At 66.9% G+C, this 55,196-nt stretch carries 53 protein-coding genes, 1 other RNA gene and 1 riboswitch (1 of these 55 running past the window's edge); of the genes, 29 read left to right on the top strand and 25 right to left on the bottom strand.

The annotated features are described in order from the left end of the window. Nucleotides 1-207: 207 nt before the first annotated feature. Nucleotides 208-1,785, bottom strand: coding sequence for a BCCT family transporter (locus N5D45_RS16590; RefSeq protein ID WP_021203612.1), 1,578 nt, complete (start codon nucleotides 1,783-1,785; stop codon nucleotides 208-210). 245 nt (nucleotides 1,786-2,030) lie between these two features. After that, nucleotides 2,031-2,132: riboswitch (TPP riboswitch) on the top strand. An 82-nt stretch (nucleotides 2,133-2,214) separates the two neighbouring features. On the opposite strand from N5D45_RS16590, the gene thiC reads away from it, so the two are divergent. The 6 genes from thiC (at nucleotide 2,215) to N5D45_RS16620 (ending at nucleotide 11,712) form a co-directional block, all read left to right on the top strand. Continuing rightward, nucleotides 2,215-4,059: a phosphomethylpyrimidine synthase ThiC gene (gene thiC / locus N5D45_RS16595; RefSeq protein WP_010483982.1), complete on the top strand. Its 1,845-nt coding sequence runs from the start codon at nucleotides 2,215-2,217 to the stop codon at nucleotides 4,057-4,059. Nucleotides 4,060-4,152: 93 nt separating this feature from the next. After that, a complete protein-coding gene (locus N5D45_RS16600; RefSeq protein ID WP_010483983.1) occupies nucleotides 4,153-4,824 on the top strand; it encodes an ion channel in 672 nt (223 codons plus the stop codon). Between the two features lie 260 nt (nucleotides 4,825-5,084). Continuing rightward, nucleotides 5,085-7,409: a winged helix-turn-helix domain-containing protein gene (locus N5D45_RS16605; protein ID WP_279939306.1), complete on the top strand. Its 2,325-nt coding sequence runs from the start codon at nucleotides 5,085-5,087 to the stop codon at nucleotides 7,407-7,409. Nucleotides 7,410-7,524: 115 nt separating this feature from the next. Beyond that, nucleotides 7,525-8,424 (top strand): helix-turn-helix transcriptional regulator, encoded by a 900-nt coding sequence (locus tag N5D45_RS16610; protein ID WP_010483985.1) that lies wholly within the window; start codon nucleotides 7,525-7,527, stop codon nucleotides 8,422-8,424. A 49-nt stretch (nucleotides 8,425-8,473) separates the two neighbouring features. Next, entirely contained in the window at nucleotides 8,474-11,332 is a 2,859-nt protein-coding gene (locus N5D45_RS16615; RefSeq protein ID WP_010483986.1) for a TonB-dependent receptor, read from the top strand. Nucleotides 11,333-11,502: 170 nt separating this feature from the next. After that, nucleotides 11,503-11,712, top strand: a complete 210-nt coding sequence (locus N5D45_RS16620; RefSeq protein ID WP_010483987.1) for a hypothetical protein — start codon at nucleotides 11,503-11,505, stop codon at nucleotides 11,710-11,712. Between the two features lie 55 nt (nucleotides 11,713-11,767). Here N5D45_RS16620 and N5D45_RS16625 read toward each other — a convergent pair whose 3' ends face one another. Beyond that, complete coding sequence (locus N5D45_RS16625; protein ID WP_049437215.1) at nucleotides 11,768-12,889, bottom strand: HDOD domain-containing protein; 1,122 nt, start codon at nucleotides 12,887-12,889, stop codon at nucleotides 11,768-11,770. 152 nt (nucleotides 12,890-13,041) lie between these two features. Then, nucleotides 13,042-13,578, bottom strand: a complete 537-nt coding sequence (gene ppa, locus N5D45_RS16630) for an inorganic diphosphatase (protein WP_005410935.1) — start codon at nucleotides 13,576-13,578, stop codon at nucleotides 13,042-13,044. A gap of 183 nt (nucleotides 13,579-13,761) precedes the next feature. Here ppa and N5D45_RS16635 point away from each other — a divergent pair, with 183 nt between their 5' ends. From N5D45_RS16635 to N5D45_RS16650, 4 genes are all read left to right on the top strand, one after another. After that, nucleotides 13,762-14,235: a hypothetical protein gene (locus N5D45_RS16635; RefSeq protein ID WP_279939307.1), complete on the top strand. Its 474-nt coding sequence runs from the start codon at nucleotides 13,762-13,764 to the stop codon at nucleotides 14,233-14,235. Between the two features lie 72 nt (nucleotides 14,236-14,307). Further along, complete coding sequence (locus N5D45_RS16640; protein WP_014038389.1) at nucleotides 14,308-14,808, top strand: RNA polymerase sigma factor; 501 nt, start codon at nucleotides 14,308-14,310, stop codon at nucleotides 14,806-14,808. A 104-nt stretch (nucleotides 14,809-14,912) separates the two neighbouring features. After that, a complete protein-coding gene (locus tag N5D45_RS16645; protein WP_010483991.1) occupies nucleotides 14,913-15,848 on the top strand; it encodes a FecR domain-containing protein in 936 nt (311 codons plus the stop codon). Between the two features lie 228 nt (nucleotides 15,849-16,076). After that, the gene (locus tag N5D45_RS16650; RefSeq protein ID WP_279939308.1) at nucleotides 16,077-18,995 is read left to right on the top strand and encodes a TonB-dependent receptor; all 2,919 of its coding nucleotides are present in this window, start codon (nucleotides 16,077-16,079) and stop codon (nucleotides 18,993-18,995) included. Nucleotides 18,996-19,145: 150 nt separating this feature from the next. On the opposite strand, the gene N5D45_RS16655 is transcribed toward N5D45_RS16650, so the two are convergent. Next, nucleotides 19,146-19,403 carry a DUF2789 domain-containing protein gene (locus N5D45_RS16655; protein WP_057502949.1) on the bottom strand — a complete coding sequence of 86 codons (258 nt, stop codon included), beginning with the start codon at nucleotides 19,401-19,403 and terminating at the stop codon, nucleotides 19,146-19,148. Between the two features lie 106 nt (nucleotides 19,404-19,509). On the opposite strand from N5D45_RS16655, the gene N5D45_RS16660 reads away from it, so the two are divergent. Genes N5D45_RS16660 through N5D45_RS16680 form a run of 5 tightly spaced genes read left to right on the top strand, consistent with a single transcriptional unit; the run spans nucleotide 19,510 to nucleotide 22,462 of the window. After that, nucleotides 19,510-20,097 (top strand): biliverdin-producing heme oxygenase, encoded by a 588-nt coding sequence (locus N5D45_RS16660; protein ID WP_019338795.1) that lies wholly within the window; start codon nucleotides 19,510-19,512, stop codon nucleotides 20,095-20,097. Between the two features lie 31 nt (nucleotides 20,098-20,128). Continuing rightward, the gene (locus N5D45_RS16665; RefSeq protein ID WP_260363584.1) at nucleotides 20,129-20,596 is read left to right on the top strand and encodes a YbaN family protein; all 468 of its coding nucleotides are present in this window, start codon (nucleotides 20,129-20,131) and stop codon (nucleotides 20,594-20,596) included. After that, nucleotides 20,583-21,311: a tonB-system energizer ExbB gene (exbB, locus tag N5D45_RS16670; RefSeq protein WP_260363583.1), complete on the top strand. Its 729-nt coding sequence runs from the start codon at nucleotides 20,583-20,585 to the stop codon at nucleotides 21,309-21,311. The genes N5D45_RS16665 and exbB overlap by 14 nt, the downstream gene beginning before the upstream one ends. Before the next feature lie 9 nt (nucleotides 21,312-21,320). Next, complete coding sequence (gene exbD / locus N5D45_RS16675) at nucleotides 21,321-21,746, top strand: TonB system transport protein ExbD (protein WP_010483997.1); 426 nt, start codon at nucleotides 21,321-21,323, stop codon at nucleotides 21,744-21,746. Then, nucleotides 21,743-22,462: an energy transducer TonB gene (locus tag N5D45_RS16680; RefSeq protein WP_260363582.1), complete on the top strand. Its 720-nt coding sequence runs from the start codon at nucleotides 21,743-21,745 to the stop codon at nucleotides 22,460-22,462. The genes exbD and N5D45_RS16680 overlap by 4 nt, the downstream gene beginning before the upstream one ends. A gap of 79 nt (nucleotides 22,463-22,541) precedes the next feature. Here the strand turns inward: N5D45_RS16680 and N5D45_RS16685 are convergent, their stop codons facing one another. Continuing rightward, entirely contained in the window at nucleotides 22,542-24,569 is a 2,028-nt protein-coding gene (locus N5D45_RS16685; RefSeq protein WP_109814439.1) for a sodium-translocating pyrophosphatase, read from the bottom strand. A 332-nt stretch (nucleotides 24,570-24,901) separates the two neighbouring features. Between N5D45_RS16685 and N5D45_RS16690 the strand changes: the two genes are divergently transcribed. Continuing rightward, entirely contained in the window at nucleotides 24,902-25,405 is a 504-nt protein-coding gene (locus tag N5D45_RS16690; protein WP_057502937.1) for a hypothetical protein, read from the top strand. A gap of 74 nt (nucleotides 25,406-25,479) precedes the next feature. Here the strand turns inward: N5D45_RS16690 and N5D45_RS16695 are convergent, their stop codons facing one another. Continuing rightward, nucleotides 25,480-25,872, bottom strand: a complete 393-nt coding sequence (locus N5D45_RS16695) for a DUF488 family protein (protein ID WP_057502936.1) — start codon at nucleotides 25,870-25,872, stop codon at nucleotides 25,480-25,482. A gap of 26 nt (nucleotides 25,873-25,898) precedes the next feature. After that, the gene (locus tag N5D45_RS16700; protein ID WP_279939310.1) at nucleotides 25,899-27,155 is read right to left on the bottom strand and encodes a 6-phosphofructokinase; all 1,257 of its coding nucleotides are present in this window, start codon (nucleotides 27,153-27,155) and stop codon (nucleotides 25,899-25,901) included. Between the two features lie 136 nt (nucleotides 27,156-27,291). Here N5D45_RS16700 and N5D45_RS16705 point away from each other — a divergent pair, with 136 nt between their 5' ends. The 3 genes from N5D45_RS16705 to N5D45_RS16715 all read left to right on the top strand — a co-directional run bounded on the left by N5D45_RS16705 (nucleotide 27,292) and on the right by N5D45_RS16715 (nucleotide 30,123). Further along, nucleotides 27,292-27,855, top strand: coding sequence for an adenylate kinase (locus N5D45_RS16705; RefSeq protein ID WP_010484004.1), 564 nt, complete (start codon nucleotides 27,292-27,294; stop codon nucleotides 27,853-27,855). Nucleotides 27,856-28,183: 328 nt separating this feature from the next. Continuing rightward, nucleotides 28,184-29,548 carry a UDP-N-acetylmuramate:L-alanyl-gamma-D-glutamyl-meso-diaminopimelate ligase gene (mpl, locus tag N5D45_RS16710; protein WP_057502934.1) on the top strand — a complete coding sequence of 455 codons (1,365 nt, stop codon included), beginning with the start codon at nucleotides 28,184-28,186 and terminating at the stop codon, nucleotides 29,546-29,548. Next, on the top strand, nucleotides 29,545-30,123 hold the full coding sequence (locus tag N5D45_RS16715; protein ID WP_019338782.1) for an LON peptidase substrate-binding domain-containing protein: 579 nt from the start codon (nucleotides 29,545-29,547) through the stop codon (nucleotides 30,121-30,123). Before mpl ends, N5D45_RS16715 begins: the two co-directional genes overlap by 4 nt. A gap of 97 nt (nucleotides 30,124-30,220) precedes the next feature. On the opposite strand, the gene N5D45_RS16720 is transcribed toward N5D45_RS16715, so the two are convergent. After that, entirely contained in the window at nucleotides 30,221-32,215 is a 1,995-nt protein-coding gene (locus N5D45_RS16720) for a bifunctional DedA family/phosphatase PAP2 family protein (RefSeq protein WP_197657294.1), read from the bottom strand. A gap of 85 nt (nucleotides 32,216-32,300) precedes the next feature. On the opposite strand from N5D45_RS16720, the gene N5D45_RS16725 reads away from it, so the two are divergent. Together N5D45_RS16725 and N5D45_RS16730 are read left to right on the top strand one after the other, a co-directional pair. Further along, nucleotides 32,301-32,963, top strand: a complete 663-nt coding sequence (locus N5D45_RS16725; protein ID WP_279939312.1) for a serine/threonine-protein kinase — start codon at nucleotides 32,301-32,303, stop codon at nucleotides 32,961-32,963. Then, nucleotides 32,960-33,466 (top strand): DUF2867 domain-containing protein, encoded by a 507-nt coding sequence (locus tag N5D45_RS16730; protein WP_197654570.1) that lies wholly within the window; start codon nucleotides 32,960-32,962, stop codon nucleotides 33,464-33,466. Before N5D45_RS16725 ends, N5D45_RS16730 begins: the two co-directional genes overlap by 4 nt. Nucleotides 33,467-33,566: 100 nt before the next feature. On the opposite strand, the gene N5D45_RS16735 is transcribed toward N5D45_RS16730, so the two are convergent. Further along, nucleotides 33,567-34,250: a hypothetical protein gene (locus tag N5D45_RS16735; RefSeq protein WP_049412063.1), complete on the bottom strand. Its 684-nt coding sequence runs from the start codon at nucleotides 34,248-34,250 to the stop codon at nucleotides 33,567-33,569. A 108-nt stretch (nucleotides 34,251-34,358) separates the two neighbouring features. Between N5D45_RS16735 and N5D45_RS16740 the strand changes: the two genes are divergently transcribed. The 3 genes from N5D45_RS16740 (at nucleotide 34,359) to N5D45_RS16750 (ending at nucleotide 37,246) form a co-directional block, all read left to right on the top strand. Beyond that, nucleotides 34,359-35,177 carry an NAD(P)-dependent oxidoreductase gene (locus N5D45_RS16740; RefSeq protein WP_049412060.1) on the top strand — a complete coding sequence of 273 codons (819 nt, stop codon included), beginning with the start codon at nucleotides 34,359-34,361 and terminating at the stop codon, nucleotides 35,175-35,177. Nucleotides 35,178-35,270: 93 nt separating this feature from the next. Next, nucleotides 35,271-36,263, top strand: coding sequence for a YiiG family protein (locus N5D45_RS16745; RefSeq protein ID WP_010484013.1), 993 nt, complete (start codon nucleotides 35,271-35,273; stop codon nucleotides 36,261-36,263). A gap of 17 nt (nucleotides 36,264-36,280) precedes the next feature. After that, nucleotides 36,281-37,246 (top strand): YiiG family protein, encoded by a 966-nt coding sequence (locus N5D45_RS16750; RefSeq protein ID WP_228354755.1) that lies wholly within the window; start codon nucleotides 36,281-36,283, stop codon nucleotides 37,244-37,246. A gap of 64 nt (nucleotides 37,247-37,310) precedes the next feature. On the opposite strand, the gene N5D45_RS16755 is transcribed toward N5D45_RS16750, so the two are convergent. Next, nucleotides 37,311-38,183 carry an ion transporter gene (locus N5D45_RS16755; protein WP_054172451.1) on the bottom strand — a complete coding sequence of 291 codons (873 nt, stop codon included), beginning with the start codon at nucleotides 38,181-38,183 and terminating at the stop codon, nucleotides 37,311-37,313. Nucleotides 38,184-38,246: 63 nt separating this feature from the next. Here N5D45_RS16755 and N5D45_RS16760 point away from each other — a divergent pair, with 63 nt between their 5' ends. Continuing rightward, nucleotides 38,247-39,473: an acetylornithine transaminase gene (locus N5D45_RS16760; RefSeq protein ID WP_010484016.1), complete on the top strand. Its 1,227-nt coding sequence runs from the start codon at nucleotides 38,247-38,249 to the stop codon at nucleotides 39,471-39,473. A gap of 93 nt (nucleotides 39,474-39,566) precedes the next feature. Here the strand turns inward: N5D45_RS16760 and N5D45_RS16765 are convergent, their stop codons facing one another. After that, entirely contained in the window at nucleotides 39,567-40,169 is a 603-nt protein-coding gene (locus tag N5D45_RS16765) for an HAD-IA family hydrolase (protein WP_228354754.1), read from the bottom strand. Between the two features lie 123 nt (nucleotides 40,170-40,292). Here N5D45_RS16765 and azu point away from each other — a divergent pair, with 123 nt between their 5' ends. Further along, nucleotides 40,293-40,742: an azurin gene (gene azu, locus N5D45_RS16770; RefSeq protein WP_019338772.1), complete on the top strand. Its 450-nt coding sequence runs from the start codon at nucleotides 40,293-40,295 to the stop codon at nucleotides 40,740-40,742. A 106-nt stretch (nucleotides 40,743-40,848) separates the two neighbouring features. Here the strand turns inward: azu and hemL are convergent, their stop codons facing one another. Together hemL and thiE are read right to left on the bottom strand one after the other, a co-directional pair. Beyond that, the gene (gene hemL / locus N5D45_RS16775) at nucleotides 40,849-42,138 is read right to left on the bottom strand and encodes a glutamate-1-semialdehyde 2,1-aminomutase (RefSeq protein ID WP_191849955.1); all 1,290 of its coding nucleotides are present in this window, start codon (nucleotides 42,136-42,138) and stop codon (nucleotides 40,849-40,851) included. Between the two features lie 16 nt (nucleotides 42,139-42,154). Beyond that, the gene (thiE, locus tag N5D45_RS16780) at nucleotides 42,155-42,781 is read right to left on the bottom strand and encodes a thiamine phosphate synthase (protein ID WP_228354753.1); all 627 of its coding nucleotides are present in this window, start codon (nucleotides 42,779-42,781) and stop codon (nucleotides 42,155-42,157) included. A gap of 34 nt (nucleotides 42,782-42,815) precedes the next feature. Here thiE and N5D45_RS16785 point away from each other — a divergent pair, with 34 nt between their 5' ends. Next, entirely contained in the window at nucleotides 42,816-43,040 is a 225-nt protein-coding gene (locus tag N5D45_RS16785; protein WP_014038358.1) for a rubredoxin, read from the top strand. Nucleotides 43,041-43,118: 78 nt separating this feature from the next. On the opposite strand, the gene N5D45_RS16790 is transcribed toward N5D45_RS16785, so the two are convergent. The 8 genes from N5D45_RS16790 to N5D45_RS16825 all read right to left on the bottom strand — a co-directional run bounded on the left by N5D45_RS16790 (nucleotide 43,119) and on the right by N5D45_RS16825 (nucleotide 47,232). Then, complete coding sequence (locus N5D45_RS16790) at nucleotides 43,119-43,964, bottom strand: SirB1 family protein (protein WP_010484022.1); 846 nt, start codon at nucleotides 43,962-43,964, stop codon at nucleotides 43,119-43,121. Between the two features lie 182 nt (nucleotides 43,965-44,146). After that, complete coding sequence (locus N5D45_RS16795; protein ID WP_010484023.1) at nucleotides 44,147-44,590, bottom strand: DUF192 domain-containing protein; 444 nt, start codon at nucleotides 44,588-44,590, stop codon at nucleotides 44,147-44,149. A gap of 21 nt (nucleotides 44,591-44,611) precedes the next feature. Continuing rightward, on the bottom strand, nucleotides 44,612-45,259 hold the full coding sequence (gene rpiA, locus N5D45_RS16800; protein ID WP_279939317.1) for a ribose-5-phosphate isomerase RpiA: 648 nt from the start codon (nucleotides 45,257-45,259) through the stop codon (nucleotides 44,612-44,614). Nucleotides 45,260-45,281: 22 nt separating this feature from the next. Then, entirely contained in the window at nucleotides 45,282-45,761 is a 480-nt protein-coding gene (locus tag N5D45_RS16805; RefSeq protein ID WP_019338636.1) for an EVE domain-containing protein, read from the bottom strand. Further along, complete coding sequence (locus tag N5D45_RS16810; protein WP_019338637.1) at nucleotides 45,758-46,351, bottom strand: 5-formyltetrahydrofolate cyclo-ligase; 594 nt, start codon at nucleotides 46,349-46,351, stop codon at nucleotides 45,758-45,760. The genes N5D45_RS16805 and N5D45_RS16810 overlap by 4 nt, the downstream gene beginning before the upstream one ends. A gap of 83 nt (nucleotides 46,352-46,434) precedes the next feature. Beyond that, nucleotides 46,435-46,620, bottom strand: a non-coding RNA gene (ssrS, locus tag N5D45_RS16815) — 6S RNA. A gap of 97 nt (nucleotides 46,621-46,717) precedes the next feature. Then, a complete protein-coding gene (locus tag N5D45_RS16820) occupies nucleotides 46,718-47,014 on the bottom strand; it encodes a cell division protein ZapA (RefSeq protein ID WP_010484026.1) in 297 nt (98 codons plus the stop codon). Continuing rightward, nucleotides 47,011-47,232 carry a TIGR02449 family protein gene (locus tag N5D45_RS16825; protein ID WP_005410898.1) on the bottom strand — a complete coding sequence of 74 codons (222 nt, stop codon included), beginning with the start codon at nucleotides 47,230-47,232 and terminating at the stop codon, nucleotides 47,011-47,013. Before N5D45_RS16825 ends, N5D45_RS16820 begins: the two co-directional genes overlap by 4 nt. Before the next feature lie 153 nt (nucleotides 47,233-47,385). On the opposite strand from N5D45_RS16825, the gene N5D45_RS16830 reads away from it, so the two are divergent. Beyond that, on the top strand, nucleotides 47,386-47,934 hold the full coding sequence (locus N5D45_RS16830) for a YecA family protein (RefSeq protein ID WP_171955057.1): 549 nt from the start codon (nucleotides 47,386-47,388) through the stop codon (nucleotides 47,932-47,934). Between the two features lie 5 nt (nucleotides 47,935-47,939). Then, a complete protein-coding gene (locus N5D45_RS16835) occupies nucleotides 47,940-49,262 on the top strand; it encodes an aminopeptidase P N-terminal domain-containing protein (RefSeq protein WP_029379908.1) in 1,323 nt (440 codons plus the stop codon). A 557-nt stretch (nucleotides 49,263-49,819) separates the two neighbouring features. Here N5D45_RS16835 and pepQ read toward each other — a convergent pair. The 4 genes from pepQ to hemW all read right to left on the bottom strand — a co-directional run. Beyond that, nucleotides 49,820-51,151: a Xaa-Pro dipeptidase gene (pepQ, locus tag N5D45_RS16840; RefSeq protein WP_227200308.1), complete on the bottom strand. Its 1,332-nt coding sequence runs from the start codon at nucleotides 51,149-51,151 to the stop codon at nucleotides 49,820-49,822. Nucleotides 51,152-51,226: 75 nt separating this feature from the next. Continuing rightward, a complete protein-coding gene (locus N5D45_RS16845; protein WP_010484030.1) occupies nucleotides 51,227-51,601 on the bottom strand; it encodes a PilZ domain-containing protein in 375 nt (124 codons plus the stop codon). Further along, nucleotides 51,598-53,877, bottom strand: a complete 2,280-nt coding sequence (locus N5D45_RS16850) for a DUF1631 family protein (RefSeq protein ID WP_279939318.1) — start codon at nucleotides 53,875-53,877, stop codon at nucleotides 51,598-51,600. The genes N5D45_RS16845 and N5D45_RS16850 overlap by 4 nt, the downstream gene beginning before the upstream one ends. A gap of 123 nt (nucleotides 53,878-54,000) precedes the next feature. Continuing rightward, nucleotides 54,001-55,196, bottom strand: partial view of a radical SAM family heme chaperone HemW gene (gene hemW / locus N5D45_RS16855; RefSeq protein ID WP_043400308.1) — the 3' portion only. 31 nt of this gene lie beyond the right edge of the window; only the last 1,196 of its 1,227 coding nucleotides appear in the window; the start codon falls outside the window, past its right edge — the gene reads right to left on this strand; it ends in the stop codon at nucleotides 54,001-54,003.

Consider the following 55,196-nt stretch of genomic DNA (forward strand, 5'->3'; position numbering starts at 1 on the left):
ACCGGGAAATTGTCGGAGGCGGGGAGGGGGCCGATGGCGGGACCGTCCACGGCATGGATGCCGTGGCCGAGCCTACAGGGACGTACTTGCGGCGTGTCCCGCCATCGGCCCCCTCCCCGCCAAACCAGCAGAAATCCAGAGCCGCTTTTGAAGTTGTTGTTGCCGTTGCTTGAAAAAAGCGGTGCAGCCGCAGGCTGCAAAACCCCCTCAATCCTGATCGTGCGCGCGCGCTGCCTCCGCCTGGGTTTCCTCCTGCGCCGCCATCTCGCGTGCGATCCACGCATCGATCATGTGCCGCTGGCGCTGCGCCTGCCGCCGCTCACGCGTGTACTCCTGGTCGAGCACGCGGTACAGCGACACCATCACCAGCACCATCAGCAGCGCGAATGGCAACGCCGCAATCGTGATCATGCCCTGCAGTGCATCCAGGCCACCGGCCAGCAGCAACGCCGCTGCGATCAACGCCACGGCGATGCCCCAGGCCAGCTTGCGCTTCAACGGAGGATCGCCTGCTTCGTCAGTGGACATGCTGGCCAGAACCAGTACCGCCGAGTCGGCCGAGGTTACGAAGAAGATCATCAGCAGTACCAGTGCGATGCACGACAGCAGCAGCGGCAGCGGCATGCTGTCGAACAGCGTGAACAGCACCGTCTCGTAGCCATTGCCCAGCGCCTGCACCAGGTCGGCATGGCCGAAGATCTGCGCCCACAGCGCGGTGCCGCCGAACACCGCGAACCAGAAGAAGCCCAGCAGCGTCGGCGCGAGCACTACACCGATCACGAACTCGCGCACGCTGCGGCCGCGCGAGATGCGTGCGATGAACGAGCCCACGAACGGTGCCCACGAGATCCACCAGGCCCAGTAGAAGATTGTCCAGTCCGCCACCCAGGTGCTGCCGGAGAACGGTGACATGCGCAGGCTCATCGTCACCAGCTGGTTGAGGTAGGAGCCAAGCGTGGTGGTGAACGTATCGAAGATGAAGCCGGTCGGCCCCAGCACCAGCAGGATGGCTGCCAGCAGGGCAGCCAACGCCAGGTTGAAATTGGACAGCCACTTCACACCCCGCTCCACGCCACTGGCGGTGGACGCCATATACAGCACGAAGGCGACGGCAATGATGGTCATCTGCACTGGGACGGTAGCCTGCACGCCGAACACGCGCTCGATGCCGGCGGCGATCTGGATGGTGCCGAAGCCCAGCGTCGTCGCGACACCGATCGCGGTGGCGACCACTGCAGCGATGTTGACCACCCGACCGATCCAGCCGCGATGGTGGCGGCCGATGATCGGCTGCAGCATGTCGCTGACCAGGCCACGGCCGTTGCGGTTGAACTGGAACCAGGCCATTGCCAGCCCGATCAGCGCGTAGATGGCCCACGGGTGCAGGCCCCAGTGGAAGAATGCATAGCGCATCGAGGCGCGTGCCGCATCCAGGCTCTGCGGAGCAAGCCCTTCCGGTGGCTTGCTGAAGTGCGAAATGGGCTCGGCGGCACCCCAGAACACCAGGCCGATGCCCATGCCGGCGGCGAACAGCATCGACATCCAGCTGGCCCGCGAAAATTCCGGTTCGGCGTCTTCGCCACCGATGCGCAGGTTGCCGAAGCGGCCGAAGGCCAGGTACATCAGGAATACCAGGGCCAGGAACACGACCAGCAGGTAGAGCCAGCCGATGCCGCGGATGAGTTCGCCGAGGATGCTCTGCACCACGGTATTGAAGGGACCGGGTGCAACACCGGCGAGCAGCACCAGCAGCAGAACCAATGCAATGGAAACGCGAAACACCATGAAGGGGCTTCTCCGATCAAGGGATTGAGGGGAGCGAGCAGAGCTTGCTGCGAGGGGCCGGCGACATGCAGCACAGACCGGGCAGGGGCCGCGAAGGCGACGAGGAAACACCGGCCGCAGCGGCACGATGCGCGTGCACGTTACTGAATGCGATGTCACGGTTCTGTTAATACAGAAACAGCGGATCCACGCCGTGCGTGGATGGAACAGCCAGGAGCTGCGGTGCGTTCTATGGTCTAATGCGCACCAAGAAGCGGGGGTACCGCGGCCATGTGGCCACGGTTGAGACAGTCCCTTGGAACCTGATCCGGCTCATACCGGCGTAGGGAAGCTTTGCAGTGCAGCCATGCCCGGACTCCGCCCAAGGACCGTCCGGGAGCGGCAGCAGTGCGCCGCCGCTTCGTCCCTGACCTTCCTGGACGATGCCCGATGAACGCACAGCTCTCCGCCCTGCAGCAACAGGCCCAGCAACTCTCCGAATCCGTGACCCGGCCCATTCCCGGCTCGCGCAAGATCCACGTGCCCGGCTCACGTCCGGATCTGCAGGTACCGATGCGGGAGATCGCGTTGACCCGCACGCCGACGTTGTTCGGCGGCGAAGAGAACGCACCGGTCACGGTCTACGACACGTCCGGTCCGTACACCGATCCGGAGGTGCGCATCGATCTGTCGGCCGGTTTGCCGGAACTGCGCCGCGGCTGGGTGGAAGAGCGCGGTGATACCGAGCAGCTCGAAGGACTGAGTTCTTCGTTCGGCCGCGATCGCGAGCAGGACCCGAAGCTCGATGCGGTGCGATTTCCCGCGCGCAGCCTGCCACGCCGTGCGCGTGCAGGTGCCAACGTCACCCAGATGCACTACGCGCGCCGTGGCATCATCACGCCGGAGATGGAGTTCGTCGCCATCCGCGAGAACCAGCGCCTGGACGCGATCCGCGATGCCGGCCTGCTGCAGCAGCACCCGGGCGAGGCATTTGGTGCCTCGATCCAGAAGATCATCACACCGGAGTTCGTGCGCGATGAGATCGCACGCGGCCGCGCGGTGCTGCCCAACAACATCAACCACCCGGAAAGCGAGCCGATGATCATCGGCCGCAACTTCCTGACCAAGATCAACGCCAACATCGGCAACAGCGCTGTGTCCTCGGGCATTGCCGAGGAAGTGGAGAAACTGGTGTGGGCGATCCGCTGGGGCGGTGACACGGTGATGGACCTGTCCACCGGCAAGCACATCCATGAGACCCGCGAGTGGATCATCCGCAACTCGCCGGTGGCGATCGGTACCGTGCCGATCTACCAGGCGCTGGAGAAGGTCGACGGCCGTGCCGAAGCACTTACCTGGGAGATCTTCCGTGACACGCTGATCGAGCAGGCCGAGCAGGGCGTGGACTACTTCACCATCCACGCTGGCGTGCTGCTGCGCTACGTGCCACTCACCGCCAAGCGCGTGACCGGCATTGTCAGCCGTGGTGGCTCGATCATGGCCAAGTGGTGCCTGGCGCACCACAAGGAGAATTTCCTCTACACGCATTTCGAAGACATCTGCGAGATCATGAAGGCCTATGACGTGACCTTCTCGCTGGGTGACGGCCTGCGCCCGGGCTGCATCGCCGATGCCAACGACGCCGCGCAGTTCGGTGAGCTGGAAACGCTGGGTGAGCTGACGAAGATCGCCTGGAAGCATGATGTGCAGACCATGATCGAAGGCCCCGGCCATGTGCCGATGCAGCTGATCAAGGAGAACATGGACAAGCAGCTGCGCGAGTGCGGCGAGGCGCCGTTCTATACGCTGGGCCCGCTGACCACCGACATCGCGCCGGGCTACGACCACATCACCAGCGCGATCGGTGCGGCGATGATCGGCTGGTTTGGTACCGCCATGCTCTGCTACGTGACGCCGAAGGAACACCTCGGCCTGCCCAATCGCCAGGACGTGCGTGACGGCATCATGGCCTATCGCATCGCCGCGCATGCGGCCGACCTGGCCAAGGGCCATCCGGGCGCGCAGGTGCGCGACAACGCGCTGAGCAAGGCGCGCTTCGAGTTCCGCTGGGAAGACCAGTTCCATCTTGGCCTGGATCCGGAGAAGGCCAAGGAATTCCATGACGAGACGCTGCCGAAGGATGCGCACAAGCTGGCGCACTTCTGCTCGATGTGCGGTCCGCACTTCTGTTCGATGAAGATCACCCAGGACGTGCGCGACTACGCCGAGGCCGGCATGAAGGAGAAGTCGGCGGAGTTCCGCGCGGCCGGTGCCGAGGTCTACCGCCAGGGGTGATGCGGAAGCGGGGGTGCCGGCCAGCGGCCGGCACTACCGCTCATCACACCGCTCCCGGCTATCCTCGGCCCACCACCCCGGGGAAAGGACGCCATGCCCGTTGCCATCACCACCCGCTGGCTGGCCATTGCCCGCCGTCATCCTTCGGCCTGGCTGCTGGGGGCCCAGTTGATCGCCGTGCTGCTATACCCCGCGCTGGATGACACCGCTGCGGGCCGCGCGGCGCTGGGCATGTTCGGCATGGCGGTACTGGGCCTGGCGCTGTGGGTGGTCCAGCGCAGCCCGCTGGGCACCTGGCTGGCGCTGCTGCTGGCCATTCCTTCGGTGGTGTTCTCGCTGGCCGGTGCATTGCTGGATCGCAGTGCGCTGCTGACCACCGCGCAGCTGCTGGAAAGCCTGCTGTACTTCTATACGGCCGGTGCACTCATCGCCTACATGCTCCAGGACCATAAAGTCACCCGCGATGAACTGTTCGCGGCAGGTGCGACATTCACGTTGCTGGCCTGGGCCTTCGCGTTTGCTTTCGCCGTGTGCCAGCAGTGGTATCCGGGCAGTTTCCAGGGCACCGGTGGTGGTGCACAGCGCACCTGGATGGAACTGCTTTATCTGAGCTTCAGTTTGCTCTCGGGTGTCGGTCTGAGCGACGTCGTGCCACTGCATCCGCAGGCGCGTGCATTGGTCATGCTGGAGCAGTTTTCAGGCGTGATGTACGTGGCTTTGGTGGTTTCGCGACTGGTCGGATTGACCATGCTGCGGCGCATGTGAAAATGAACGCCAGATAAAAATTCCGCGCCCCGCAGGGCGCGAATGGTGCAGCAAATTATGTGAATGCGTCGGCGAGAGAGAGCCTGGATGTCGACCACGCGATAGGCGAGGTAACCCGCATAGGCTAGTATTCGCCCGCTTCATTGTTTTTGCGGTATGCGCCGATGCTTTGTGCGGAGTCTGGCTTTTTGCTGTTCCCAGGACGGGAGGGTATCGAAGGCAAACGCTGCCCCGGACCTGTCTCTACTGTGTAGCGGAAAATGAACAGCAGTGAAAACCAGCCCCCCGGATTCGATCGGATCCGGATCGGAGAGTGCACTGTCACTCTGTCCTCGCGAGAAGTCGAGGTCGTCGGTGCGCGTCGCCCGCGTCGGCTGACGCCGAAGGCGCTGGGCGTGCTGCGTGTACTGCTGCGCCAGCCAGGGCGTGTTGTCACCCGCGATGAACTGTTCGCGGAAGTCTGGCCGGACACGCTGCCGACCAATGATGTGCTTACCCAGGCCGTCACCCAGCTGCGCAAGGCGTTCAGCAACGACGACGACAACGGCCAGGCCTATATCGAGACCATCGCCAAGACCGGCTATCGCCTGCTGGTGCCGGTGCAGGTACTGGACGATGTCGAGCCGGCGCCGTCCGCAGGAGCCGATGACGGAATCGCGGACCTGCAACCGGTGATGGTCATCGCCGAGGAGAGGCCGGCACACGTGCAGGCATCGCGCCGCCGCTGGCGCCATGTCCGCCGGCGCGTGCTGCTGGTGCTGGGCGTGCTGATGCTGGCCACGGTGGTGGTGCTGGCCGCGCTGCTGCTGCGGCGGGCACCGGCCAGCAGTTCAGCGGTGGATGCGGCCGTGGAGAACGGCACGCGCGTGATCGGCAGCCCGCAGCGTCCCTATCGGTTGATCACCGCAACCAGCGGTTTTGAAACCTATCCCACGCTTTCACCCGATGGCTCGTTGGTGGCCTATGAAGGCGCCAACGAAGACGGGCAAGGGGGTGGGGCGATCAAGGTACAGACCTCCGGCAACGCGCCAGCGCGGCAGCTGCTGGCTCCGCCGGCCGGCTCGGTCGACCGCTTCCCGAGCTGGTCGCCGGATGGACGCGAGATCGCCTTCGCGCGGTTCAGCAACAACGGCGGCTGCCAGGTGCTGATCGCCAGCGCGACCGGTGGTGCCCTGCGCCAGGCCACGCGGTGCGATGGCACCGAGCTGCTCAGTTTCGACTGGACGCCGGACGGCCGTGGCCTGGTGTTCGGCAGCATGGTGGGGCGCTATGCCCATCGGGGCATCCGCAAGCTCGATCTGGCCAGTGGCCAATGGGAGGCGCTGGACTACGGTGTTGCCGAGGATGACTTCGACTATGCGCCGCGCTACTCGCCTGATGGCAAGTGGCTGGTGTTCGTGCGCAATCCGCAGCTGGGCGACCTGTGGCGCATGCCGGCAGCGGGTGGCACGCCCGAGCAGCTGACCAGCGAGGCCGCTGAACTGCGTGGCTGGGCCTGGTTGCGTGATGGCCGGACGATCGTGTTTGGACGCCGTGTCGACAGTGAAGTGCGCCTGTACTACCTGGACGTCGAGAGCCGCACGCTGCGCGATGCCGGGCTCGACGACGCACAGTGGCCGGCCACTGCACGCCGCGCGGGCATGCTGGCCTTCGTCCATCGGCGCGCGCAGTTCGGCATCTTCAAGGTGCCGATGGAGGGCGGCTCGCCGCCGCAGCGCTTGTTTGCGTCCAGTGGCCGGGATGGGCAGCCGATGGCGGCGCCGGATGGACGCCAACTGGTGTTCACGTCCGATCGTTCAGGCAGCTTCGCGCTGTGGTGGGCGGACATGGAGCGCCCCGATTCGCTGCGGCCGATCGAAGGCTTGCGGCCCGAGGCACGTCAGGCACCGGACTGGTCGGCCGACAGCCGGCGGTTGCTGGTGGTGGGGCGCGACGAGCACGGACGCACGGTGGTCTATGAGATCGCCCCACGTGACGAACGCGTCCAGCCGTTGCCTGTCCCGTCGGAGCAGCCGCTGCAGGCACTGTACGGGGCACGCCCGGACCAGCTGCTGGTGGTCGAGCGCGATGACCAGCAACAGACCCGGCTGAGCCTGTTTGATCGAAGCGTGCAGCCCTGGCGCCGCCTGGCCAGCATCGACGGTGTTTCGCAGGCGCGGTTCGATCGCAGCAGCGGGCGTGTGCTGTTCACCCGCCTGGCCGCAGGAGGCCTGTGGTCGGTGGATGCGGCGTTGGCACCGGCAAGTGTGCAGCAGATCAGCGATGACCGGCCCAGCCGGTGGCGGTACCGGGCCTGGACCGTGGCCGGCAGCAACGCGATCGGCTACCTCGGTACGTCCACCCGTTGTGGCACGACACTGGTGCTGATCCAGGCCGGACGCGAGGAACCGGAACGCTGCCTGGATGCGGAACGCCTCAGTGCCGGCAACGGGCTGAGTGCCGGCGCCGATGGGCACACGCTGTTCGTGGCAATGGCGGTCAGCGACGGTGCCGACATCGGCGTGATGCGCTTGCCCGAGCGCTCACCGACGCTGCTTCCGGCGTTCTCCAAGTTGTTGTTGTTCAACGGAAATGGGCCTTCGTAATTTCTTCGTGGCGACCTCGCCGCGAATTCGTGGCGATCTCGTCTGACTTTCCTGACGTGGTGCCGCCTGATTTGGCAAAACGGAGGCCTGTACTAGGCAAACCGTGGTGCCCCCCATGCGTCAACTCTCGCTGGCCGATCGCGGCCAAACCGTCTCTCTGGACCGGTCGCTCGACGATGCTGCGCCGACCTGCCTGGGCGTGGCCCGGCTCGGCAGCCTGCAGACCGCAGGCAGCAGCTTCACTGTGTGGATGCAGGTGCGCGGCAGCTCCTGGGTGGAAGCCAAGGAAGGACGCTTCCGCTTGCGCCAGGGCGAGTGGATCGCCTTCGAGAAAGAGTCGCGGCCGCTGGTGCAGGCAGGCCGCAACGGCTTGTGCGTTGGCCTGAACCTGACTGTCGAAGCACTGCGCGTGCTGGCCGAGATGGCCGACTGCGGCCTGTACGCCGGGCGTGGCCGCATGAGCCGTGGCGATGCCCGCGTTGCGCTGCGCCTGTGGCGCGATGCGCTGGCCAGTGGCCAGCCGGCACAGGCACTGCGCCCGCTGCTGCTGCATCTGGCGGGCCTGCAGCGTGGGCTGGCCGACAACGTGCAGCGTTGCCCGGGTCGCTCGCGCAGCCGCAAGCGCCAGGTATTCGGCCGCATGCAGCGCGCCCGCCTGTACCTGGAAGGCAACAGCCACCGCGTGGTGCGCATCGGTGAACTGGCCGAGCTGACCAACTTCTCCAGCTGGTATCTCTCCAAGACCTTCCAGAGCCTGTACGAGGAAAGCCCGCAGTCGCTTTCAGCACGTTTGCGCCTGGAACGGGCGGCCGATCTGCTGCGTGACACCGACATGATGGTTGGCGAGGTCGCTGCGGCCAGTGGCTTCGACAACTGCTGCAGCTTCGCGCGTGCGTTCCGCGCCCGCTACGGCCAGTCCGCATCGCGCTTCAGGGAAAACGGCGGCTTGCTGCCGCCACAATCTGCAAAGTCTCCGGTTGGCTCGCGCAAATACAGCGCTGCAACGCAATCGTAACGTGCTGGGGTGTTTTAACACGCTGCTAACACGTACCTTGGAGAGATAGATGAACGTTCGTAATCCCGCAGTGCGGCTGGGCCTTCTGCCGGCTGGCATTGCGTTGGCGCTGACGCCCGCCTTTGCTTCTGCGCAGGAAGCAAAGGATGCGACCACCCTGGATCGCATCGAAATCACGGGCTCGCGCATCCGCGGCGCCTCGATGGAGACCCAGCAGCCGGTCCTCACGCTGAGCCGTGAGAACCTGGAAAAGCAGGGCTACACCACCGTCGCCGATGTCCTGCAGAACCTGACCTCGGCAGGTTCGCCGGCCATTTCCCGCGCGGACTCGCTGTCCTCCGGCGAAAACGTTGGCGGCTACTACGTCGACCTGCGCAACCTTGGCGCGCAGCGCACCCTGGTGCTGATGAACGGCAAGCGCCTGGGCGCGACCACTGCCGGCTACCAGGATCTGAGCCAGATTCCGATGGCCGCCGTCGAGCGCATCGAAGTGCTGAAGGATGGCGCCTCCGCCATCTACGGTTCGGACGCCATTGCTGGCGTGGTCAATGTGATCACCCGCAAGCGCTTCGATGGTGCTGAAGCCAGCGTCTACGTTGGCCAGTACGGCCGCGGCGACGGCGACACCAACACCTACTCGTTCACCCTCGGCTCTGAAGGCGAGCGTGGCGGCGTGACCCTGTCGGCCGAGTACTCCAAGCAGGATCCGGTGTGGGCGAAGGATCGTTGGTTCAGCCGCGACGGCGGCCTGGGCCCGAATTCGACCTCTGCCGACTGGAGCCCGCTGAGCCAGAACAGCACCTGGTGCGACCCGCGCGTGTGGGGCGACTGCAAGCCGCGCGCTGCAGGCCAGCCGCAGCCGGAGTGGAAGACCCTGAATCCGGGCGGTGACCCGAAGAATGCGGCCGACTACCACCTGCTGACTCCGGCCGAGTACTCCAACGCCAACCAGCAGATGATGGTGCAGACCGGCATCGAGCGTAAGTCCGTGTATGTCAACGGCAGCTACGATCTGGCTGATTCGATCACCTTCAATGCTGACGTGCTGTACAACCAGCGCACCACCGACCAGCAGATCGCGGGTTACCCGTACCAGTCGCTGTCGTTCGGTACGCCGCTGTCGAAGGACAGCGCGTTCAACCCGATCGGCCAGGACGTTGAGTTCCGTCGCCGCCTGTGGGAAGTGCCGCGTACCACCAAGAGCGACCTCAAGACCCTGCGCTTCGCGCCGAGCCTGAGTGGCTTCTTCGAGTTTGCCGGCAAGACCTGGGACTGGGACGTTGGCGCGCTGTGGAACCGCAACGAGCTGACCAAGACCGGCTACGGCGACATGAGCCTGATCGCTTCCGAGCAGGCACTTGGCAAGTCGTTCATCAACGGCCAGGGCGTTGCTCAGTGCGGGACCGCCGCCAATCCGATCCCGCTGAGCCAGTGTCGCCCGTGGAACCCGCTGCTGCCTTACGGCGTCAACGGCCAGGGCTCGCTTGCCGACCGTGATCTGCAGAACTTCCTGTTCCCGACCTACACCGACACTGGTGTGACCAAGACCACCAGCTACACCGCCAACCTGTCCGGTTCGCTGTTCGAGCTGCCGGCCGGTGACCTGGGTGTGGCCATGGGCTACGAGCACCGCAAGGAAGAAGGCCGCTTCGTGCCGGACGCCTTCCGTCAGTCGGGCCAGTCGACCGGCCTGGCGTCGACCACCACCTCGGGCAACTACTCGCTGGATGAGTTCTACCTGGAACTGAACGTGCCGATCCTGTCGGACCTGCCGTTTGCCAAGGAACTGACCTTCAACGTCGCAAGCCGCTACTCTGACTACAGCAACTTCGGTGACACGATCAACTCGAAGTTCGGCCTGGTGTGGCGCCCGATCGACGAACTGCTGGTCCGCGGTACCTACGCAGAAGGCTTCCGCGCACCGACCGTTGACGATCTGTACGGCGGCACCAACTCGAGCTTCGAGCGTTATACCGATCCGTGCGGTTCGACCTCGCCGGGCAACGTCGCTGGCAATGCTGCCTGCGCCGCGGCTGGCGTGCCGGCCAACTACGTGCAGGTCGGCCAGGGCTTCGCGCCTTGCAGCACCTTCCCGTGCGCGACCCCGGACCAGTTCGTCAGCGGTTCGAATTCGGCTCTGAAGCCGGAAACCTCCAAGAGCAAGACGGTTGGCCTGGTCTGGAGCCCGCGTTGGGTGCAGGGCCTGGACATCTCGCTCGACTGGTACCGCTACGAGCTGAAGAACATGATCATCGCTGACAGCGTTGATCGCATCCTGCGTGACTGCTACGTGCTGGGCAACGCAGCTCGCTGCGAAGGCGTCACCCGTGCCGCTGATGGCCATATCGAGGCGCTGACCTACGGCCTGGCCAACCTCGGCTCGATGGAGACCGAAGGCTACGATCTGGGTGTCAAGTACCGCCTGCCGGAACTGTCGATCGGCAAGTTCAGCATCGACTGGCAGACCAGCTACCTGGCCAAGTACGACGAAGCCGGCCAGAACAAGAAGGGTGAGAACATCACCATCGGTCGCGTTGGTGAGCCGGGCCTGTTCCGCGTCCGTTCGAACCTGGGTGTCAACTGGGAGCTGGGTGACTTCGGCGTCAACTGGACTGCCCGCTACTACTCGGGCATGAAGGAAAGCTGCATCGACGACGCATGGTGCGACGCTCCGAACCACTACGCCAATGGTGAGCCGGATCCGCTGCGCCACACCGGCTCCAACACCTTCCACGATGTGCAGGTCAGCTGGAAGGCTCCGTGGGATGCCACCATCGCCCTGGGTGCGAACAACGTGTTCGATCACCGCGGTGCGCTGCAGTACTCGGCGCCGAACTCGAGCTTCGCCTACTACGGTGGCTTCGACGTCGGTCGCTTCCTGTACATGAAGTACACCCAGCGCTTCTGATAGTTCGAAGTGCGACAGCAGTACCAGGAGGGCGGACCGCAAGGTCCGCCCTCTTTCTTTGTAGGGGAATTCCGAAATATCTTGGAAGGTGAGGGAGGTCACGTTCCTGTCGTGTCGCAATCAACACAGTTGCTGGGTCCACTTGCGGACCCTTGCACATGGAGAGAGCGATGAAGAGCACGCTGTTGCACAAACTGTCTGCTGCTGCACTGATCTATGCAACATTGGTGGGTGCGGTGTTTGCCCAGACCGGTGGCGTCTGTGGGGGCGGGCTGTACTGCGAGGAGCTGCGTCAGGAATGCCTGGCTGCAGGCAAGTCGAAGGTCCTGTGCGATCTGCAGTATCGCCACTGCGTGCAGGATGCCTGCGGCGCGCGCTGATGCAAAAAAGGCGCGCCTTTGGGCGCGCCTTCGAGGTTCTTCCTGCGTTGACAGCTCAGGTCTCGCTGGGTACCAGTCCCATCAGGCTGTTGGCATGCTCCCGCCACTGCGGCAGCCTGTTGAGAACACCTGCGCGCTGCAGGTAGTCCTCGTCCACCGGATCACCATTGACCAGTGCCAGTGCCACGTGCACTGCGCCGGTCACCCAGAAGCTGCGTGTATTGGCACGCTGCGGCTGCAGATGGAACGCGACCGCTTCGATGATCGGCATCGGCAGGCCCCACAGGCCGAGCAGATAGGCACCGGCTTCGGCGTGGCCCGGGCGGGTGTCACCGGCCAGCGACGGTTCGCTGCGCTCGTTGCGCACGCCGGGCAGCAGCAGGCCGATGTCGGCCAGCAGCGCGGCGGTCGCGCCCAGTTCGGCGCTGGATTCGGGCAGCAGGCGTGCCGCCAACCGCGAGGCGAGCAGGGCGCGCTGCTGTAGTGAATTGCGCTCGGCCGTGGACAGTGTCGGTGCCGAGAACACCTCGCTGGCCAGTACCAGATCGCGCAGCGTCGACAGGCCGAGGCGGGTCACGGCGGTGCGCAGGTCGGCGATGGTGCGGCCCTGGCTGAAGAACGCCGAGTTCGACAGCTGCAGCACCTTGGCCGCGATCGCCGGATCAGCGGCCACCAGCTTGGCGACGTCGGCGCTGTCGGCGTCGTCGTCATGTTCCAGTGCCTGGGTCAGGCTCAGGTACAGGTGCGGCGGCGAGGGCAGCTTCTCGATACGGCCGATGGCGTCGCGCAGGCGAGGGCTGTCCAGCACTTCACGCAGCTCTTCCAGGCTGGTCAGCGCTTCCAGCAACACTTCCGGTGCCAGCGGCAACGGCAGGAAGCGGTGGGCCACGCCGATCAGGCGTGCCGGCGGCGGCCGGTTGCCGTGCTGGGCGTCCACCAGCGCAATGCGGATGGTTTCCGGGCGCAAGGTCCGGATCTGGCCCAGCAGCGTGGTGGCATTGAGATCCGGCAGTTGCGGGCAGACGATCACCGCATCCACGCCCTGCGTGGCCACCGCGGTCATTGCGGTCTGGCCATCGGTGGCGGTCAGCGGCTGCCAGTCTTCCCCAAGATCGGCAATGAATTCGGTCAGCTCAGCCGGCAGGCTGGCTGCATCCCCAACAAGCAGAATACGCACGACACATTCCCCTGGCTGTCTCGACGATGGATGTCGACGACGTGTGAAGTGACGCAATTTACCTAATACGGCGGCAAGAGTGATGTGCCGTCGTCATGAAACGTGACCCGCATCGCTCCGGCGGGGTGCCGCCGGAGCGATCCGGTTCAGGCTCAGGCCTTGCTGTCGAGATGGCGCTGGTGCGCCTCGATCAGGATCTGCTTGGCCTCAGCGGCGCCGCCCCAACCGTCGAGCTTGACCCACTTGCCCTTCTCCAGGTCCTTGTAGTGCTCGAAGAAGTGGCCGATGCGCTCCAGCCAGTGGCTGGACACCTGGGCGATGTCTTCGACGTGGGCGTAGCCACTGAAGATCTTCGACACCGGCACGGCCAGGATCTTCTCGTCGCTGCCCGCCTCATCGCTCATCTTCAGCACGCCGACCGGACGGCAGCGCACGACCGAGCCCGGCACCAGCGGCAGCGGCAGCACCACCAGCACGTCGGCCGGATCGCCGTCGCCGCACAGGGTGCTCGGCACGTAGCCGTAGTTGCAGGGGTAGCGCATCGGGGTGGACAGGATGCGGTCGACGAAGATCGCGCCGGTTTCCTTGTCCACTTCGTACTTCACCGGCTCCGAGTCCTTCGGGATCTCGATGATGACGTTGATTTCTTCCGGCGGGTTCTTGCCGGGCGAGACGAGTTCCAGACCCATGGTGTGCTCCAGGTGGGGGATATAGACGGATAGCTCCCCATTTTATGCCTTTGCCGGGCGCTGTGCAGGGGAGGGGGCCGACGGCAGGGCGTGGAAGGCGCCGACCCGGCGGGCCGGGGTTGACCGATGGGGCCGGGCGGCGTGCGCGCGCAGGCTGGATACACCTACCCGAGGAGTTCCCGCATGAAACCATCCGCCCTGTCACTCGGCCTGTTCTGCGTGCTGCTGATCGCGCCCGCCGCCCAGGCCTTTCCCTACGTGGACCTGATCGACTACCCGCACCAGGAAGCCAACTGGGACCGCTTCTTTGCCCTGGAAGGCCGGTTGCAGCATGGCTTCGACAGGATCTGTGGCGACACCTTCTGCGAGGGCGAGTACAGCGACATCCGGGCGCTGCGCCTGCGGTGTTCAGTGGATGCGGTGCGCGGCACGGTGCGTGAGTGCCTCTGGGCATTTGCCGCCAGTGACCTGGCCGTGTCGCGGAACGACGGTGCAATCGTGGCCCGGCAACCGACCTGGCTGTGCCGGCTGCCGCTGGTGCCTGGCACCCCGGTTGAGGACTTCCATGCGGCGCTGGCGGCCCGTAATCCGCTGCATGATCCGTTGCCCGGCACGTCGGAGAGCGTCTATGACGGGCTGACCGGCTGCATCCATTGATACGAACGTGACTGATTCGCATTAACGGAGTAGCATGCGCGGCGCCTTCCGTCTGTCGTCCCGGTTCCGCGCATGTCCTCCAATGCCGCCTCCCTTACCGAACTGCTGATCCGTGAGCGGCCGGCACTGCTGCGCCGGGTGCAGCGCATCCTCGGCGGAGACAATGGTGCCGAGGACGTGATCCAGGCCGTATGGTTCAAGGCCCGTGGGGTCGACGACAGCCAGGCCATCGACAACCCGCGGGCCTATCTGTACCGGCTGGCCGCCAACCTGGCCACCGACCACGGCCGCGAATCGACCCGGCGCAACCGCCTGCTGGCCGACCACTACCTGTGGGGGCCGGACGAGGTCATCTCGACCGAGGAACAGGCCATGGCACAGGACGAACTGCAGCGGGTGCTCGATGCGGCGGGGCACCTGCCGGAGCCGACCCGCACCATCTTCCGGCTCAACCGCCTGCAGGGCCTCACCCAGGCCGAGATCGCCCGCCGTCTCGGGGTGTCGGTGACGACCGTCGAAAACCATGTGCGCACCGCCCTGCAGCGCCTGGCCTGGGCACGCAGCGGCCGATGATGGCCCCGGCTTGGGGCTGGCCCTCGCTGAAACGTCTTGATCACTGGACCGTGGATGCGGTCTAGTTCCTCCGCCCGCGCTTGAATGCGCCTGTCCGCCAGCCGATGAGCCCGCCGAACACGCTGCCCGCCGCCAATGACGATGCCCTGGCCGAACAGGCCCGGGGCTGGATCGCGTGGCTGGCCTCGGGTGACATCGGCGAAGGGCGCATGCACGAGTTCGAGCGCTGGCTGGCACAACCGGGGCACCGACGCGCCTTCGAACACGAGCGCGCGCTGTGGCGCAGTGTCGGGCCACGCCCGCAGGTCCGGCCCGCCGAACGCCCGCGGCCGCATCGAATGCGCTGGGCAATGGCCGCTGCAGCCGCGCTGGCGATGCTGGTGGCATGGCCGGAGGCCTGGTTGCGGCTGCAGGCCGACCATCGCAGCACGCACGTCGTGCAGAACGTGCAATTGCCCGATGGCAGCCGCGCAGTGCTGGATGCGGACAGTGCGATTGCCGTGCGCTTCAATGCACATGCACGCGAGATCGAGCTGCTGCGTGGGCGTGCCTGGTTCGAGGTCAGCCCGGATGCGCAGCGACGTTTCAGCGTGCGTGCGGGCAACGGCGTGATCGAGGACATCTCGACCGCGTTCACCGTCGCGCGCGGCGATGACCAGGTTGAAACCCAGGTCGGGCAGGGCAGGGTGCGCGTGGCCAGCCCGGCCGACGGTGGCTGGACCTATCTGCAGGTGGGCCAGCGTGCGGTCTATGGCGAGCACAGCGGCGTGACGCGTCTGCGGGATGTGGCTGCCGACAGCGTCGGCGCGTGGCGGCAGGGCGAGCTGCTGCTGGAGCAGGCCAGCGTCGCCGACGCCGTGCAATGGGTGGGGCGTTACCGCGCCGGCCCGACCTTCGTGCGCGGCGATCTGTCGCGACTACCCGCAGTGAGTGCCGCATTGCGCATCGATCGCCCGGAGCAGGCGCTGGATGCACTGGCCGCAACAGCAGGTCTGCAGGTCACCCGCCTGCCGCTCGGCGTCGCCATCATTCACCAGTAGATTCACGCCATGCGTGGATGAAGGTCCCAGTGTGCCGACCAACGGTCGGCACCCACCACGATCACCGGCCGGTCGGCACCTGCCGCGACCGCAAATCGCTCTTGGGGTTGCCGCGCGCCCAACCGTCTTACCCCGCGAACGTACCCGCCGCCGCCACGTACGTCGCCGTGTCCGCCCGTGTTGCGGATGACGCCGCGCCTGCGGCACCGATTACCTGACAGGTTCCCCATGTTCGACTCCCACCGCCCGGGCCGCGCGCTGCGCCCGTCCCGCCTGTGCATCGCCCTGCTGGCCGCCGGCCTGGCCAGCGCCGCACCGTCCGTGCTGGCACAGGGCGCCACCGGCAACCACGCTGCCGTGCAGCGCTTCGACATTCCAGCGCAGCCGCTGGATGAAGCGCTGCGCAGCTATATGCGCCAGTCCGGCGTGCAGGTCGTGTATCCGGCCACCCTGGCCCGGGGCGTAACCTCGCGTGCGGTCAATGGCAGCCTGCCGGCCAACGAGGCGCTGCAGCAGCTGTTGCAGGGCAGTGGCCTGGCGGTGCGCCGCGTCAGCGCAGATGCAGTCACTCTGGAAGCGGCGACGCCGGTGCAGGCCGGCAGCGGTGTGATCGTCACCGACACGCTCAGCGTGGCCGGCGACCGCGTCGACAGTGGCGCGACCAGCGACGAGGCGCGCCTGCTCGACAGCTATCGCAGTGTGGGCTCCACCACCACGCTCAGCCGCACGCACCTGGAACGTTTCCGCGGCACTTCCAACGGCGACATCGTCAAGGGCGTGGCCGGTGTCACCGCCGGTGACCCGCGCGTGGGCAATGGGTTCGACGTCAACATCCGTGGTATCCAGGGCCAGGGCCGCGTGCCGGTGATCATCGATGGCGGCCAGTCCAGCATGGATACCTACCGCGGCTATGCCGGCCAGTCACAGCGCACCTACCTCGACCCGGACCTGATCTCCAGCCTGACCATCACCAAGGGCCCGAGCCTGCAGGCCAACGCCTCCGGTGGCATCGGTGGCGTGGTCGAGATGGAGACGCTGAAGATCGGTGACGTGCTGCGCGAAGGCCGTGACTTCGGCGTACGCGTGCGTGGCGGCCTGGCCAACGCCAGCGCCAACAACCTGCCGTCCTATAGCGCCGCGCCGCGTTCCGACCGCAGCGCCACCGGCAGCCAGTTCTTCAACGTGGCCGCAGCCGGTCACTGGGACCGCTTCGATCTGGTCGCCGCCTATGCTTACCGCGACAACGGCAACTATTTCTCCGGCAAGCACGGTTACGACGACTTCCCGCAGACCCGTCGCACGCTGGCACCCCTGAATCCGCCGCGTACCGAAGTGTTCAACACCTCGTCGCGTTCGAAGTCGGCGCTGCTCAAGGGCACCTGGCGCATCGACGATGCGCAGACGCTGGAAGCGGGCTACCGCCGCTACGAAGGCACCGCCGGCGAGATCATGGCCTCGCAGATCATCCGCGTCGACCGCGATCGCATTCCGCAGTGGGACCCGGGCCATGTCGACATGGACAGCTACACCCTGCGCTACCGCTTCAATCCGGACAGCGATCTGGTCGACCTGCGTGTCAACGCCACATACACCGATACCGACAGCGTGATGTACAACAGCCTGACCGGCATCACCCCGTGGTACTTCGACCGCCGCACCGAGTGGTATGACGCGCCCAGCTTCAGCGGCGACCCCGGCTACAAGGATGCCTACCGCAATCCGCTACGACAGAAGCGCTTCGGCCTGGATGCCAGCAACACCTCGAAGTTCGACACTCGTGCTGGTGCGTTCACCTTCGACTACGGCCTGTCCTACAGCGACGAAGACATCGCGCCGGGCAGTTCGGGGCCGGTCATGCACGACGATCTGGTCAACAACCGCTTCCTGCGCAACGCCGAGCGCAAGGAATACAGTGCCGTGGCCTCGCTGAAGTGGCAGCCCGATGAGCATTGGGAACTGCTGGCCGGCGGACGCTGGAACCGCGTGGATGTGCATGACCGCAACCGCCTGGCCACGCCCGACGCCTATGAGGTACAGGGCCAGTACCGTTACACCGAACTGCTCAATGGCAACCCGGCGCTGCCGTCGTGGCGGGCCAAGCGCATCGCGCTGCTGAACTGGTACCCGGACGCCAACGGCAACTTCACCCAGGAATCACTGCTGGCCTCACCGTACAAGAAGGGCACGGTGGGCGACATCGGTGGCTGGAACTTCTACGACGCCGGCAAGGCGCAGGACCTGGAAGTGCCGGTCAGCTGGACCTGGTCGCAGCCGATCCGCCGTCGTGACACCGCGTTCTCGCCGACCGCCAGCGTGGCCTATCGCTTCAGCGAAGACACCATGGTCTACGTGAAGTACGCCGAAGGCACCAAGCTGCCGAGCCTGTTCGAGACCACGCTGGGCCTGTTCACTGCCGCCAAGCCGGTGGGCGAGCTGAAGCCGGAGCGTGCGCGCAGCTGGGAAATCGGTGCCAGCACCATCCGCTACGACCTGTTCACCGCTGGCGACCGCCTTGCGCTGAAGCTGGCGTACTTCGATACCCGCATCGACGACCTGATCACCCGTGACTACCGCACGCTGTCGGCAGGCCTGATCCGCAACGTCGACCAGTTCAAGGTCTCGGGCATGGAGTTCCAGTCCAGCTATGACAGCGGCAAGGTGTTTGCCGATCTTTCCGCGCACTACTACTTCAAGGCCAAGACCTGCGCGCCGGACATCGCCGCAGAGCGCCGCGCCTATGGTGCACAGCGCAAGAACGATGAACTGGCCAACACGCCGGACTGCGTGGACGGCGGATTCGAGGGGTCGTACACCAATACACAGAATCCGCCGCGCTACATGGTCAATCTGACGCTGGGCTCGCGCCTGTTCGACGAGCGCCTGACCTTCGGCACCCGCGTGGTCCACAACGCCGGCCCGATCAGCAAGCTGGACAAGGACTGGAACGTGGGCCTGTCGGCGATCCAGCAGCTGTACCGGCCAACGACGCTGGTGGACCTGTTTGCCAGCTGGAGCTTCAACGGCCAGCTGTCGGTGGAAGCGGGCGTGGACAATCTGACCGACCGCTACTACCTGGATCCGCTCGCTCTGGGCGTGATGCCGGCCCCGGGCCGCACCGCGCGCCTGGCGTTGACCTGGAAGTACTGACCGATCGTGGATGAGCGATGGGGTCGGATCCCTTTCCTGCGGAGAGGGCTCTGACCCCATCGTGCCCCGACCGTCCTCGGTGGGTGCGGACTTTGGCCCGCACCGCTTCCGCCGTGTGATCGCCAGCGCCGGGCCATGCCCGGCGCCTGTTTACAGCCCGGTCGCAGCCTTCACTGCATCTTCGTGCAGCGACTCGTTCAGCTCATCCACCACCGTGCTCCATGCCGCATCGGCCTGCAGCGATTCGGACAGGAACTGGCGCTGGGCATCGTTCCAGTAGGGTGCCTCGACCACTTCAACGTCGGTGGCCAGCTGGTGCTCGCGGATGAAACGGGCGATGGCCTCGGCGCTGGCGTCCAGGCCCAGCTGCAGGAACAGGTTGGTCATGCGCGGTTCGGTGGTGATCATCATCGGTTCCTGCTGGAAGAAGGGATGGTCCATTATCGGCGCACACGGCCTTGGGGAAAGCCCCGCGGCGAACGTCTACAGCACGACGACCCCCTTGGCATCCCCCATGAACGCACACATCGCTCCCGAAGACAGCCGCAGCCTGCGGCTCAAGGCCGCCACCCGCGACAGCCACGGTGCCCTGGACAAGCGCATCATGGCCGGCGACATCTTCGCCGACCGCAGCAATTTCGCCCGTTTCCTGCGCGTGCAGTATCGGTTCCACCGCAGCATCGATGCGCTGTATGCCAACCCTGCGCTGGACGCACTGCTGCCCGATCTCGGTGAGCGCCGCCGCCTGGCCCAGATCGCGCGCGACCTGCAGGACCTGGAGCAGACCCTGCCAGGCGCGGACATCGACGCGCTGCCCTCGGACCTGGCGCTGCCGGCCGCCCTTGGCTGGCTGTACGTAGCCGAAGGCTCCAACCTCGGCGGCACCATTCTCTACAAGATGGCCGCCAAGCTCGGGCTGGACCGTGACTTCGGCGCCCGCCACCTGGCCGCGCACCCGGATGGTGCGGCGCGCCACTGGCGTGAGTTCACCGCCGCGCTGGACGCGGTGCCGCTGAGTGCCGAGCAGGAGCAGCAGGTGATCGACGCAGCCGATGCCGCGTTCCGCAGCGTGCACGGCCACGTCGAAGTGGAATTCGCCTGATGCACGGCGCGCGCCCGCAGGCGCAACGCTGATGCGCTGGCTCTGGTTCGCGCTGGGCTGGTTGATGGTCGGCCTCGGGGTGATCGGCGCGTTGCTGCCGGTGATGCCGACCACCATCTTCCTGATCCTGGCCGTGGGTTGCTTCGCACGCAGCTCGCCGAAGTTCGAGCAGCGCCTGCTGGCACATCCGCGCTATGGCCCATCGCTGCGGCTGTGGCGCGAGCAGGGCGCGGTGTCGCGCAAGGGCAAGGCCTTTGCCAGCGCCGGCATGGCGGTCGGCTTCGCGATGTTCTGCTGGGGCGCGCAGCCGTCCTGGCGCCTGCTGCTGGGCGTGGGCCTGTTCTTCGCGGTCAGCGCCGGCTACGTGCTCAGTCGACCCGCACCGCGGCTGGAGCCCCATCCGGTCGTGGAAGTGGACGACGCGCATGATCCGCGCGCGGCCCGTCGTCGCGCAGCGACCCCTGATGCTGATGGAAACCAAGACGATGCTGCCTGCTGACCTGGCTCCTGTGGCCGCCCCCGCATTGACCCCGTGGGGCATGTACCTGGCCGCCGACGTGGTGGTGAAAGCCGTGATGATCGCGTTGGCATTGGCGTCGCTGGCCACCTGGACGGTGCTGCTGGCCAAGGGCTGGGAGTTGGCCCGCCAGGCCCGGCAGCTGTGGGCGGCGCGCGCGCTGTTGCTGCAGGCGCCGAGCCTGCCCGGCGAGAGCGCCGATGCCAGTGTGCAGCAGGGCACTGCGCTGGCGATGTTGGATGCGGCCCGCACCGAACTGCGCCTGTCGCAGGATCTGGAAGGGCGCGACGGCATCAAGGAGCGCATCGCCTCGCGCCTGGACCGCATCGAACTGGAAGCCGCACGCGTGCAGCGGCGCGGCATCGGCGTGCTCGCCAGCATTGGCGCGGTGGCGCCGTTTGTCGGCCTGTTCGGCACGGTGTGGGGCATCATGAACAGCTTCATCGGTATCGCCCACAGCAACACCACCCACCTGGCGGTGGTCGCACCCGGCATCGCCGAGGCGCTGCTGGCCACCGCGCTCGGCCTGGTCGCCGCGATCCCGGCGGTACTGGTCTACAACCACTTCAGTCGCGTGCTGGCCGGTCTGCGTGGCCTGCTCGGCGATCTGTCGGCGGCCGTGCAGCAGCTGGTCTCGCGCGATCTCGACCGCGCCCTTCCACGCGCTGCAGCGGCGTCGCTGCGTGCGGTGCACTGAGAGGCGGCGATGGCCATCAGGACCGCGTCCGACCGCGACGACACGCCGGAAGAATCGCACGAGATCAACGTCACGCCCTTCATCGATGTGATGCTGGTGCTGTTGATCATCTTCATGGTGGCGGCACCGCTGGCCACCGTGTCGGTACCGGTGCAGCTGCCGGCCAGCAGTGCCAGTGCCACGCCGCCGGAACAGGCGCCGGTGTACGTGACCGTGCAGGCCGATCTGTCGCTGCGTGTCGGCGAGCAGGCGGTGGCACGCGACGGGCTGGCCGCTGCGCTGCAGGTAGCCACCCACGGTGACACCTCGCAACGCCTGTTCCTGCGTGCCGATACCCGCGTGCCTTACGGTGAACTGATGGCAACGCTGGATGCGCTGCGTGCGGCGGGCTACCTGAAGGTGGCACTGGTTGGACTGGAGCAGGGCGCGCGATGAGCGGACTGCGGCGCTGGGCGACCAGCCTGGCGATCGTGCTGCTGGTGCATGCGTTGCTGGTCAGCGTGGCCTGCTGGTGGGCGGCGCTCGCACCGGCGGTGGCCGCCGCAGCGCCGCCCGCTGCATTGATGCTGGAGCTGGCGCCGATGGCACAGGCGCCTCCGGTGCCGCCGCGCGAGGTTGCCACTGGGCCGCTGCAACAGCAACAGCAGCGACAGGCGCCGAAACCGGCCCTGCGTGAGCAACCCAAGGCACCGGTGCAGCCGCAGGGTGACCTGCCACCGCCGCGTACGCCGGAGCCGACGCCCTCGCCGGACACCGCCGAGGCCAATGTCGCGCAGACCAGCGCACCGCCGCAGGTGGCGGCCGACGCGGCCGCACGCTACACCGCACCGCAGACCACCGCCGGCGAGCGCAGTCGCGCCGAGGCCACCTGGGAGGGGCGCCTGCTCGGGCATCTGCAGAAGCATCGGCGCTATCCGCGCCAGGCCGAGCGGCTGCGCCAGCAGGGCGTGGTCTACGTGCGTTTTGCCGTGGCCCGGGATGGTGCGGTCTCGGGGCTGACACTGGGCCGCAGCAGTGGCTTCGCGTTGCTCGACCAGGAGACGCTGGACACCGTGCGACGTGCCAGCCCGGTACCGGCGCCGCCGGCCGAGGTAGCCGGCGACCCGGTGGACGTGATGGTGCCGGTGTCCTTCTTCCTGCGCGGGCGGTGATTGACGATGGGGTCGGATCCCTTTCCGCAGGAAAGGGCGCTGACCCCATTCGGCGCCGCCATCCACGCATGGCGTGGATCTACAACAGCGGTACCAGCAGCAGCGCGACGATGTTGATGATCTTGATCAGCGGGTTGATTGCCGGGCCGGCGGTGTCCTTGTACGGGTCACCGACGGTATCACCGGTCACCGCGGCCTTGTGCGCTTCGCTGCCCTTGCCACCGAAGTGGCCGTCCTCGATGTACTTCTTGGCATTGTCCCAGGCGCCGCCGCCGGTGGTCATCGAGATGGCCACGAACAGGCCGGTCACGATCGTGCCGATCAACAGGCCGCCCAGTGCGCGCGGCCCGAGCAGCAGGCCGACCACCACCGGCACCGCCACCGGCAGCAGCGAGGGCACGATCATTTCGCGGATCGCCGAGCGGGTCAGCATGTCCACCGCTTTGTCGTACTGCGGCTTGCCGGTGCCCTGCATGATGCCGGGGATCTCGCGGAACTGGCGGCGTACCTCCTCCACCACCGCACCTGCCGCACGGCCGACCGCTTCCATCGCCATCGCACCGAACAGGTAGGGGATCAGGCCACCGATCAGCAGGCCGATGATCACCGTGTGGTCGCTGAGATCGAAGCGGAACTCCTGGCCGGGATGCGCGGCCTGCAGGTTGTGCGTGTAGTCGGCGAACAGCACCAGTGCGGCCAGCGCCGCCGAGCCGATCGCATAGCCCTTGGTCACCGCCTTGGTGGTGTTGCCCACCGCATCCAGCGGATCGGTGATGTCGCGGATCTCCGAGGGCAGCTCGGCCATCTCGGCGATGCCGCCAGCGTTGTCGGTGATCGGCCCGTAGGCATCGAGGGCGACGATCATGCCGGCCATCGACAGCATCGCGGTGGCGGCGATGGCGATGCCGTACAGGCCGCCCAGCGCGAACGCGCCCCAGATCGCCGCACACACCGCCACGACCGGCAGCGCGGTGGACTTCATCGAGATGCCGAGGCCGGCGATGATGTTGGTGCCGTGGCCGGTGGTCGACGCCTGCGCCACGTGCTGCACCGGCTTGTACTGGGTGCCGGTGTAGTACTCGGTGATCCACACGATCAGACCGGTCAGGACCAGGCCGATCAGCGCGCATCCATACAGCGCGATGGGACCATGCACATTGTCGGCCATCAGCCCGGTGGTGATCGGGTAGAACGCGATCGCGGCCAGCACGCCGGAGACGATCACGCCCTTGTACAGCGCGCCCATGATCGAGCCGCCAGGCTTCACCTTGACGAACAGCGCACCGATGATCGAGGCGATGATCGACACACCGCCCAGCACCAGCGGATACAGCACGGCATTGGCGCCTGCCTCGGCCAGCATCAGGCTGCCCAGTAGCATGGTGGCGATCACGGTGACCGCATAGGTCTCGAACAGATCGGCGGCCATGCCGGCACAGTCGCCGACGTTGTCACCGACGTTGTCGGCGATCACCGCCGGGTTGCGCGGGTCATCCTCGGGAATGCCGGCTTCCACCTTGCCGACCAGATCGGCGCCGACGTCGGCGCCCTTGGTGAAGATGCCGCCGCCCAGACGCGCGAAGATCGAGATCAGCGACGAACCGAACGCCAGACCGACCAGCGCGTGCAGCGCCTGTTCCATCGGCAGGCCCATCCGCAGCAGCAGTGCGTAATAGCCGGCCACACCCAGCAGGCCCAGGCCGACCACCAGCATGCCGGTGATCGCACCGCCGCGGAAGGCGACGTCCATCGCCGCACTGATGCCATGGCGTGCGGCCTCGGCGGTGCGCACGTTGGCGCGTACCGACACGTTCATGCCGATGTAGCCGGCCGCGCCGGACAGCACCGCGCCGACCGCGAAGCCGATCGCGGTGTACCAGCTGAGGAACACACCGACCAGCACGAACAGCACCACGCCGGCCACGCCGATGGTCAGGTACTGGCGGTTGAGGTAGGCACGCGCGCCTTCCTGGATCGCGGTGGCGATCGCGATCATGCGTTCATTGCCGGTGGGTTGGCGCAGGATCCAGCGCGCCGAGACGATTCCGAACAGGATCGCGAGAATGGCGCAGCCCAGCGCCAATGAAAGCCCGTGACGTTCCAGCATTAGACCCCTCCGCAGAATGGATGTAGGCATCCAGTGGCGATGAACGGCACCACGAGGGGGACGACGGGCTGCAGCCTGGAACCAACCCGTACCGACCTTGGTGGTCGTCCGACGTATGGCGGTGTTCAGCATTCCCTGGTACCCGCAGTATGCGTTCGGCGCACTGTAGAGTCGAGCCGTGCTCGACTGGCTTCCAGAGGCCATGCTCGACGGGCTGCTGCGAGCTGCGGCGCATGCCGCCAGTCCATGGGCGTGATTCGAGAACCGCAGGCCTTTGCACCCCGTTAAGCCAGCCTCTGCAAGCCTGCGCACAGTCCCGTAGGAGATTCCCCATGCGCCTGTCCCTGTTGATGCTTGCCGCCCTGGTCCCGGCCGTACCGGCACTCGCCGCGGAAACCCCGGAGCTGCAGCGCGCCGTGGGCGCTCCCCAGGCAGTGGGCGCAGTGCACACCCTGCGGCAGATCCCCGAGGCCTGCGCGCGCCTGGAAGGTGCCTTCACCGGCCAGGCGGCCGAGCCGTATCGCTTTGCGCCGGTGCGGACCAGCGAGCAGTGCCAGCCGCGCGCGCGCTTCGTCGACTACACCAAGGCACAGCCAAGTGCCGACAAGGGCTGGAAGCTCAATGATGTGATCCGCGTGCCCAGCGCAGCATGCCCGGCACAGCAGGCGGTGGTGCGCGTGTGGCGACTGCCGTCGAGCAACAAGGTCGAGCTGGACGGTCAAGGCCAGTCGCGCATCTATCTGGAAGAGGCCAAGAAGCAGGCCGCGGCCGGCCAGATTCCGCAGGTGACCATGTTCGCCGCGCAGCTGCAGATGGAAGGCAAGGCCTGTAATTGATACAGGTGGGTGCCGACCGTTGGTCGGCACCGCTGCCGCGTCTACGCATGGCGTGGATCTACTGCGGCGCGCCATCATTCTCCGGCCGGCTTCGCCCCCCGCGCTACCAGCAACTCGCGCAATGCCTTGCGATGGCAATGCGCTTCGTCCTCGCAGTAGCACCCTACGCTGATGTCGCTGTGCCGTGACATCGCGGCCAGCAGGTCCAGCGCGTGGGCCGCATCCGGCGCCTTCATCTCCGCCTTGTAATCGCGGAAGAAGGCAGTCCAGTCGGCGGCGGTCTTCGCTTCATGCGCCCGCTTCACCAGCTCCGCGCTAGGTGACAGGGGCGGAAACCAGACGTCGTACCAGTCCTGCCGGGCGAACTCGCTGCGCGGCACGCCGCGCGGTGGGCGCCTGACGGTGCCGATACGCAGTCCCTCGCCGGGCGCACGCGGTGTACCCAATCGAACAACACGCAGTGCCATGGTGTTCCTCCGCCCCCTTTTTCGGGTCAGCCCTCGAACGGCGGCAGCTTCTGCTTCACCGCCACGTTCTTCAGCGTGACGTACTTCGGCAGGCCGTCGGCGCCGTAGGGCAGCGGGGCTTCGCCCTTGATCAGCGGTGACAGGTAGGCGCGCGCCTTGGCGGTGATACCGAAGCCGTCGCGGCGGATGAAGCCGGCGGGCATCTTCTTTTCATGGTTGGCGATCTTCGACAGCGGCGCCGCTTCGATCTTCCAGCGGTACGGTGCGTCGCTGCTGCGCACGATCACCGGCATCACCCCGTTCTGGCCCTTCAGCGCCAGCTGCACCGCGGCCTTGCCGACCGCCTGCGCCTGCTCCCAGTCGGTCCTACTGGCCAGGTGGCGGGCCGAGCGCTGCAGGTAATCGGGCAGCGCCCAATGCACCTTCAGGCCCAGCTGGTCCTTGACCCGGCCAGCCAGGTGCGCGGCCACGCCGCCCAGCTGCGAGTGCCCGAACGAGTCCTTGCCGCCACCGGCATCGGCGACGAAGCGGCCATCGGCGGTGGCGATGCCTTCCGACGCCACCACCACGCAGTAGCCGACGCGGTTGACCACGGCCTTGACCTTGGCCAGGAACGCCGCCTCGTCATAGGCGCGTTCGGGCAGCAGGATGATGTGCGGCGCTTCGTCATCGCCGTTGCCGGCAAGGCCGGCGGCCGCAGCCAGCCAGCCCGCGTGGCGGCCCATGGCCTCGTAGATGAAAACGCGGGTGGAGGTCTCGGCCATCGCCGCCACGTCCAGCGCCGCTTCGCGCACCGAGACAGCGGTGTACTTGGCCGCCGAGCCGAAGCCGGGGCAGGTGTCGGTCACTGCCAGGTCGTTGTCGATGGTCTTGGGCACGCCGATGCAGGTCAGGTCGTAGCCGGAGGCCTTGGCCAGCTGCGAGACTTTCAGCGCGGTATCGGCCGAGTCGTTGCCGCCGTTGTAGAGGAACCAGCGCACGTCGTGCGCGCGCAGCACCTCCAGCAGGCGGTCGTAGCGGGCGCGGTCGGCGTCCAGCGATTTCAGCTTCACCCGGCACGAGCCGAAGGCGCCACCCGGGGTATGGGCCAGGGCGCGGATCGCGGCGGCGCTCTCCTTGCTGGTGTCGATCAGCTCCTCGCGCAGCGCGCCGAGGATGCCGTTGCGGGCGGCAAGGACCTTGATGCCCTTGGCCCGGGCCTGCTCGATCACCGCTGCCGCCGTGGCATTGATGACCGCGGTGACACCGCCGGACTGGGCGTAGAGGAGAGTACCGTTGCGCATGCTTCTACCTGCTCGGGGGAGGGGACATTGCAGGGACATTACCCGGATGCGGTAAAGTGGCGCTATTGCGGTGCAGCGATACCGGTCCGTCCGGGACGCGAACCTTCTTTGTTTTCAACACGTTGGAGTCAGGTCAATGCGATTGGTTCTGTTGGGACCGCCCGGTTCGGGCAAGGGGACACAGGCGACGCGCCTGAAGGAAAAGCTGGGGATCGCCCACATTTCGACCGGTGACATGCTGCGCGCGGAAATCGCCGCCGGCACGGAGCTGGGCAAGCAGGCCAAGACGGTGATGGATGCCGGCAACCTGGTGTCGGACGACATCCTGCTGGGCATGCTGGAGTCGCGCCTGACCCAGGCCGATGTCGCCAAGGGCTTCATCCTCGATGGCTACCCGCGCAATGTGGCCCAGGCCAATGCGATGGACGGCCTGCTGGCCAAGATCGGCCAGCCGCTGGATGCCGTGGTGCAGCTGGACGTGGCCACCGAGCTGCTGGTCGACCGCATCGCCGGTCGCGCCAAGGAGCAGGGCCGCGCCGATGACACGCCGGAAGCGGTGCGCCAGCGCCTGCAGGTCTACAACGACCAGACTGCCCCGGTGGTGGACTTCTACGCCGGCCGTGGCACCCTGGCTCGCGTCGATGGTGTCGGCGAGCTGGACGAGATCGAAGCCCGCATCCTGGCGGCGATCAAGGGTTGATCCTGCAGGGCCGGTGCACTGCCGGCCCTTCGGGCGCAAAAAACACAGGCCTGGTCCGCGAGGACCAGGCCTGTGTCGTTTGATAGGCGCCAGCAGAGGGCTTGCTCAGGGCCCCGCAGCATGAGCTCCCTTGGGGATGGCCTCTTGGGGAGTAGGACCGGTTCGGGTACTGCGGCTGGCAGTTCGAATTGTGTCCGGGTTCACAGAACATCGCTATCGGGATTTCCCTGACAGAAGATTGGAGTTTTCTCACATCCTGTGTAGGACTTGTCTTACCCCGGATCGGACATTGGCCCTATACAGCCGTCATCGGTCACAATCCTCGGTCATGAGCAGCGTACATATCCTTGCAATCGCCGGCACCTTCATGGGCGGCGTGGCCGCCCTGGCGCGGGAACTGGGCCATACGGTCAGTGGCAGCGACCAGGCCATCTATCCGCCGATGTCGACCCAGCTCGAGCAGCTGGGTATCACCCTGGACCAGGGCTACCGCGCCGACAGCGTGCCACAGGGCACCGACGAGGTGGTGATCGGCAACGCACTCTCGCGCGGCAATGCCGCCGTTGAGGCCGTGCTCGACGCCGGCCAGCGCTACATTTCCGGTGCCCAGTGGCTGTCCGAACAGGTGCTGCCGGGCCGCGACACGCTGGCCGTGGCCGGTACCCATGGCAAGACCACCACCACCACCATCCTCACCTGGCTGCTGGAAAGCGCCGGTCGTTCTCCCGGTTTCCTGATCGGCGGCGTCGCCGAGGATTTCGGCGTCTCCGCCCGCCTGGGCCAGGGCCGCGAGTTCGTGGTCGAGGCCGACGAGTACGACACCGCCTTCTTCGACAAGCGCAGCAAGTTCGTGCACTACCGGCCACTGGTGGCCATCCTCAACAACCTTGAATACGATCACGCCGACATCTTCCCGGACGTGGCCGCGATCCAGCGCCAGTTCCACCACTTGGTGCGCACGGTGCCGGCGCGTGGCCGACTGATCGTCAATGGCGAGGATCAGCATCTGGCCGAAGTGCTGGCGATGGGCTGCTGGACCCCGGTCGAGCGCTTCGGCTTCGATCCATCGCTGGAGTGGCATGCGGAACTGCTCGCTGCCGATGGCAGCGCGTTCCGCGTGCACCACCGCGGGCAGGCACTGGGTGATGTGCAGTGGTCGTTGCTGGGCCGCCACAACGTGCTCAACGGCCTGGCGGCGCTGGCAGCCGCACATGCGGTGGGTGTTGCGCCGGCCGAGGTGATCCCGGCGCTGGCGCGCTTCCGCAGCGTCAAGCGCCGCATGGAAGTGATCGGCAGCCACGAGGGCATCACCGTCTACGACGATTTCGCCCACCACCCGACCGCAATCGCCACCACGCTGGAAGGGCTGCGCGCCAAGGTGGGCGATGCGCGCATCGTGGTCGCGATGGAGCCGCGCAGCAATTCGATGCGGCTGGGCGCACACGCGCAGGCGCTGGCACCCTCGCTGGCGCTGGCCGATGAAGTGGTGTTCCTGCATCGCCCGGAACTGGCCTGGGATGCTGCTGCGGTGATCGCCGCAGTGCGTGGCGAAGCGCACGCGGTGCCCGATACCGACGCGCTGCTGGCGCAATTGCAGGCCAGCGCGCGCAGGGGTGACCACGTGGTGTTCATGTCCAACGGTGGCTTCGACGGCGCACCGCGCCGCTTCCTTGCCGCGCTGCAGGCCCGATGAGCGTCGACGGTTCGCTGCCGCTGTTTCCGCTGCACACCACGCTGGTGCCAGGTGCGGCGGTGGGCCTGCGCGTGTTCGAGCGGCGCTACCTGGATCTGGTGCGCGACAGCGGCCGCAGTGGTGAGGGCTTTGGTGTCTGCCTGATCCTCGACGGCCAGGAAGTGGGAGCCCCGGCAACGCCGGCCGCGTATGGCGTGCAGGTACGCATCGAAGACTTCGATGTCGGCGCCGACGGCGTGCTGCAGTTGCGTCTGCGCGGCACCCGCCGCTTCCATGTCGAGCGCACCCGTGTGCGCGACAACGGGCTGGTGGTGGCCGATGTGCGCTGGTGCGAGGAAGACCCCGACGACGAACTGCGGCCGCAGCATGCGCTGCTGGCCACGGTGCTGGGGCACATCATCGAACAGGCCGGCGAGGCCTATGCGCCGGCCAATCCGGCGTTGCTGGACCAGGCCAGCTGGGTCGGCTGGCGGCTGGCCGAGCTGCTGCCGCTGAGCGAGCAGCAGCGGTTGCAGCTGCTGCAGATGGACGACCCGCACCAGCGACTGCAGCAGTTGCTGGGCTGGATGCCGTAGAAGCCATCCACGCATGGCGTGGATCTACCTCCGCCGGGCATGGCCCGGCGCTACCCGTCCGTGTTCCGGTAGCGCCGCGCCATGCCCGGCGGCTCCATCACGGTGTGGTCTTCAACCGCAGCACCGGCAACCCGGTTTCGCTGTGCACATCCTCGCGCTGCGGCAGGTCCTGCACGGCGTCCTTCACGGCATTCAATGCCGGGTCGACGCCACGCAGCGGGTGCCACATGCCGATCCATTCGAAGTGGCGCTCGTAGCGCAGGGTCTGCGCGCTGCCCAGCCACAGCGGCGTGTTGCCCGGCTGCAGCTGCGCGGGTGCCGGCCACAGGCGCAGCACATAGCGCTCATCCGGCTGCGCGCCCTGGCGCACCATCAGCAGTGCTTCCACGCGGGTGTCCAGCGTGGCCGGCAGCACCGGTAGTTCGTCGGCGCCGGTGTTCTTGTCCAGCATCAGCAGCGCCTGTTGCCAGCCCGCCTGTTCCTGCCGCTTCCAGCCGCGTGCTTCCAGCTGCGCCTGCAGCGGTGCCAGCGGCCCGGCCACCTGCACGTCCAGCGGCCAGCGCTGGTCGTCGTCGAACTCATTGCGGCGCGCCGGCAGCGTCACCCAGTCGTGCTGCCACCAGGCCTGCATGTCCATCGCCTGCGGTGCCGGCAGGGTCGGCTCGAAGCGTTCCAGCTTCACCGGGATGTGGCGTGGCGCGTACCACATCGCCGCCACGGCGAAGACGCCATAGAACAGCCAGGCCACCGGTTTCACCCAGAACGAGCGGTTGAAGCGGCGGCGGTAGGCGATGCCCAGCACCAGCAGCCAGAACGTGCCGAACAGCATGCCGCCGATCACGTCGCTCAGCCAATGCGCACCCAGGTACAGGCGCGAGAAGCCGATCAGGCTGACCACGATGCCCGACACCAGGTACGGCCAGACGCGGGTGCGGCCGGGCATCTCACGCGCGATCAGCACTGCGAAGAAGCCGAAGGTGATGGTGGCCATGGTCACCGACACCGAAGGGAAGCCGAAGCCGCTGCTGGCGTCGACCGGGCGCACCACATCCACGGTGGCACCCAGCAGCATGGTCAGCGCCAGGCCGAAGGCGAGGGCGGCCAGCCAATGTGCGGCCGCCATCCAGCGCCGGCGCCAGATCAGGTAGCCCATCGCTGCAGCGGTGGCCGGCAGCAGTACCTGCCAGGCGCCCAGCGATGCCAGCGCGGCCATCGGGTAATCGGCCAGCGGATTACGCAGCGCCAGCATGGCCTGGTGCACCAGCAGGTCGATCGCCAGCGGCTCGCCGTGCGCGACCACCACGGTCAACAATGCGAACCAGCCCCAGCCCAGTACCAGCAGCATCAACGCCAACATCGCCAGCGGCACCGATTCACGGCGCTTGGGATCAAGCACGCCGACGGTATAGCGGCCCAGCGTGGGGTGGCGGTTGGACCAGTCCAGCAGGCGTGCCAGCCAGTTGTCCATGCGCGCGGCCGACCAGCGGTAGCCATACAGCACGATGGCCCAGACCAGGCCAAGGATCACCGCCAGCAGGCCGACCACCACTACCAGTCGCCCGGCCACGGCGGCCACCGCGTCATACGCCTCACCGAGGATCCAGCCCGGGGCCAGGAACAACACGGCCCAGGAGATGCTGGCGATGCCGCTGGCCTGTACGTAGCGGCTGGCCGGCATCTTCATCATGCCGGCGATGGCCGGCACGAATGGGCGGATCGCGCCGACGTAGCGTGCGATCAGGATGCTTTTGAAGGCGTTGCGGCGGAACAGGTTCTCGCCGCGGTCGAGCAGCTGCGGGTAGCGGCTGAACGGCCACACGCCACGCAGCCGGTCGCCCCAGCGGCGGCCGATCCAGTAACTGATGCCGTCACCGGCGAACGCGCCCAGGGCTGCCGCCGCCACCGCGTACGGCCCGGAGATCTGGCCCAGGCCGATGAACACGCCCACCGCGAACAGCAACGGAAGCGCCGGCACGATCGCGCCGAGAATGATGACCGCATCGCAGAAGGCGATCAGAAAAATGACCGCACCCGCCAACACGGGATGAGCGGCAATCCACGCGAGGGTGGCGTCGATCCATGAAGAGTCCATTGCCCGATTATAGGGGCGTGAAGGTGACTGGTTCCCAGCCGCTTCGTGACCGTTTGCAACCAGTGCCATCGCCTAGAATGGGCCCATGCCGCATACGCCCGACGCTCAACCGCATGCTTTGAAGGCCGACAGCTTCGGCCGGATCCTCCTTGTGAAAGGGCCCGATGGCCCCTTCGTGCGCCGTGATCTGGGCGCCACGCCGCTATGGTTGCGGCTGCCTGCATGGTGGCTGGCCCGCCGCGAGGCCCGCGCGCTGCAGCACATCCACGGCATGGCCGATGTGCCGCAGCTGCTGGCCTGGAATGGCCATCACCTGGATCGCAGCTTCATGGCCGGCGACGCCATGTACCAGCGCCCACCGCGCGGCGACCTGGCCTGGTTCCGCGCCGCGCGCCGGCTGCTGCAGCAGCTGCATCGCAACGGCGTGGCCCACAACGATCTGGCCAAGGAGGCCAACTGGCTGGTCACTGAAGATGGACGGCCGGCGCTGATCGACTTCCAGCTGGCCGTGATCGGCAACCCGCGCTCGCGCTGGATGCGGCTGCTGGCGCGCGAGGACCTGCGCCACCTGCTCAAGCACAAGCGCATGTATTGCCGTGAATCGCTCACCCCGGTGGAGAAGCGCGTGCTCAAGCGCACCTCGTGGGTACGTGAACTGTGGTTTGCTACCGGCAAGCCGGTCTACCGCTTCGTCACCCGCCGCATCCTGCATTGGGAAGACAGCGAAGGGCAGGGGCCCAAGCCGTGAAGGCTTCGCGGATAGTGACCGGCCCGCCGAGCGCGGGCAATGTGTTGCGTGCGCAGTTGCCTGGTGCCGACTTCGTGCACGCCTGTCAGGCCACCACCCGGCGCGACGGGCGTACCGCACTGCAGGCCTACCGCGACATGGCGGCGACCATTCCCGGCTGGTTCGATGGGCTGATGGCGCTGCGCAACCACGGCATGCGCCTGCTCGGCATGAAGCATCTGGGCTCGTTGCGTGCGGTGCAGGTTGTCGAAGATCCTCAACCGGGCCAGCGGCTGGGCATCTTCACCCTGCAGTCGATGGATGACGATGCCATCGTGCTGGAGGACAACGACCGCCACTTGCGTGTGCAGCTGGCCCTGCAGTGGCAGGGCGACGTGCTGGAAGTGGCGACCGTGGTGCATACGCACAACGCGTTCGGGCGCGTGTACATGCTGCCGGTTGCGCCGGTGCACCGGTTGATCGTGCCGCATCTGTTGAAAAAGCAGGTGCAGGCGTACCGGTGACGCGACACTGCGTCCGCCGGGCGTGGCCCGGCGCTGCCTGGATGGCACGTTTCGCATCGGTAGCGCCGGGCCACGCCCGGCGACACGCGGCGTTTCCGGGTTACGGCGTCGCCGGCACCACCTGCTGGCCAATGAAATTGCGCTTGGCGTCGAAGTCATAGGCGATCTGCAACTGCCCCACATCCGGGCAGGCGTGGCAGTCGCGCAGCGGTGTGCGGTACAGCAGCCGGATGCCGCCGTTATCCAATGGCGAGGCGCCGGCCGACTGCGCCGGTGCGAACGGCGTGGCTTGCGGGTTGGCCTTCAGCAGTTCCTGCACAGTGGGGTCGGCACGCAGGGTGTCGTCCAACTGCACGGCATCCACATCGATGCGCTTGCCGCTGGCATCGACCAGACGGGTACCTTCATTGGTGTTGGCGCGGAACGGATACTCGACCGTGGCAATGCCCAGTCCTTCGTTCTCGTGCCATGCGGTCACATAGGCCAACTCGCCGCCGGTGGACAACTGCTCGGCCGCAGTGATGGCATCGGCACTGGCGCCACCGGCGCGCATCGCGTCGCGAAGGCAATCCCGGGTGGCCGCGTTCTCGCCCTGGCGGCAGGCGTTGAGGTCGCCATCCCAGACCACCGCCTCGCTCCAGCGCATCTTGCCGTCGGCGGCGGCCTTCTCCGCACTGGGCGCGTCACCGGCGGGCGGCTCCTTTCCGGGTTCCGGCGAACGGCCCTGGCAGGCGGTCAGCAGGGCAAGCCCCAGGGCAGGCAGCAACAGGCGGGAACGGCGCATGGCGTGGACCTCGTGCGTTGTCTGGAGGCCCGAGTATCGTCAAGGGCGGGTGAACTCCGCGTCGGCGCGGCATACTAGCGGCTCATTGCATACGCTGGAGTGTGGAACGTGGGCAGTCTGCAGGGCAAAACGCTTTTCATCACCGGTGCCTCGCGTGGCATCGGCCTGGCCATCGCACTGCGAGCTGCGCGCGACGGCGCCAATGTGGCCATTGCGGCCAAGTCGTCGGTGCCGAATCCGAAGCTGCCGGGCACCATCCACACCGCCGCCGAAGCGGTGACGGCTGCAGGCGGGCAGGGCCTGGCGCTGAAGTGCGACATCCGCGAGGAAGAGCAGGTGCAGGCGGCGGTGGCGGCCACGGTCGACACCTTCGGTGGCATCGACATCCTGATCAACAACGCCAGCGCGATCTGGTTGCGCGGCACGCTGGATACGCCGATGAAGCGTTTCGACCTGATGCAGCAGGTCAATTCGCGCGGCAGCTTCCTGTGCGCGCAGGCCTGCCTGCCGTACCTGCTGCAGGCGCCGAACCCGCACATCCTGACCCTGGCACCGCCGCCGAGCCTGGAGCCGAAGTGGTGGGGCGCACATACCGGCTACACGCTGGCGAAGATGGGCATGAGCTTCGTCACCCTGGGCCTGGCCGCGGAATTCGGCCCGCAGGGCGTGGCGGTGAATGCGCTGTGGCCGCGCACCGTCATCGCCACCGATGCGATCAACATGATTCCGGGCGTGGATGCGGCTGGCTGCCGCACGCCACAGATCATGGCCGATGCCGCACACGCGGTGCTGGTGCGCGAAGCGGCCGGCTTCCACGGCCGGTTCCTGATCGACGATGAAGTGCTGGCGCAGGCCGGTATTACCGATCTTTCGGGCTATGCGGTGGATCCGTCGCGCGCGCTGTTGCCGGATCTGTTCCTGGATTGATCGCGCGTCGCGGGAAGAGGCCGAGGGCTGCGACCCTTGGCCTGCTGCGTTAGAATACGTGGCTGTAATCGTTTTCAACAGGGATGTGAACACATGTCACGCACTCTTTCCGTCGCGGCGCTGGCCGCTTCGTTGTCGTTGATCCTGACCGCCTGCGGTGGCAAGGCCCCCGCAGCTGCGGGCGGCGCCGCTGCCTCCGGCACGCCGGACGCCAGCGCGGCGCCGTCCGACACACAGCAGCAGTTGACCGCCAAGCTCAACGCCTACATCGGCTGCTTCAACGCGCTGGATTCGAAGACCCACGGCAGCATCCAGTCCTACACGCGCTGGATCAAGGACGTCGACGCTGGCCCGACCGGGCGCGAGACGCACGTGTACGGACCGTTCGAGATCAGCGATTACGACATGAAGCAGTGCGACGCTCCGGTGACCGGGGCGATCGCTGCCAAGCCGGCGCTGGCCGAACTCGATGCTGCTGCAGGCCATTACCAGCAGGCGCTGAAGGCGCTGGTGCCGGTCAGCAAGGACGCGCACGACTACTACGATCGCCAGGACTACGAAGACGACCAGTTTGCCAAGGGCAAGCAGCTGCACGCGCCCTTGATGGCCGCCTTCAAGGATTTCGTGGCTGCAAGCGAAAGGTTCAATGCCGAGCTGGAGCGCCAGAACGACGCCGCCCAGCGCGAGCAGCTCAAGGCGCTGGAGCAGGCTGAGGGGCGCACGCGCGAGTACTACCGTCTGGCGATGATGCTGGAAGCCAAGGCCATCATGGATCTGATGAGCGAGGATGATTTCGATCAGGCCAAGGCCCGCGAACGCCTGGATGCCTTCAACCGCATTTCCGATGAAGCGCACGCCAAGGTTGCCGACCAGGAGCCGGGCAAGTCGGACTGGGAAGGCTTCGAACGTGGTGCCGAGAATTTCCGGCGCGAAGGCAAGGAGCGGCTGCAGCGCGTCAGTGAGAAAAAGCCTTACACCGATTTCGAACGACGCATGCTTGATTCGCCGTCGATGGCGCCGCGCGGTTCGGCCAGCAAGCTGATGCAGGAATACAACTCGCTCGTTTTCCAGAGCAACCGCCAGTGACCGGCGCGCCAGTACTCATGCGAGAGACCATGACGACGTCCTGTCTGCGCATCGCGCCGCTGCTGCTGATCGGCGCTGTGGCGGGCCTGAGCGGCTGCAACAGATCGGCAGGGCTGCCGGTGGCCGACCCCGGCCTGGAGAAGGTGAACGCCTACATCGAGTGCTACAACGGCGTTGAACAGCCCATCCACGAGGGCTTCCAGGCCTACACCAGCTGGATGAAGGACCCCGAAGCCGGCCCGACCGGCAAGGAAGCGCAGCCGCGTTCGCCCGGCAAGGTGCTGTCGCACCGCGTCGAGTACTGCGGCCAGCCACTGACCGACGCGCTGGCGAAGACCCCGGCACTGCCGATGGATGGCCCCGCGCGTGACTATCAGCAGGCAATCCAGGCATTGAACACCCTGGTCGAGCGTGCCGATGGCTACTTCACCCGCGAGGACTATCGCCGTGATGGCGGTGAAGGGATGCGCAGCCAGCATGCCCCGTTGATGCAGGCCTACGCCGATTTCTTCAAGGCCAGCGAAGCGATGGATGTGGCGCTGGAAAAGAACGAGAACGATCGCCGTGCCGCGCAGCTGAAGCAGATCGAGGAAAGCGAAGGGCGTTCGCTGGCCTACTACCACCTTCGCCTGCTGGGCGATGGCAAGCAACTGGCCACCGCGTTCCAGGACGACGCACCGGACGTTGCAGCGTTGCGCGCGCAGCTGGCTGACTATCAGGCTCTGGTGACGGAAATCCAGAATGGCGGTGTCGGCAAGGACGACCCGATGTGGGGCCACGTGCAGCGTTCGGCGGACAAGCTGGTGCGTACCGCGGGACGCGGCGTCGAGCGTCTGGAGCAGCACAAGCCGATCACCGCCGAAGCGCTGGCGGCAGAGCGGAAGGCGTCGGGCAGTTGGCTTACCACCGACCCGGAAGGGGCGCAGTCAACGATCCTCGCCGCATACAACGATCTGGTGACCACCAGCAACCGCATGCGATGAGCAACGGCGCACGCATCCCTGCGTAAGCGCCCAGGGTAGTGCCGGCCTCTGGCCGGCATGTGCCTCAATGGTTGAACGCATCCGGCAGCTTGCCACCGCACTTGCGGCAGTGCAGTGCATCCGGCTCATGGCCTTCCAGCCCGCAGTCCGGGCAGCCACGCGCATCGCGGCGCGCGGCCTGTTCGGCCTCGCGCATGGTGCTGGCCAGTTCGGCGGTGTAGATGCCGGTGGGCACGGCGATGATGCTGTAACCGATCAGGATCAGCACCGAGGTGACGAAGCGGCCGAGCACGGTCTGCGGCACGATGTCACCGAAGCCGACCGTGGCCATGGTCACCACCGCCCAGTACATGCTGGCCGGGATATTGGTGAAGCCGTGTTCGGGGCCCTCGATCACGTACATCAGCGCACCGGCGATGATGGTGATGGTGATCACCGTGAACAGGAACACCAGCACCTTGCGCCGGCTGCGCCACAGCGACGTCATCAACACGCCGCTTTCTTCGATGTAGCGGGTCAGCTTGAGGATGCGGAACACGCGCAGGATGCGCAGTGCGCGCACCACCAGCAGGCTCTGCGCGCCGGGGATGAACATCGACAGGTAGGCGGGCAGGATCGACAGCAGGTCGATGATGCCCCAGATGCTCACCGCATACCGCAGCGGGCGCTTGACCACCGCCAGCCGCAGCAGGTACTCGGCGGTGAAGATGATCGTGAAGCCCCATTCCAGGATGTACAGGCCGGTGGACCATTCGGCGTGCAGGTGCTGCACGCTGTCGATCATCACCACCAGGATGCTGGCGACGATTGCCACCACCAGGATCAGGTCGAAATTGCGCGAAGGGCGGGTGTCGTGGCGGTAGATGATGTCGAACCACCGGCGGCGCCAGCCGGTCTCGGTGGCGGGGTTCAGCTGGGGGGCGGAAAACGGTCGCATGGGCGCATTGTGCCGCAGGGGTTCCGGCGCGAGAATGGGGATTCCTGAATCCTGCCGACTGCCATGACCGCCGCTACCGATCCGCTGATCTCCCTTTCGCACTATTACCTGCCGGTCTACAAGCCCCGCCAGGTGGTACTGGAGCGAGGCCAGGGCGCCCGCGTGTGGGACAGCCAGGGCCGTGAGTTCATCGACCTGGCCGCCGGCATCGCCGTGTGCGGCCTGGGCCACAACGACCCGGACCTGGTGGCCGCGCTGGTCGAACAGGCCGGCAAGCTCTGGCATACCAGCAACGTGTTCTACAGCGCGCCGCCGCTGCACCTGGCCGAGGAGCTGGTGAAGGCCAGCCGCTTCGCCGAGCGCGTGTTCCTGTGCAATTCCGGCGCCGAAGCCAATGAAGTGGCGATCAAGATGGTCCGCAAGTGGGCCTCCAGCCAGGGCCGCCCGGCCGACAAGCGGGTGATCATCACCTTCCGCGGCAGCTTCCACGGTCGCACCATGGGCGCAGTGACCGCGACTGCCCAGCCGAAGTACCAGGAAGGCTACGAGCCGCTGCCCGGTGGCTTCCGCTACATCGATTTCAACGATGAGGTGCAGCTGGAAACTGCGATGGCCGCCGGTGACGTGGCAGCGGTGATGCTGGAGCCGATCCAGGGCGAGGGCGGCGTGATGCCGGCCAAGTCCGGTTTCCTCAAGCGCGTGCGCGAGCTGTGCGACCAGCACAACGCGCTGCTGGTGCTGGATGAGATCCAGGCCGGCATGGGCCGCACCGGCACGCTGTTCGCGCACTGGCAGGACGACGTGGTGCCGGACATGGTCACCCTGGCCAAGGCGCTGGGTGGCGGCTTCCCGATCGGTGCGATGCTGGCCGGCCCGAAGGTGGCCGAAACCATGCAGTTCGGTGCGCACGGCACCACCTTCGGTGGCAACCCGTTGGCCGCTGCGGTCGCACGCGTTGCGCTGCGCAAGCTGGCCTCTGCGGAGATCGCCGCCAATGTCAGCCGCCAGTCGAAGGCGCTGCGCGATGGCTTTGCGCGCATCAACGAAGAATTCGGCGTGTTCAGCGACGTGCGTGGCCGTGGCCTGATGCTGGGCGCGGTGCTGAGCAAGGACTTTGCCGGCCAGGCCGGTGCGATCCTCGACCACGCCGCCGAGCAGGGCCTGCTGACCCTGCAGGCCGGCCCGGACGTGCTGCGCTTCGTGCCGTCGCTGAACATCACCGACGAAGAAGTGGCCGAAGGCCTCAAGCGCCTGCGCGCAGCGATTGCTGCTTTCATCGCCGCGCGCTGAAGCCTGCAGAGGCATCTGTAGAGCCGAGCCTACGCTCGGCTCATCGCGATGTCAGGCAACAGGAGCCGAGCATGGGCTCGGCTCTACAGCGCGTCATGCGATCCGATAGCGCTTCAACACCTTGCCCAATCCCCGGCCATCGCGCACGGTTTCCGCGTGCAGGCCGGCAGCGCGTGCGCCGCGCACATTGGCGAACAGGTCATCAATGAACAGCGTGTGCGAAGGCGCCACGCCGAGTACCTCAAGCGTGCGCAGGAAGACTTCCGGTGCGGGTTTGCGCAGGCCGAAACCGGCGCTGCAGAACACGCGCTCCCGCAGGGCCGGGAACAGTTCCGGCAGCAGGGCGGGCAAGGCCTGCTGCATCAGCGCGCCGTTGTTGGTCAGCACCGCCATCGGCAGCTGCAGGGCCTGCAGCCGCTGCAGCACGGCAGCCTGCGGTTGGCTGGCGGCCCGCCGCGCCGCGGTCCATGCAGCCACATCGACAGTCGTGCCCAGACGCTCCCCCAGCTGCGCCAGATAGGCCGGGCCATCCAGCGTGCCATTGTCATGCGCCGCTTCCAGTCCGCTGTCATACAGCGCGGCCTGCACGGCCTGCGCCGGAACCTGCAGCGCCTGGGCCAGGTGCAGCACGCGTTGCGCGCGCTGGTACTGCACCAGCACGCCATCCACATCCAACAGCAACAGATCGATACGCATCGGCCGAGCATGCCATTGCAGTGAACACTCGGGAAACCCTGGAGCAGCCATGCGACAGACGGTCGCAGACGCGGCCACAGGGGCCTGCCTAGAATGGCGCTTGAATCCGCAGGAGATGCAACGATGAAGGCTTGGAGGGTGGCAGTGGGAGTGGGCGCGCTGATGCTGGCGCCGTCGGCGATGGCGCGGGTGTGTGCGGTGAGCATCGACAGCACCGACCAGATGAGCTTCAGCAGCCGCGAGATCAAGGTCGCCGCCGACTGCACCGCCGTGGACCTGACCCTGCGCCACACCGGCAAGCTGGCCACTACCGCGATGGGCCACAACTGGGTGCTGACCCGCACCGCCGACTATCAGCCGGTGGCGATGGCGGGCATGCGCATGACCCTGGCCGACAGCTACCTGCCGAAGGCCGACAAGCGCGTGCTGGCGCACACCAAGGTGATCGGCGGTGGTGAGACCACGCGTGTGCGTTTCTCTACCCAGGGCCTGCAGAAGGGCGGTGACTACACCTTCTTCTGCTCGTTCCCCGGCCACTTCGCGATGATGAAGGGCAAGTTCGTCTTCGGTTGATGCCGTTTGTAGAGTCGAGCCATGCTCGACTGCTCTGTGCCAACCAAGGTTGGCACCCACCAGATGCGGCAGTGCCAACCAAGCTTGGCACCTACCAGAGCAGGGCTCAGCCCTTGGCGGCCTTGAACGCCACGCGTGCAGCGGCCAGCGTTGCTTCGATCACGGCATCGTCGTGCGCGCTGGACAGGAAGCCGGCCTCGTACGCAGACGGTGCCAGGAACACGCCCTGGTCCAGCATTGCGTGGAAGAAGCGGTTGAACGCCGGAATGTCACAGGCGGTGGCCTGTGCATAGGTCTCCACCTTCTCGTTGGTGAAGAACAGCCCGAACATCGCGCCCACGCGGGTGGTGGTCACGGCCACGCCGGCGTCGGCGGCGGCGGCTTCCAGGCCGGCGCACAGGCGTGCCGTGCGCTCGGCCAGGTCGGCGTGGAAACCCGGCTGCTGGATCAGCTCCAGCATCGCCAGGCCAGCGGCCATTGCCACCGGATTGCCGCTCAGCGTACCGGCCTGGTAGATCGGGCCGGCCGGGGCGATCTGCTGCATCAGCTCGCGACGACCGCCGTAGGCGCCCACCGGCATGCCGCCGCCGATGATCTTGCCGAAGGTGGTCAGGTCCGGGGTGATGCCGTAGTGCGCCTGCGCACCGCCGAGGGCGACGCGGAAGCCGGTCATCACTTCATCGAAGATCAGCAGCGCGCCATGCTTCGTGCACAGTTCGCGCAGGTGCTGCAGGTACCCCTCGCGCGGCGGGATGCAGTTGGCGTTGCCGACCACCGGTTCGATGATCAGGCCGGCGATGTCGTCACCCTGCTGTTCGAACAGCGCGGTGGCGGCTTCGAAATCGTTGTAGGGCAGGGTCAGGGTCAGCTCGCTCAGGCCGGCCGGGACGCCTGGCGAGGTCGGCACGCCCAGGGTCAACATGCCACTGCCGGCCTTGACCAGGAACGAGTCGCCGTGGCCGTGGTAGCAGCCTTCGAACTTGACGATGCGGTTGCGGCCGGTGGCGCCACGCGCCAGCCGGATCGCCGACAGCGTGGCCTCGGTGCCGGAGTTGACCATGCGCACCATCTCGCACGACGGCACCAGCCGGGTGATGGTTTCGGCCATGGTCACTTCGGCCGCGCACGGCGCACCGAACGACAGCCCGTTGTCGATCGCCTTCTTCACCGCCTGGCGCACCGCCGGGTGGTTGTGGCCGACGATCATCGGGCCCCAGGAACCGACGTAGTCGATGTAGCGGTTGCCGTCGACGTCGTACAGGTAGGCGCCGTCGGCGCGTTCGACGAAGAACGGCTCGCCGCCGACCGACTTGAACGCGCGCACCGGCGAATTGACGCCGCCCGGCAGCAGCTGCTGGGCGCGGGAGAACAGGGCGTGGGACTGGTCGTGGTTCATGGGGCTTTCCTGGGTGTTACGCGAACTGGGCGAGGTAGGCGCGCTGGGTCGCGACCGGGTCCTGCGCAGCGTAAATGCCGCTGACCACGGCCACCAGGTCGGCGCCGGCGTCGATGATGGGACCGACATTGTCCGGCGTCAGCCCGCCGATCGCCACCCGCGGCACGCCCAGTGCGGCGCTTTGCCGCAGCAGGTCGGTATGGGCGCGGCTGGTGGTGATCTTGGTGGTGGTCGGGAAGAACGCGCCGAAGGCCACGTAGCTGGCGCCGGCAGCCACGGCCTTCTCGGCATTGGCCAACTGGTCGTAGCAGGAGGCGCCGATGATGGCGTCGGGGCCGAGCAGGGCGCGCGCGCTGGGGATGTCACCGTCGGTGCCGCCCAGGTGCACGCCGGCCGCGCCCATGGCCTTGGCCAGCGCCGGGTCGTCGTTGATGATCAGCGGCACGCCGCGCTCCGCGCACAGCGCCTGCAGGGCGGTGGCCTGTTCCTGCCGCAGCGCGTCGTTGGCGGTCTTGTTGCGGTACTGCAGCCAGGTGGCGCCAGCGGCCAGCAGCGGCGCGGTACGGGCCAGCAGGTGCGCGGTATCGGGCTCGTCCGGGGTGATCAGGTAGACGCCGCGGGGCGCCGGGGAAGCAGAAGTCATCAATGGCTACCGGTGCGTGGGCCGCGATGGGACAATGGCGGCCCGTGAATCCAGCCCTGATTATCCGATGAGCGATGCCACCCCCACCACCTTGCGCACCTGGATGTGCGTGGTCTGCGGCTTCCTTTACAGCGAAGCGGAAGGCTTGCCGGAGGAGGGCATCGCGCCGGGGACGCGCTGGGAGGACATCCCCGAGACCTGGACCTGCCCCGATTGCGGGGTGACCAAGGCCGATTTCGAGATGGTTGAAGTCGATTGACCGGTAGGGCCTGCAGGCCCTTCTGTGGGTGCGGACCGTTGGGGTGGGTGTGGACCGTTGGTCCACACGCCGACTCCCTCAATGCAGCCGCGGCACCGGCCCGCCCAGGTCGATCAGCTTCTCACGCAGCCACTGCGCATCGCTGGCCTCGGGATTGCGCTTCAGGTACTGCCCCAGGTCGTGGCGGGCACCGGCCAGATATTCCAGCTGCAGATAGGCCAGGCCGCGATCCCGCAGCGCGTCGTCCTGCTCCGGGGCCAGCTTCAGCAGGCGATCGGCACTGCGTGCAGCGCGGTCCCACTCGCCGGCCTCGGCATACACGCCATGCAGGTTACGCAGCATGCGCATCAGGATCGCGCGCGCCGGCGCCGGGTCAAGGATCTGCGCCAGCACCTGGTCGTCCGGCATCTGCCCACCCAAGTGTGATTTGGCCCGCTCGCGCAGTTCGTCCACGTCCAACGGGCGGCCACCGTTGAACGGGTCCATCACCAGCACGCCGTCGTCCACCGGCAGGCGCACCAGGAAGTGGCCGGGGAAGGACACGCCATCGAGCGGAATGCCCAGCCGGCGCGCGACTTCCATCTGCACCAGCGCCAGTGAGATCGGGTTGCCCAGGCGCCGCTCGAATACCTGGTTGAGGTAGCTGTTGCGCGGGTCGTAGTACTCGTCGTGGTCGCCGCTGTAGCCCAGCTCATCGAACAGGTGGCGGTTGATCGCTGCCATCTTCAGCGGGCTGTTGTCGATGCTGTCCACTTCCGAGCGGAGGTGGTCGACATGGCTCTGGATCAACGCGTCGTAGGTGGACGGCTGCAGATCGGGGTATTCATCGCGCGCGATCAGCAGTGCGGTCGGCAACAGTGGCAGCGCCTCGTCTTCGAGGTCGGCCAGTGCATCCCAGTCGGGGAGAGAGATCCGGTCCTGCATGACCACAGACTGGCGACATTTGCAGGCGGTTTCAAGCGGTGCCGCGTGAAAAAGTCACGGCCTGGGGCGATGGGGTTCCGGTGGGTGTGGACCTTGGTCCACACCACAGCCAGCCAGCGCGCGGCAAGTCAGTGCCGACCAAGGTCGGCGCCTACCGCTCCTCCTCAACGCAGGGCGAGGATCTACTCGATGCCCGGGCCGAAGGTCAGCGCGGTGCCGTCCTTCAGCTTCAGCTTCTCGGCCTGGCCCGCATTGAGCTCCAGCACGTACCGGGCCGGGCCACCGCTGGGATACGGCGGGCACATGTCGCCGGCCGAGCACGGCGGAACGTCGCGCTGCTGGCTGACCAGCCTGCGCTCGCTGTCGAAGTACAGGATGTCCAGCGCGATCTTCGTGTTCTTCATCCAGTACGCCTGCATTTCCTCGCGGTCGTGGATGAACAGCATGCCGTGGTCGGCGGCCATCTGGTCGCGGAACATCAACCCGCGCGCGCGGGTTTCATCGTTGGTGGCCAGCTCGACCTGGTAGCGGGCGCCATCCAGCTCGACCCAATGGCGGGCCGCATCGGTGGCACAGCCGGCCAGGGCCAGCAGCGGAAGCATCAGCAGCGAACGCAACAGCGACATCGTCAGGATCCTTCGAAAGGGTCAGAGCACGACCGGCGGCTCGCCGCCGACGATCACCACATCGGCGCGACGGCGCGCGAACAGGCCCACGCAGACCACGCCCGGCAGCTGGTTGAGCTCGCGCTCCAGCTTTTCCGGATCGGTGATCTGCAGGTTGTGGATGTCCAGGATCTGGTTGCCGTTGTCGGTGACCACGCCTTCGCGCCAGGTCGGCTGGCCGCCGGTCATGTCGCGGATCTGGCGGGCGACCAGGCTGCGCGCCATCGGGATCACTTCCACCGGCAGCGGGAATTTGCCCAGCACCGGCACCTGCTTGCTCGGGTCGACGATGCAGATGAAGCGCTCGCTGGCCTCGGCGATGATCTTCTCGCGGGTCAGCGCGGCACCGCCGCCCTTGATCAGGCACTTGTTGGCGTCGCACTCATCGGCGCCGTCCACGTACAGCGACAGGTTGCCGCTGTGGTTCAGCTCGATCACCTCGATGCCGTGCTGCTTCAGGCGCGCGGTGCTCTGCTCGGAGCTGGATACGGCGCCCTTGATGCAGTGCTGGATGCGGGCCAGGGCATCGATGAAATAGGCCACGGTGGAACCGGTGCCGACACCGACGATCATGCCGTCTTCTACGTACTCGATGGCTTTCTCGGCGGCCAGGCGCTTGGCTTCGGACATGGGAGAACTCTCAGACAGGGAATCAGGATTTCTTTTCCAGCGACAGCAGCAGCTTCCACTGCGCGGCCGTCACCGGGAACACCGACAGGCGGTTGCCCTTGGCAACCAGCGGGAAGCCTTCGCCGAGCTCATCAGCGTGCAGCTTGATCTCGTCCAGCGCGATCACCTGCTTGAGCTTGCGGTCGAAGGCCACGTCCACCAGCATCCAGCGCGGGTTCTCGCGCGTGCTCTTGGGGTCGTGGTAGTCGGATTTCGGATCGAACTGGGTGTCGTCCGGGTAGGCCGTGCTGGCCACCGTGGCCAGGCCGACGATGCCCGGCACCTTGGTATTGGAGTGGTAGAACAGGATGCCGTCGCCCACCTGCATGCCATCGCGCATGAAGTTGCGCGCCTGGTAGTTGCGCACCCCGTTCCAGGGTTCGACCTTGACCTTGGCCAGGTCATCGATGGAGAAGGCGTCCGGTTCGGACTTCATCAGCCAGTAGCGCTTGCGGGCGGTCATGCGTTCACGGGGGCAGCGGAGGGGAACAGGGTGCCGTCTTCGGTGCAGATCGCATCCACCGGCACGTCCCACGACGCCACCGGCAAGGACTCGACCTGCTGCACCGCAAACGCAGCACCGACCAGCCAGGGCGGCGCCGGCCGATCGTGGCGGAAGGCGAAGCTGCGATCATACCAGCCGCCCCCCATGCCCAGCCGCCGGCACTGCGCGTCGAAACCCACCAGCGGGGTCACTACCAGCGCCATCTGCGCCGGTTCCAGGGTGTCTTCCACCGCCACGTCCGGTTCGGGAATGCCGTAGCGGTTGCTGGTCAGCGGCTGCCCCGGCCGCCACGGTGCGAAGCGCAGCACCTCACCGGCCAGCACCGGCAGGCAGTAGGTGAGGCCTTCGGGCAGTTGCAGCTGCCAGCGGTGCAGGGCGATTTCGCCATCCAGCGCCCAGTAGCCAGCCACGGCGCCTTCGCGCGGGGCGAACGGCAGCGCCAGCAGGGCATCGGCAAGGGATTCGGCGGCGGCGATGCGCTCAGCGGCGGAAAGGTCACGGCGGCGTTGCCGCAGGTCGTGGCGCAGGGCCTGGCGCGGGTCGGTCATGGCAGCGTGCGGCAAGGATCAGCCGTCATTGTGCCGCAAAGAACAAGGGCGACGCCCGAAGACGCCGCCCTTGCTGGAATATTGCATTCTCCGCAATGTCGATGCATGCGAAACGACCTTGAACCCGGGGGCTCAAGTGGGAACGCTGGAGAACCATCGGGCTTCCCGCTACAAGGCGGACCTGCACTCCCGGCGCTGTCGCGCTCCCGGTGTCGTTCTTAAGGGACAAGGCGAATGTTTGCACATGCCGTCGAGTACCGCAGAGAACGCGTGGCCATTATAGCCAGCACGCAGGATCTGGATAGGCCGTTCGTCGGCAACAGTCCGTGCCAATTCAGATATGAGAAGACGCGTTGTGCACGACCTTCAGGCGTTGCCGTCGATGGCGCGGTCCAGACGCCGGTTCAGGTCGGCCAGCGTCTGCTGCAGGGCCACCGCCTGGCGGGCGTTTTCGTCGCGCAGCAGCTGCAGTTCGTGGGCCAGGTTCAACGCGGCCAGCACGGCGACGCGATCGACCGCGGCCATGCGGTTGCTGCCGCGGATCTCGCGCATGCGCGCATCCAGCAGGCGCGCGGCGGCCATCAGGCTGTCGCGTTCATCGCCGCCGACGCCCACGGTGTATTCACGATCGAGGATGCGGACACTGACCGGTTCGGCGCTCATGTGTGCTGCTCCAGGGATTTGAGCCGGCTGATCATTGCTTCCACCCGCGAACGTGCCTGCTCATTCTTGGCCAGCAGCGTCGAGCGCTCGGCCACCAGCTGTTCCTGCTGGTGGCGCAGGCTGCGGTTCTCCTCGGCCAGGCGCTGGTTGCGTTCAAGCAACGCTTCCACGCGGGCGGCGAAGTCCTGCAGCTGGGCAAGGGGATCAGCGGGTTCCATACGGGCACGATAGGCAAGCCGGGTAAGGGCGGTCAAGCGTTGTCGCAGCAAGGCTGGACGGCTGCGAAGAGGATGCCGTCGGGTTGCTACACTACGGGGTCTCACGGGCGCGCGCGTGCGCGCCCCGGGTTTCCTTTCCGAACGAGCCGCACGATGACCGAACTTCCCTCCGTCGACGACGTTACCCGCGCCAGCCAGCAACTGGGCCTGGGCGCCACCGCTGCCGAGCTGCACGGCGCGCTGTGTGGCTGGCTGGCCGCCGGCGGCGCCCCCGGCAACGACTGGCCGGCGCGCGTGCTGGCCGACGACAACCTGGCGCCGGTGGCTGCCGACAGCGTGCTGGCGCAGCTGCTGCAGGTCACCATCAAGCAGCTGGAAGACCGTGACTTCGCCTTCGAACTGCTGCTGACCGACAACGATGACGTGTCCGCGCAGGCCGATGCCATGTTCAGCTGGACCCGCTCGTTCCTGGGCGGCTTCGGTCTGGGCAGTGGTGGCAACCGGCCAGCCCTGTCCGAAGAGGGCGAGGAAGCGCTGACCGACATGGCCAGCCTGGCCCGCGCCTCCAGCGAGGATTTCGAGGCCGGCGGCGATGATGACGACGAAGCCCTGTCGGAGATCGAGGAATTCATCCGCGTGGCGGTGCTGCTGCTGCACGGTGACGTGGTGCTGGCCTCGCGCCATCGGCAGCGCCTGAACTGATGGACATCAAGCAGCGCACCGGCATCGCGGCCGGCGAATACAAGCGTCGCCGCCGCCAGCTGATGGACATGGCCGGCGAGGACGCGATCCTGGTACTGCCGGCCGCAGCCGAGAAGGTGCGCAGCCTCGATACCCATTATCCGTTCCGCCAGGATTCGGACTTCCAGTACCTGAGCGGCTTCCCGGAGCCGGAAGCGGTGCTGGTGCTGATTCCGGGCCGCCGCCACGGCGAGGCCATCCTGTTCTGCCGCGAGCGTGATGCCGAGCGCGAGGCCTGGGACGGCAGCCGCGCCGGCCAGGAAGGCGCGGTGGCGCAGTACGGCATGGACGATGCCTACCCGATCGACGATCTGGACGACATCCTGCCGGGCCTGCTGGAAGGGCGCTCGCGCGTCTACTACCACTTCGGCCGCGATGCCGACTTCGACCTGAAGCTGATCGGCTGGGTCAACCGCGTGCGTTCGCAGGTGCGCCACGGCGCGCAGCCGCCGCATGAGTTTCTGGAGCTGGGCCACCTGCTGCACGAGCAGCGCCTGTTCAAGTCGGGTGCGGAAGTCGCGTTGATGCACCACGCCGCGCAGATCAGCGTGCGTGCGCATCTGGCTGCGATGCAGGTGGCCAAGGCGGGTATCCACGAATACGAACTGCAGGCCGAGCTGGAGCGTGTGTTCCGCGCCAACGACGCCGTGCCGGCGTACTGCAGCATCGTCGGTGCCGGCCGCAACGGCTGCATCCTGCATTACCGCGACAACAACGCGCGTTCGCGCGATGGTGAGCTGGTGCTGATCGATGCCGGTGCCGAATACCGCGGCTACGCCAGCGACATCACCCGCACCTTCCCGGTGAATGGTCGCTTCAGTGCCGAGCAGCGTGCACTGCACGACCTGGTCGGCGATGCGCAGGCCGCTGCGTTGGCCCAGGCCAAGCCGGGCGTGCCGTATGAGGCTGGCCACCTGGCGGCGGTACAGACCCTGACCGAAGGCCTGCTGCGGCTGGGCCTGTTGAAGGGCACGCTGGAAAAGAACCTGTCCGAGGGCCTGTACCAGCGTTTCTACCGGCACAAGACCGGGCACTGGATCGGATTGGACGTGCACGATGTAGGCGATTACCGCCTCGCCGGTGATTCACGCCTGCTGGAGCCGGGCATGGCGTTCACCATCGAGCCGGGGCTGTACATCGGCGTGGACGACACGACGGTGGAACCGCGCTGGCGTGGCATCGGCATCCGCACCGAGGATGATGTGCTGATCACCGATGACGGCCATCGTGTGCTGACCGAAGGCCTGGCGCGCAGCGCCGACGAGATCGAAGCGGTGATGGCGGGGTAAAGGGGGGCTCTGCAGGGCTTGCAGCCCTGCACCCGCAGACGCAACAGCTGGAGCAACAGCAACAGCGGGCTATCCGTGGGATGGCGGGGCACTGTGGGTTTGCGGGGACGCCGTGAATCCGTCCGTGGAGGCTTGGTCGCCGCATCCATGCGGCTCACACCCCGCAAACCCACAGTACCCCGCCTTCGACAGGTTCACGGGGCTGTTGGTGGGTGCCGACCGTTGGTCGGCACATCTATCAGACATCGAATGAATCATCCACGCATGGCGTGGATCTACTGGCAATTGCGGTTGTTGGAACGAACGACGATTGGTAGGTGTCGACCCTGGTCGACACAGAGCGAGCGCAGCGAGCGACCCGCTTCTGCTTTTCTTTTTTCTTTTCCGTGGTTGGACGCGGCAGGAAACTGTCAAAGGCTGGGCGGGGTGGGTTTGCAGGACCGTTGGCGCCATGGATGGCGCCATCGAGCCCCCATGGATGGGTTTACGGCGTGTCCTGCAAACCCACCCCGCCCGGCCAAGCGCGGCTTTTGATTCAACGGGCAACCACGAGGGGCTCAGCCGTTGGCCGCCGCAAACTCCGGCCGCGTCAGGTTGTCCGCCTCGCCATCAGTGCACAGCACTTCGTCTTCGATGCGGATGCCGCCATACGGGCGGAAGAAGTCCACGCGCTCCCAGTTGATCGCGTCGCCATGGCCGGCGTCCTTCACTTCGTTCAACAGCATGTCGATGAAGTACAGGCCCGGTTCGATGGTCACCACCATGCCCGGTTCCAGCACGCGGGTCAGGCGCAGGTAAGGGTGGCCGGCCGGGCGCTCGATGCGGCCGCCTTCGTCGCTGGCCGCGAAACCCGCCACGTCGTGCACCTGCAGGCCGATCAGGTGGCCGATGCCGTGCGGGAAGAACGCGGCGCTGACGCCGGTCTCCAGCGCGGTCTGCGGCGATACCTTGATCACGCCGAAGTCCTTCAGCACGCCCATCAGCGAAAGATGCGCGTCCACGTGCAGCTGCTTGTAGTCGAAGCCCGGGCGCACCGCCGCGCACATCTGCTGCTGGGCGGCGTCGACGGCGGCGATCATCGCAGCAAACTCGTCGTGGCCCTGCGCGGCGTAGGTGCGGGTGATGTCGCTGGCGTAGCCGTAGGCGCTGGCACCGGCATCGATCAGGAAGCTGCGCAGCGGCTGCGGCGCCTTGCGGCCCAGCTCGGTGTAGTGCAGCACCGCAGCGTGCTCGTTCAGGGCCACGATGTTGCCGTACGGCAGCTCGTTGGCGTCCTGGCCGACGGCCTGGCAATAGGCCATGTGGATGCTGAACTCGTCGGCGCCGTTGCGGAACGCGGCTTCGGCGGCGCGGTGGCCACGCACGCCCAGCACCTGCGCCTGACGCATCAGTGCGATCTCATACGGCGTCTTGCTGCCGCGGTGCCATTCCAGGTAATTCACCACCGGCGCCGGGTTGTTCGGCACGTAGTTGCCCAGCGCGCTCTGCGGTTCGCCGAGGATCGCGCAGCGCGCCGGGTCGGCCGGCAGCAGGGCCAGCGCCTCTTCGGGCTTGCGGATGATGTGGATGTCGAAGTGCTCCACCCACCAGCCGCTGGGCGCGTCCGGCACCACGTGCCAGTAGTCGAAGGGCTGGTGGAAGATCACGGCCGGGCGCTTGCCCGGGGTGAACACGATCCAGCTGTTGGGCACGCGGGTCAGCGGCAGCCAGGCCTTGAACTGCGGATTGACCGCATACGGGTAGTCGCGGTCGTCGAACACCTGGTAGTGCAGGGTGCCGCTGGGCACCACCAGGTGATCGAAGCCGCCGCGGGCCAGCGCCTGTTCGGCACGTCGGCACAGCACGGCCAGGTGGTCGGAATACAGGGCGCCGGGGTCTTGCTGGATCATTGCGGTGGCTCGACACGGAAAACGGCCCTAGATTCTGCCGCATACCGCGAAAAACCGCTGTGCCGGAACCGGCACTCAGGCCGTCGAAACCGGTCCCTCGTCGCTGTCCTCGCCCACCCACTGCCGCAGCAGCTGCCGATGCTCGCGTGACAGGGTGAGGAAGCGGAAGCCGGTCCAGCTTTGCCCGGGTACGTGCGCGGGCTCGCTCCATAGCAGATGCACGCCCACGTCGATGGCCTGCTGGCGGCCATCACCCAGTGGCAACGGGAAGCGCAGCTGGTACAGCGCATCCTCGCGCAGCGGCACGCTGGCCAGCATCAGCATGCCGGTTTCGGAGACATTGCCGAGGCGCCCGACCACGCACTCGCGCATCTGGTCGGTGACCGGCACCAGGTCCGAGACCTGGCGGCGCGGCGCGCGGCGGGTGTCCTGCGGCGGTACGGCTTTCATGCGGGGGTCTCCTGTGCGCGGCCTGTGGCCAGTGCACGCAGCGCACCGAGGCTGGCTTCCCAGGCACGGTCGACCAGCCGGCCCTTGTCTTCGGTGACCAGCTGCGCGCGCCCGGCACTGATCTGCCGCGCCAGCGTATCCAGGTCGGTATCGGTGATCTTCTGCCCGCGCGCATTGACGAACAACGCATGGCCGGTCAGCAGGCTGTACCAGGACAGGCGCTGGCGGCGCAGCGTGCCATCGCCCGTGTCGATGTCGAACCAGCTGCCGAACGGCAGCGTGGACAGCTGCTGGTAGGCCGCTTCTTCAGTACTGCTGCGCGGTGTGGCAGGTGCGGTGCCACTGTTCGTGCCGGCGTGCTCGCCCAGGCGCGCACGTGCCTTCAGGCGTGCGCTGAGCTCGGTACGCGAGGTGCTTTCATCCTCGCCGCCGGGCGTGGCCAGCCTGCGCGCGACGGCGGCGGCTTCCTCGGCGTGGTAGCCGACCTGCAGCAGTGCGGCTTCCACCTCCGCTGCCAGCGCGGTATCGGTGCCGCCAGGGGCGTCGATGGCCTGTGCGGTGATGGCAGCGATGCGCTCGGTCTGTTGCAGGCGCTCCTGCCACTGTGGCGAATCGTCGCCATGGCGCAGGCGGGTGAGGGTCAGTGCATCGGCCCAGGCCTGGCGCAGCAGGGTCTGCACGAAGCGCGGCGGCGACTGCGTGTCGCAGCACTGGTCGATCTGCGCGGTGGCCTGGCGACGGGCCAGTTCCAATCGTTCCTTGCCGCGCGCGGCTTCCACATGGCGGCGCTCGGCCAGTTCGGCACGATGGGCCGCCGCGCGCTGGTGCTGCTGCACGTCTTCGTTGGCGGCGGCAAAGGCCTCCGGCGCACGTGCATCCTGCCCCAGCAGGCCCTGCACGCTTTGCGCCATGCGCTGCAGCAGCTGTGGGTCCACATCGTCATCGCCCAGCCAGTTGGCGCCGACTTCGGCGATCTGGTTGAGCAGCTCACGCGCGGGGTGTTCGTCGCGCACGAAGAAGCCCGGGTCGGCCATGGCCGCGCGTGCCAGGGGCACCTGCAGGCGCGCCAGCAGGGCGGCCGGCACCGGATCGGGACGCTGCTGCTGTTGCACCTGCTGCATCAGCATGCGCAGCAGGTCGAGGTTGTCACGGTCGTGACTGCCCAGCTGGGCCTGCGCACCATGCTCGCTGCGCAGCTGCGCGACCACGGCAGCCTGCAGGTCGGCCACTCCGGTTGCGGCACTGGACTGGGCCTGCAGGCGCGCGAGGACCGCGTCGACTGCCGCGCTGGGCACCGCGCCGCTGTCCGCCGGGGCAGGGCTGGCATGCCGTGCCTGCTGCAGCAGTTCATGCAATGCACCGCCGGTGGACGTGGTTACGCCCGGCGTGGCGGGGCTGGCTGTGCCGCCCCCATGGAAGGCGTCCTGTACCAGGCTGGACCAGGAGCCGGCCGGTGCCGAACCGTTCCAGCCGGTCAGCGGGGCTGCGGCGCGCTTGGCCGGCTGTGTGGTGCGGCCGCCACCCACCGACTGGGTGATGATCCGCCGCGTGCTCGACGAGCGTGCCAGGTAGGGGGTGTAGACCAGCCCCGGCAGTACTCCGGACTGGGCCAGCAGGGCATTGGCACGGTCAAGGATATCGCCCAGCCGTTCCAGCACCTGCCGTTCGAAACTGCGATACAGCGCCAGCTGTACCTCGACGCTCAGCGCGTCCTGTTCGGCAATCCGGCGCACCATCGCGCACAGTGCCTGCGGTGCCAGTGGCAGGGTGTCGGCCTCGAAGGCCGGCGCCGCCGCCAGTACGCCCAGGCGTTGGCCCAGCAGGTTCAGTGTGTTGGTTGAACGCAGCGTCTCGCGCCGCACCATCTCGGTCAGCAGCAGGTCGCGATCCACTTCATGCTCATCGACCAGCGACAGCCCGAGCATGCCCGGCAGCGCTGGCGGCGTAGCACTGGTGCTGACACCGCTGGCCGGTTCGCGCAGCCGTGCGAGGGCATCGGCCACGGCGTCGAGCATACGGTCGGCGAAGTGGCCGGAGAACGCATGCAGCTGCCCGCGCTGGGCCATCAGCTCGGCTTGCTGCTGCGGATTGCGTGCGCGGTCGGCGTCGTGAAGCAGATTCTGCTCCAGCGCCTCCACCGTCAGGATCAGGGGCGCGGCCAGCGTCTGCCGGCACAGGCCGATCAGCGCGCCCAACAGCTCACGTACCCGCGGTGGCAGGTCGCTGGCGGCCAGTCGGTTCTTGTCGGCAGGAGTGATGGAAAAGACGGCTGACATCGGCAGGCGGTACCCGGATTCCCGCGGATCGATCTGGTGAATCTACCGTGTCGGCCGCTGTCGGCGCTACTTTAGGGTGGATGTGCCTTCCGTTCGCCAGGCATGGCCCTCTGTCACGCGAGATCAATCTTCCAGGAACAGGCTCACCACATCGTTGGTGAAGCGGCGGCCCAGCTCGGTCGGCTGCACATGGCCATCCGTCACGTCCAGCCAGCCGCGCTGCACGGCCTCGGCCAGCGGTGCGTCCAGTACGCTGCGCGGCAGGCCGGTGCGCGACTCGAAATCGCGCAGGCCGAAACCTTCGTGCAGGCGCAGCAGATTCAGCATGTACTCGAACGGCAGGCGCTCGGGCGCGATCACATCGTCACCACCGAACGAGGCCGGGGTACCCGCGCTGTCCAGGTAGGCCTGCGGATGCTTCAGCTTCCAGCGGCGCAGCACGTGTTCTTCGGCGCCTGAACTGATCTTGCCGTGCGCACCGGCACCGATGCCCAGGTAATCGCCGAAGCGCCAGTAGTTCAGGTTGTGTGCGCTCTGCCGGCCGGGGCGCGCATAGGCGCTGACTTCGTACTGGCCGAAACCGGCCTGCGCGAGCAGTGCCTGGCAGTGTTCCTGCATGTCCCAGGCGTTGTCTTCATCGGGAATGCCCTGCGGCGGCCGCGCGAAGAACACCGTGTTCGGTTCCAGGGTCAGCTGGTAGTGCGAGATGTGCGCCGGCTGCAGTGCGAACGCGCGTTCCAGATCAGCCTCGGCGCCGGCCAGGGTCTGTTCCGGCAGCGCGTACATCAGGTCGATGTTGAAGTTGTCGTAGCCCGCGTCCTGCGCCATTTTCACCGCGCGCTCGGCTTCGCCACTGTCGTGGATACGGCCCAGGCGCTTGAGCATCGCGTCGTCAAAACTCTGGATGCCGAAGCTGAGGCGGTTCACGCCGGCCGCGCGGTAGCGGTCGAAACGACCATGCTCGGCGGTGCCCGGGTTGGTCTCCAGGGTGATCTCGGCATTGGGCGCGAAACGCAGGCGCGCGCTGGCCTGCTGAAGGAAACGGTCGATCGCTTCCGGCGGGAACAGGCTGGGCGTACCACCACCGAAGAACACGCTGTGCACCACCCGGCCCCAGACCAGTGGCAGGTCCTGGTCCAGGTCACGCAGCAGCGCGTCGATGTAGGCATCGAACGGCAGTTCGCCCTTGGCCTGGTGCGAATTGAAATCGCAGTACGGGCACTTGCGCACGCACCACGGCAGGTGCACGTACAGCGACAGCGGTGGCGGCACCAGCCGCGGCGGGCTGTCGTGGTCAGCGGAGCAGGCTTCGCCGGGCA

The sequence above is a fragment of the Stenotrophomonas sp. GD03819 genome (assembly GCF_029841665.1).
Taxonomy (GTDB): Bacteria; Pseudomonadota; Gammaproteobacteria; order Xanthomonadales; family Xanthomonadaceae; genus Stenotrophomonas; species Stenotrophomonas geniculata.

Bases quoted from the DNA above. Each gene is read 5' to 3' on its own strand.
- N5D45_RS16755 (WP_054172451.1), bottom strand. From the start codon at position 38,183: ATGCGACCGTTTTCCGCCCCCCAGCTGAACCCCGCCACCGAGACCGGC.
- N5D45_RS16650 (WP_279939308.1), top strand. From the start codon at position 16,077: ATGTTCGACTCCCACCGCCCGGGCCGCGCGCTGCGCCCGTCCCGCCTG.
- N5D45_RS16795 (WP_010484023.1), bottom strand. From the start codon at position 44,590: ATGTCGCTGTTGCGTTCGCTGCTGATGCTTCCGCTGCTGGCCCTGGCC.
- N5D45_RS16610 (WP_010483985.1), top strand. From the start codon at position 7,525: ATGCGTCAACTCTCGCTGGCCGATCGCGGCCAAACCGTCTCTCTGGAC.
- N5D45_RS16695 (WP_057502936.1), bottom strand. From the start codon at position 25,872: ATGGCACTGCGTGTTGTTCGATTGGGTACACCGCGTGCGCCCGGCGAG.
- N5D45_RS16600 (WP_010483983.1), top strand. From the start codon at position 4,153: ATGCCCGTTGCCATCACCACCCGCTGGCTGGCCATTGCCCGCCGTCAT.
- N5D45_RS16635 (WP_279939307.1), top strand. From the start codon at position 13,762: ATGAAACCATCCGCCCTGTCACTCGGCCTGTTCTGCGTGCTGCTGATC.
- N5D45_RS16620 (WP_010483987.1), top strand. From the start codon at position 11,503: ATGAAGAGCACGCTGTTGCACAAACTGTCTGCTGCTGCACTGATCTAT.
- N5D45_RS16705 (WP_010484004.1), top strand. From the start codon at position 27,292: ATGCGATTGGTTCTGTTGGGACCGCCCGGTTCGGGCAAGGGGACACAG.
- N5D45_RS16605 (WP_279939306.1), top strand. From the start codon at position 5,085: ATGAACAGCAGTGAAAACCAGCCCCCCGGATTCGATCGGATCCGGATC.
- N5D45_RS16785 (WP_014038358.1), top strand. From the start codon at position 42,816: ATGGCGGCCCGTGAATCCAGCCCTGATTATCCGATGAGCGATGCCACC.
- N5D45_RS16665 (WP_260363584.1), top strand. From the start codon at position 20,129: ATGCGCTGGCTCTGGTTCGCGCTGGGCTGGTTGATGGTCGGCCTCGGG.
- N5D45_RS16700 (WP_279939310.1), bottom strand. From the start codon at position 27,155: ATGCGCAACGGTACTCTCCTCTACGCCCAGTCCGGCGGTGTCACCGCG.
- ppa (WP_005410935.1), bottom strand. From the start codon at position 13,578: ATGGGTCTGGAACTCGTCTCGCCCGGCAAGAACCCGCCGGAAGAAATC.
- N5D45_RS16810 (WP_019338637.1), bottom strand. From the start codon at position 46,351: ATGACCGACCCGCGCCAGGCCCTGCGCCACGACCTGCGGCAACGCCGC.
- N5D45_RS16745 (WP_010484013.1), top strand. From the start codon at position 35,271: ATGTCACGCACTCTTTCCGTCGCGGCGCTGGCCGCTTCGTTGTCGTTG.
- mpl (WP_057502934.1), top strand. From the start codon at position 28,184: ATGAGCAGCGTACATATCCTTGCAATCGCCGGCACCTTCATGGGCGGC.
- N5D45_RS16645 (WP_010483991.1), top strand. From the start codon at position 14,913: ATGAGCCCGCCGAACACGCTGCCCGCCGCCAATGACGATGCCCTGGCC.
- thiC (WP_010483982.1), top strand. From the start codon at position 2,215: ATGAACGCACAGCTCTCCGCCCTGCAGCAACAGGCCCAGCAACTCTCC.
- N5D45_RS16750 (WP_228354755.1), top strand. From the start codon at position 36,281: ATGCGAGAGACCATGACGACGTCCTGTCTGCGCATCGCGCCGCTGCTG.
- N5D45_RS16680 (WP_260363582.1), top strand. From the start codon at position 21,743: ATGAGCGGACTGCGGCGCTGGGCGACCAGCCTGGCGATCGTGCTGCTG.
- N5D45_RS16850 (WP_279939318.1), bottom strand. From the start codon at position 53,877: ATGTCAGCCGTCTTTTCCATCACTCCTGCCGACAAGAACCGACTGGCC.
- N5D45_RS16735 (WP_049412063.1), bottom strand. From the start codon at position 34,250: ATGCGCCGTTCCCGCCTGTTGCTGCCTGCCCTGGGGCTTGCCCTGCTG.
- N5D45_RS16825 (WP_005410898.1), bottom strand. From the start codon at position 47,232: ATGGAACCCGCTGATCCCCTTGCCCAGCTGCAGGACTTCGCCGCCCGC.
- N5D45_RS16685 (WP_109814439.1), bottom strand. From the start codon at position 24,569: ATGCTGGAACGTCACGGGCTTTCATTGGCGCTGGGCTGCGCCATTCTC.
- N5D45_RS16640 (WP_014038389.1), top strand. From the start codon at position 14,308: ATGTCCTCCAATGCCGCCTCCCTTACCGAACTGCTGATCCGTGAGCGG.
- N5D45_RS16720 (WP_197657294.1), bottom strand. From the start codon at position 32,215: ATGGACTCTTCATGGATCGACGCCACCCTCGCGTGGATTGCCGCTCAT.
- N5D45_RS16830 (WP_171955057.1), top strand. From the start codon at position 47,386: ATGACCGAACTTCCCTCCGTCGACGACGTTACCCGCGCCAGCCAGCAA.
- exbD (WP_010483997.1), top strand. From the start codon at position 21,321: ATGGCCATCAGGACCGCGTCCGACCGCGACGACACGCCGGAAGAATCG.
- N5D45_RS16820 (WP_010484026.1), bottom strand. From the start codon at position 47,014: ATGAGCGCCGAACCGGTCAGTGTCCGCATCCTCGATCGTGAATACACC.
- pepQ (WP_227200308.1), bottom strand. From the start codon at position 51,151: ATGATCCAGCAAGACCCCGGCGCCCTGTATTCCGACCACCTGGCCGTG.
- N5D45_RS16660 (WP_019338795.1), top strand. From the start codon at position 19,510: ATGAACGCACACATCGCTCCCGAAGACAGCCGCAGCCTGCGGCTCAAG.
- N5D45_RS16725 (WP_279939312.1), top strand. From the start codon at position 32,301: ATGCCGCATACGCCCGACGCTCAACCGCATGCTTTGAAGGCCGACAGC.
- thiE (WP_228354753.1), bottom strand. From the start codon at position 42,781: ATGACTTCTGCTTCCCCGGCGCCCCGCGGCGTCTACCTGATCACCCCG.
- N5D45_RS16790 (WP_010484022.1), bottom strand. From the start codon at position 43,964: ATGCAGGACCGGATCTCTCTCCCCGACTGGGATGCACTGGCCGACCTC.
- N5D45_RS16765 (WP_228354754.1), bottom strand. From the start codon at position 40,169: ATGCGTATCGATCTGTTGCTGTTGGATGTGGATGGCGTGCTGGTGCAG.
- N5D45_RS16690 (WP_057502937.1), top strand. From the start codon at position 24,902: ATGCGCCTGTCCCTGTTGATGCTTGCCGCCCTGGTCCCGGCCGTACCG.
- N5D45_RS16845 (WP_010484030.1), bottom strand. From the start codon at position 51,601: ATGAAAGCCGTACCGCCGCAGGACACCCGCCGCGCGCCGCGCCGCCAG.
- N5D45_RS16805 (WP_019338636.1), bottom strand. From the start codon at position 45,761: ATGACCGCCCGCAAGCGCTACTGGCTGATGAAGTCCGAACCGGACGCC.
- N5D45_RS16590 (WP_021203612.1), bottom strand. From the start codon at position 1,785: ATGGTGTTTCGCGTTTCCATTGCATTGGTTCTGCTGCTGGTGCTGCTC.
- N5D45_RS16760 (WP_010484016.1), top strand. From the start codon at position 38,247: ATGACCGCCGCTACCGATCCGCTGATCTCCCTTTCGCACTATTACCTG.
- exbB (WP_260363583.1), top strand. From the start codon at position 20,583: ATGCTGCCTGCTGACCTGGCTCCTGTGGCCGCCCCCGCATTGACCCCG.
- N5D45_RS16655 (WP_057502949.1), bottom strand. From the start codon at position 19,403: ATGATCACCACCGAACCGCGCATGACCAACCTGTTCCTGCAGCTGGGC.
- N5D45_RS16615 (WP_010483986.1), top strand. From the start codon at position 8,474: ATGAACGTTCGTAATCCCGCAGTGCGGCTGGGCCTTCTGCCGGCTGGC.
- azu (WP_019338772.1), top strand. From the start codon at position 40,293: ATGAAGGCTTGGAGGGTGGCAGTGGGAGTGGGCGCGCTGATGCTGGCG.
- N5D45_RS16715 (WP_019338782.1), top strand. From the start codon at position 29,545: ATGAGCGTCGACGGTTCGCTGCCGCTGTTTCCGCTGCACACCACGCTG.
- rpiA (WP_279939317.1), bottom strand. From the start codon at position 45,259: ATGTCCGAAGCCAAGCGCCTGGCCGCCGAGAAAGCCATCGAGTACGTA.
- hemL (WP_191849955.1), bottom strand. From the start codon at position 42,138: ATGAACCACGACCAGTCCCACGCCCTGTTCTCCCGCGCCCAGCAGCTG.